Source organism: Klebsiella sp. 1SOBk5mer, assembly GCF_046603115.1.
GTDB classification, from domain to species: Bacteria; Pseudomonadota; Gammaproteobacteria; order Enterobacterales; family Enterobacteriaceae; genus Klebsiella; species Klebsiella quasipneumoniae.
Genome location: NZ_JBKIUU010000011.1, coordinates 1 through 57,671 on the forward strand (window position 1 = coordinate 1; position 57,671 = coordinate 57,671).

General features: G+C 50.9%; 43 protein-coding genes and 2 pseudogenes (1 of these 45 running past the window's edge). 16 read left to right on the forward strand and 29 right to left on the reverse strand.

What is annotated here, in order from left to right; translation table 11 throughout:
- Positions 1-111 precede the first annotated feature (111 nt).
- The 3 genes from ACLH1U_RS20620 to ACLH1U_RS20630 all read right to left on the reverse strand — a co-directional run bounded on the left by ACLH1U_RS20620 (position 112) and on the right by ACLH1U_RS20630 (position 4,301).
- Complete coding sequence (locus ACLH1U_RS20620; RefSeq protein WP_064154354.1) at positions 112-1,527, reverse strand: mannose-1-phosphate guanylyltransferase/mannose-6-phosphate isomerase; 1,416 nt, start codon at positions 1,525-1,527, stop codon at positions 112-114.
- Positions 1,528-1,752: 225 nt separating this feature from the next.
- A complete protein-coding gene (gene gndA / locus ACLH1U_RS20625) occupies positions 1,753-3,159 on the reverse strand; it encodes an NADP-dependent phosphogluconate dehydrogenase (protein WP_104466528.1) in 1,407 nt (468 codons plus the stop codon).
- Between the two features lie 143 nt (positions 3,160-3,302).
- A complete protein-coding gene (locus ACLH1U_RS20630; RefSeq protein ID WP_411299430.1) occupies positions 3,303-4,301 on the reverse strand; it encodes an acyltransferase family protein in 999 nt (332 codons plus the stop codon).
- 134 nt (positions 4,302-4,435) lie between these two features.
- Between ACLH1U_RS20630 and ACLH1U_RS20635 the strand changes: the two genes are divergently transcribed.
- Positions 4,436-5,824 (forward strand): hypothetical protein, encoded by a 1,389-nt coding sequence (locus tag ACLH1U_RS20635; protein ID WP_335893962.1) that lies wholly within the window; start codon positions 4,436-4,438, stop codon positions 5,822-5,824.
- A gap of 41 nt (positions 5,825-5,865) precedes the next feature.
- Here the strand turns inward: ACLH1U_RS20635 and wcaJ are convergent, their stop codons facing one another.
- The 16 genes from wcaJ to ACLH1U_RS20715 all read right to left on the reverse strand — a co-directional run bounded on the left by wcaJ (position 5,866) and on the right by ACLH1U_RS20715 (position 23,738).
- Complete coding sequence (wcaJ, locus tag ACLH1U_RS20640) at positions 5,866-7,260, reverse strand: undecaprenyl-phosphate glucose phosphotransferase (protein WP_411299431.1); 1,395 nt, start codon at positions 7,258-7,260, stop codon at positions 5,866-5,868.
- 158 nt (positions 7,261-7,418) lie between these two features.
- On the reverse strand, positions 7,419-8,636 hold the full coding sequence (locus tag ACLH1U_RS20645) for a WcaI family glycosyltransferase (RefSeq protein WP_335893960.1): 1,218 nt from the start codon (positions 8,634-8,636) through the stop codon (positions 7,419-7,421).
- 4 nt (positions 8,637-8,640) lie between these two features.
- Positions 8,641-9,108 carry a GDP-mannose mannosyl hydrolase gene (locus ACLH1U_RS20650; RefSeq protein WP_335893959.1) on the reverse strand — a complete coding sequence of 156 codons (468 nt, stop codon included), beginning with the start codon at positions 9,106-9,108 and terminating at the stop codon, positions 8,641-8,643.
- The gene (locus ACLH1U_RS20655) at positions 9,092-10,078 is read right to left on the reverse strand and encodes a GDP-L-fucose synthase (protein WP_335893958.1); all 987 of its coding nucleotides are present in this window, start codon (positions 10,076-10,078) and stop codon (positions 9,092-9,094) included. Before ACLH1U_RS20655 ends, ACLH1U_RS20650 begins: the two co-directional genes overlap by 17 nt.
- 5 nt (positions 10,079-10,083) lie before the next feature.
- The gene (gene gmd, locus ACLH1U_RS20660) at positions 10,084-11,202 is read right to left on the reverse strand and encodes a GDP-mannose 4,6-dehydratase (protein WP_335893957.1); all 1,119 of its coding nucleotides are present in this window, start codon (positions 11,200-11,202) and stop codon (positions 10,084-10,086) included.
- A 36-nt stretch (positions 11,203-11,238) separates the two neighbouring features.
- Positions 11,239-11,775 carry a putative colanic acid biosynthesis acetyltransferase gene (locus tag ACLH1U_RS20665; protein ID WP_335893956.1) on the reverse strand — a complete coding sequence of 179 codons (537 nt, stop codon included), beginning with the start codon at positions 11,773-11,775 and terminating at the stop codon, positions 11,239-11,241.
- Positions 11,768-12,868, reverse strand: coding sequence for a glycosyltransferase family 4 protein (locus ACLH1U_RS20670; RefSeq protein ID WP_335893955.1), 1,101 nt, complete (start codon positions 12,866-12,868; stop codon positions 11,768-11,770). The genes ACLH1U_RS20665 and ACLH1U_RS20670 overlap by 8 nt, the downstream gene beginning before the upstream one ends.
- Positions 12,865-13,971, reverse strand: a complete 1,107-nt coding sequence (locus ACLH1U_RS20675) for a glycosyltransferase family 4 protein (protein WP_335893954.1) — start codon at positions 13,969-13,971, stop codon at positions 12,865-12,867. Before ACLH1U_RS20675 ends, ACLH1U_RS20670 begins: the two co-directional genes overlap by 4 nt.
- A 16-nt stretch (positions 13,972-13,987) precedes the next feature.
- On the reverse strand, positions 13,988-14,935 hold the full coding sequence (locus tag ACLH1U_RS20680; protein ID WP_335893953.1) for a hypothetical protein: 948 nt from the start codon (positions 14,933-14,935) through the stop codon (positions 13,988-13,990).
- Positions 14,895-16,226, reverse strand: coding sequence for an O-antigen ligase family protein (locus ACLH1U_RS20685; protein WP_335893952.1), 1,332 nt, complete (start codon positions 16,224-16,226; stop codon positions 14,895-14,897). The genes ACLH1U_RS20680 and ACLH1U_RS20685 overlap by 41 nt, the downstream gene beginning before the upstream one ends.
- 52 nt (positions 16,227-16,278) lie before the next feature.
- Entirely contained in the window at positions 16,279-17,076 is a 798-nt protein-coding gene (locus tag ACLH1U_RS20690; protein ID WP_335893951.1) for a polysaccharide pyruvyl transferase family protein, read from the reverse strand.
- A complete protein-coding gene (locus ACLH1U_RS20695) occupies positions 17,051-18,346 on the reverse strand; it encodes an oligosaccharide flippase family protein (protein ID WP_411299432.1) in 1,296 nt (431 codons plus the stop codon). The genes ACLH1U_RS20690 and ACLH1U_RS20695 overlap by 26 nt, the downstream gene beginning before the upstream one ends.
- Positions 18,347-18,412: 66 nt before the next feature.
- Positions 18,413-20,569, reverse strand: a complete 2,157-nt coding sequence (locus tag ACLH1U_RS20700) for a polysaccharide biosynthesis tyrosine autokinase (RefSeq protein WP_411299433.1) — start codon at positions 20,567-20,569, stop codon at positions 18,413-18,415.
- Positions 20,570-20,584: 15 nt separating this feature from the next.
- On the reverse strand, positions 20,585-21,019 hold the full coding sequence (locus tag ACLH1U_RS20705; RefSeq protein ID WP_335893947.1) for a protein tyrosine phosphatase: 435 nt from the start codon (positions 21,017-21,019) through the stop codon (positions 20,585-20,587).
- Positions 21,020-21,024: 5 nt separating this feature from the next.
- Positions 21,025-22,158, reverse strand: coding sequence for a polysaccharide export protein (locus ACLH1U_RS20710; protein WP_335893945.1), 1,134 nt, complete (start codon positions 22,156-22,158; stop codon positions 21,025-21,027).
- A gap of 146 nt (positions 22,159-22,304) precedes the next feature.
- Positions 22,305-23,738, reverse strand: coding sequence for a capsule assembly Wzi family protein (locus tag ACLH1U_RS20715; protein WP_335893944.1), 1,434 nt, complete (start codon positions 23,736-23,738; stop codon positions 22,305-22,307).
- Between the two features lie 337 nt (positions 23,739-24,075).
- On the opposite strand from ACLH1U_RS20715, the pseudogene ACLH1U_RS20720 reads away from it, so the two are divergent.
- A pseudogene (locus tag ACLH1U_RS20720) lies at positions 24,076-24,153 on the forward strand (hypothetical protein); the annotation flags it as partial.
- Positions 24,154-24,694: 541 nt separating this feature from the next.
- Here ACLH1U_RS20720 and ACLH1U_RS20725 read toward each other — a convergent pair.
- Together ACLH1U_RS20725 and galF are read right to left on the reverse strand one after the other, a co-directional pair.
- Positions 24,695-25,324, reverse strand: coding sequence for a phosphatase PAP2 family protein (locus ACLH1U_RS20725; RefSeq protein ID WP_233672594.1), 630 nt, complete (start codon positions 25,322-25,324; stop codon positions 24,695-24,697).
- A gap of 360 nt (positions 25,325-25,684) precedes the next feature.
- A pseudogene (gene galF / locus ACLH1U_RS20730) lies at positions 25,685-26,613 on the reverse strand (GalU regulator GalF).
- Between the two features lie 757 nt (positions 26,614-27,370).
- On the opposite strand from galF, the gene ACLH1U_RS20735 reads away from it, so the two are divergent.
- Entirely contained in the window at positions 27,371-28,954 is a 1,584-nt protein-coding gene (locus ACLH1U_RS20735) for a TerC family protein (protein WP_023290384.1), read from the forward strand.
- A 754-nt stretch (positions 28,955-29,708) separates the two neighbouring features.
- Here the strand turns inward: ACLH1U_RS20735 and asmA are convergent.
- The 4 genes from asmA to alkA all read right to left on the reverse strand — a co-directional run bounded on the left by asmA (position 29,709) and on the right by alkA (position 33,863).
- Complete coding sequence (asmA, locus tag ACLH1U_RS20740) at positions 29,709-31,556, reverse strand: outer membrane assembly protein AsmA (RefSeq protein ID WP_060589968.1); 1,848 nt, start codon at positions 31,554-31,556, stop codon at positions 29,709-29,711.
- 30 nt (positions 31,557-31,586) lie between these two features.
- Positions 31,587-32,168, reverse strand: a complete 582-nt coding sequence (gene dcd, locus ACLH1U_RS20745; RefSeq protein WP_004151145.1) for a dCTP deaminase — start codon at positions 32,166-32,168, stop codon at positions 31,587-31,589.
- 90 nt (positions 32,169-32,258) lie between these two features.
- Positions 32,259-32,900, reverse strand: a complete 642-nt coding sequence (gene udk / locus ACLH1U_RS20750; protein WP_002912442.1) for a uridine kinase — start codon at positions 32,898-32,900, stop codon at positions 32,259-32,261.
- Positions 32,901-33,014: 114 nt separating this feature from the next.
- Positions 33,015-33,863, reverse strand: a complete 849-nt coding sequence (gene alkA, locus ACLH1U_RS20755; RefSeq protein WP_411299434.1) for a DNA-3-methyladenine glycosylase 2 — start codon at positions 33,861-33,863, stop codon at positions 33,015-33,017.
- 137 nt (positions 33,864-34,000) lie between these two features.
- On the opposite strand from alkA, the gene yegD reads away from it, so the two are divergent.
- The 5 genes from yegD to ACLH1U_RS20780 all read left to right on the forward strand — a co-directional run bounded on the left by yegD (position 34,001) and on the right by ACLH1U_RS20780 (position 39,324).
- Positions 34,001-35,353 (forward strand): molecular chaperone, encoded by a 1,353-nt coding sequence (gene yegD, locus ACLH1U_RS20760; RefSeq protein ID WP_023290387.1) that lies wholly within the window; start codon positions 34,001-34,003, stop codon positions 35,351-35,353.
- Between the two features lie 289 nt (positions 35,354-35,642).
- The gene (locus tag ACLH1U_RS20765) at positions 35,643-37,499 is read left to right on the forward strand and encodes a sensor histidine kinase (RefSeq protein WP_325082996.1); all 1,857 of its coding nucleotides are present in this window, start codon (positions 35,643-35,645) and stop codon (positions 37,497-37,499) included.
- Between the two features lie 14 nt (positions 37,500-37,513).
- Positions 37,514-38,218 carry a response regulator transcription factor gene (locus ACLH1U_RS20770; RefSeq protein WP_072420684.1) on the forward strand — a complete coding sequence of 235 codons (705 nt, stop codon included), beginning with the start codon at positions 37,514-37,516 and terminating at the stop codon, positions 38,216-38,218.
- A gap of 237 nt (positions 38,219-38,455) precedes the next feature.
- Positions 38,456-38,596 (forward strand): small membrane protein, encoded by a 141-nt coding sequence (locus tag ACLH1U_RS20775; RefSeq protein WP_032453469.1) that lies wholly within the window; start codon positions 38,456-38,458, stop codon positions 38,594-38,596.
- A 116-nt stretch (positions 38,597-38,712) separates the two neighbouring features.
- A complete protein-coding gene (locus ACLH1U_RS20780) occupies positions 38,713-39,324 on the forward strand; it encodes a helix-turn-helix transcriptional regulator (protein WP_023290390.1) in 612 nt (203 codons plus the stop codon).
- 274 nt (positions 39,325-39,598) lie between these two features.
- Here the strand turns inward: ACLH1U_RS20780 and ACLH1U_RS20785 are convergent, their stop codons facing one another.
- Complete coding sequence (locus ACLH1U_RS20785; RefSeq protein ID WP_032453470.1) at positions 39,599-40,873, reverse strand: dicarboxylate/amino acid:cation symporter; 1,275 nt, start codon at positions 40,871-40,873, stop codon at positions 39,599-39,601.
- Positions 40,874-41,173: 300 nt separating this feature from the next.
- On the opposite strand from ACLH1U_RS20785, the gene ACLH1U_RS20790 reads away from it, so the two are divergent.
- From ACLH1U_RS20790 to yegS, 8 genes are all read left to right on the forward strand, one after another.
- Positions 41,174-42,412, forward strand: coding sequence for an MdtA/MuxA family multidrug efflux RND transporter periplasmic adaptor subunit (locus ACLH1U_RS20790; protein WP_023290392.1), 1,239 nt, complete (start codon positions 41,174-41,176; stop codon positions 42,410-42,412).
- Positions 42,412-45,534, forward strand: coding sequence for an MdtB/MuxB family multidrug efflux RND transporter permease subunit (locus ACLH1U_RS20795; RefSeq protein ID WP_411299435.1), 3,123 nt, complete (start codon positions 42,412-42,414; stop codon positions 45,532-45,534). The genes ACLH1U_RS20790 and ACLH1U_RS20795 overlap by 1 nt, the downstream gene beginning before the upstream one ends.
- Positions 45,535-48,612: a multidrug efflux RND transporter permease subunit MdtC gene (gene mdtC / locus ACLH1U_RS20800; RefSeq protein WP_032453476.1), complete on the forward strand. Its 3,078-nt coding sequence runs from the start codon at positions 45,535-45,537 to the stop codon at positions 48,610-48,612. It begins immediately after the preceding gene.
- 1 nt (position 48,613) lies between these two features.
- Positions 48,614-50,029, forward strand: a complete 1,416-nt coding sequence (locus ACLH1U_RS20805; RefSeq protein WP_023290395.1) for an MFS transporter — start codon at positions 48,614-48,616, stop codon at positions 50,027-50,029.
- Positions 50,026-51,522 carry a two-component system sensor histidine kinase BaeS gene (baeS, locus tag ACLH1U_RS20810; RefSeq protein ID WP_411299436.1) on the forward strand — a complete coding sequence of 499 codons (1,497 nt, stop codon included), beginning with the start codon at positions 50,026-50,028 and terminating at the stop codon, positions 51,520-51,522. Before ACLH1U_RS20805 ends, baeS begins: the two co-directional genes overlap by 4 nt.
- Complete coding sequence (baeR, locus tag ACLH1U_RS20815; RefSeq protein ID WP_023290397.1) at positions 51,519-52,241, forward strand: two-component system response regulator BaeR; 723 nt, start codon at positions 51,519-51,521, stop codon at positions 52,239-52,241. Before baeS ends, baeR begins: the two co-directional genes overlap by 4 nt.
- 320 nt (positions 52,242-52,561) lie before the next feature.
- Positions 52,562-53,923 (forward strand): tRNA 5-hydroxyuridine modification protein YegQ, encoded by a 1,362-nt coding sequence (gene yegQ, locus ACLH1U_RS20820; RefSeq protein ID WP_032428934.1) that lies wholly within the window; start codon positions 52,562-52,564, stop codon positions 53,921-53,923.
- Between the two features lie 242 nt (positions 53,924-54,165).
- The gene (gene yegS / locus ACLH1U_RS20825; RefSeq protein WP_072413722.1) at positions 54,166-55,062 is read left to right on the forward strand and encodes a lipid kinase YegS; all 897 of its coding nucleotides are present in this window, start codon (positions 54,166-54,168) and stop codon (positions 55,060-55,062) included.
- Between the two features lie 264 nt (positions 55,063-55,326).
- On the opposite strand, the gene ACLH1U_RS20830 is transcribed toward yegS, so the two are convergent.
- The 3 genes from ACLH1U_RS20830 to xylB form a co-directional block, all read right to left on the reverse strand.
- Positions 55,327-55,989 carry an HAD family hydrolase gene (locus ACLH1U_RS20830; RefSeq protein ID WP_411299444.1) on the reverse strand — a complete coding sequence of 221 codons (663 nt, stop codon included), beginning with the start codon at positions 55,987-55,989 and terminating at the stop codon, positions 55,327-55,329.
- A 48-nt stretch (positions 55,990-56,037) separates the two neighbouring features.
- Complete coding sequence (dalT, locus tag ACLH1U_RS20835) at positions 56,038-57,315, reverse strand: D-arabinitol transporter (protein ID WP_032453479.1); 1,278 nt, start codon at positions 57,313-57,315, stop codon at positions 56,038-56,040.
- A 69-nt stretch (positions 57,316-57,384) separates the two neighbouring features.
- On the reverse strand, positions 57,385-57,671 hold the 3' end of the coding sequence (gene xylB / locus ACLH1U_RS20840) for a xylulokinase (RefSeq protein WP_121935863.1). 1,177 nt of this gene lie beyond the right edge of the window; only the last 287 of its 1,464 coding nucleotides appear in the window; its start codon lies off the right edge, out of view — the gene reads right to left on this strand; its stop codon occupies positions 57,385-57,387.

Consider the following 57,671-nt stretch of genomic DNA (forward strand, 5'->3'; position numbering starts at 1 on the left):
CGGCCGATACGGTAGGCGATGTCCTCGTTCAGCTCCTCGCCCAGTTCACCACGGATGTCATAAGCCTTAAAGCATGTTAACTGTGTCATTCTGCGTTTTGTCCCGAAAAAATTAGCAACGACCATACTGGTCTTTAATACGAATAATGTCGTCCTCGCCGAGGTACGACCCCGACTGGATCTCCAGCACTTCCAGCGGAATGCGGCCCGGGTTTTCCAGGCTGTGCTCGGCGCCAATCGGGATAAAGGTGGACTGGTTCTCGGTCAGCAGGAACTGCTTGCCGTTGACCGTGACCTGGCCGGTGCCGGCGAGAATGACCCAGTGCTCGGCGCGGTGGTGGTGCATCTGCATCGAGAAGGCGCCGCCCGGTTTCACGGTGATACGGTTGACGTTGAAGCGCGGGGTCTGGACCACCACGTCGCAGCGGCCCCAGGGACGGTAAATCTCGCGGTGGCGCTTGTACTCGCTGCGCTGGTTCTGCTTGAGGAACTCGACCGCCTTCTTCACGTCCTGGGAACGCTCGCGGTTCATCACCAGCACGGCGTCCTTGGTGCTGACAATCACCAGGTTCTCCACGCCGATGGCCGCCACCAGCTTCTCGTCGCTGTTGATGTAGCAGTTTTCGCTGTTATGCACCCACGCGTCGCCGCTGAGGACGTTGCCCTGCTCGTCTTTCGGGCTGACCTCCCACAGGGCGGACCAGGAGCCGACGTCGCTCCAGTCGGCATCGAGACCGACCACCACCGCGTCGGCGGTTTTCTCCATCACCGCGTAGTCCACGGACTCGTCCGGGCACTCGCAGAAAATGTCATGCGGGATGCTGATGAAGTCGCTGCCGTTGTCGGCGGCGTTCACCGCGGCCTGGCAGGCTTCGAGGATATCCGGGCGGAATTTGGCCAGCTCGGAGAGGTATTTTTTGGCGCGGAACATAAACATGCCGCTGTTCCAGTAGTACTCCCCGGAGGCGAGGTAGGCCTCAGCGCGCTCGCGGTCCGGCTTCTCCACGAAGCGGGCCACCTGGTACGGGGTGTGAGCGCTGTCGGTGAGGGCCACGCCGCGCTGGATGTAGCCGTAGCCGGTTTCCGGGGCGTTCGGCACGATACCGAAGGTGACCAGGTGGCCTTCATCGGCATACTGCTCGGCGACGCGGATGGCGTCGTGGAAGACCGGCTGGTTATTGATGATATGGTCGGCGGCGAGGACCAGCATCAGCGGGTCGTCACCGTGACGGGTGGCCTGAAGGGCCGCCAGAGCAATGGCCGGGGCGGTGTTGCGCCCGACCGGCTCGAGAATAATGTTGTTGGACAGCCTGTTGAGCTGGCGCAGCTGTTCGGCCACCAGGAAGCGGTGCTCTTCGTTACAGATGACCATCGGTTCATGGATTTCAAGGCCCGAGAGTCGGGTGATGGTTTCCTGCAGCATGGAGTTCTGCCCGTACAGACGGAGGAACTGTTTCGGGTAAAGCTCGCGAGACATCGGCCAGAGACGACTGCCGGTACCGCCAGCCATTATCACAGGAAGTAACATATTAATATCCTTTAATTAAAACCCTGTTATTTAACACCCAGTAAATCACTGAGGCCAGAAGCAGACTAATATAGGCGTACAAGATAATAAATATGGCAAATTCTTAAAAAGGTTAAAAATTAGATATTAGAAATATTTTTAGAAAGGAAATGCTTAAGGTCAGGTTGCAACATTAAATATAAAATTAAAACAGTCAGGCCAAATGGCCTGACTGTTTGAAGAAAATTATTCCAACCACTCTGTGTGGAACACACCGTCTTTATCTGTACGCTTATAGGTGTGCGCACCAAAGTAATCACGCTGAGCCTGAATCAGGTTAGCTGGCAGAACTGCGGAACGGTAGCTGTCGTAGTAGGCAATGGCGGCAGAGAACGTCGGTACCGGAATACCATTCTGCACGGCATAAGCCACGACATCACGCAGCGCCTGCTGATAGTCATCAGCGATCTGTTTGAAGTATGGCGCCAGCAGGAGGTTAGCAATGCCCGCGTTTTGCGCATACGCATCGGTGATCTTCTGCAGGAACTGTGCACGAATGATGCAACCCGCGCGGAAAATCTTAGCGATCTCTCCGTAGTTCAGATCCCAGTTGTATTCATCAGAAGCAGCACGCAGCTGAGAGAAGCCTTGAGCATAGGAAACGATTTTACCGAGGTATAAAGCGCGACGCACTTTTTCGATAAATTCAGCTTTATCACCTGCCGGCTGAGCCTGCGGACCACTCAGCACTTTCGAAGCGGCTACACGCTGGTCTTTCAGAGAAGAGATATAACGAGCAAAAACGGACTCGGTGATCAGAGACAGAGGTTCGCCGAGATCCAGTGAGCTTTGGCTGGTCCACTTACCGGTACCTTTGTTTGCTGCTTCATCAAGAATGACATCGACGAGGTATTTACCCTCTTCATCCTTCTTGGTGAAGATATCTTTGGTAATGTCGATCAGGTAGCTGCTTAGCTCACCTTCGTTCCATTCGGTGAAGGTTTGCGCCAGCTCTTCGTTGGAAAGTGCCAGACCGCCTTTCAACAGCGCATAAGCTTCAGCAATCAACTGCATGTCACCATACTCGATGCCGTTATGAACCATCTTCACATAATGGCCAGCACCGTCAGCACCGATATAGGTCACACATGGCTCACCGTCTTCAGCAACCGCAGCAATCTGCTTCAGAATAGGAGCAACCAGCTCATAGGCTTCTTTCTGCCCACCAGGCATGATGGAAGGCCCTTTCAGAGCCCCCTCTTCACCACCGGAAACACCGGTACCGATAAAGTTAAAACCTTCGGCAGACAGTTCACGGTTACGACGGATGGTGTCCTGGAAGAAGGTGTTGCCGCCATCAATGATGATGTCGCCTTTATCAAGGTAAGGCTTCAGGGAATCGATGGCGCTGTCGGTGCCAGCCCCGGCCTTCACCATCAACAGGATACGACGTGGTGTTTCGAGGGATTCAACAAACTCTTTTACTGTGTAGTAAGGAACCAGTTTCTTGCCTGGATTTTCGGCAATCACTTCTTCGGTCTTTTCACGGGAGCGGTTGAAAACGGAGACGGTATAACCACGGCTTTCGATGTTCAGCGCAAGGTTACGCCCCATCACTGCCATACCGACAACCCCGATCTGTTGCTTGGACATTACATACTCCTGTCAGGTGTGGTCACTGCGACATACTCGCAGTTTAGAATTCATGTTTATATTAGCGCAAAGGTAGAAAACCACCTAGCAAAAAAGCGCTTTGGAAAACCAAAGTAGTATACGATTAATTATTTGTTGAAACGTTAAGTACTACTGTTCTGGAACTTACCTTTTAATAGACTATAATAACGTGGAAAATATTTCTTCATTAAGAAAGCAATAAGTAGCGAAATAATGAAAGTAAATATAGTTCCCATAATCAATCGATAGACCTCTTGTAAATGCAATAATGTCAATACCTTTGAAATCAATGGAATTATTAATGGATGAACTATGTAAATGATAAGAGTATATTGACTCACTCTTAATATAAAATTTCCAAGACTGTTTCTGCAAGAAAGAGTCTCACCTACTAATATTAAACCAATGCAAATTAATGGAAAACCAATTAATAGCGTACGATTTTTAAGTGGCAAATCAAAAGTAATACAAATAAGCAATTCAAGAAAACATAAAAACAAGCCAAGTGCTATAAAGGCCATACCACTTTTGGAGGTCTTGTTAAAGATCGAGAAACGATTTGACGATAGTATAAAACCAACCCACACAAAAGGAATTGACTGAAATTGCCTTATCACTCCTAGATAGGAATAATATTTACTTGTATAAATACTTGACATTAAATCAATAAAATAAAATAAAGAAAAAATAGTGATTGATAATATAGAAATATAGAGAAAACGAAATTTGGCATCTGCAAAAACAATAAAAAAGAAATATGAAAGCAATAAAGAATTAAGGAACCAAAGATGAAACCATGTACCTATATAGAACAACTGCGCAGAAAGAAAAGAAAAGCTCTTTAGATAAAATACAAATGGTAAATAGAGCAAATTTGAGAAAAAAATAATTATAGCTAAATTTCTTATTTTAGAAATTTTGACATCAGGATAGTTGCCAACGTTTGTCAAAAAATATCCACTTAACATGAAGAAAAAAGGTACACACCATCTAAAAAATAACCTCATCCAATCAGCGCTGTTCATAGCGCCAGAATTATTATACGATATGTGTAATAATACAACACCGAATATTGACAATAAGCGTAGCAATTCGAATGAAGATTTTCTTTCAATAGACATGGCTTATCTCACATTAAGAATATTTAGAAACATCCAGTAGAAAAAAATGGAAAAGTCTTACATATTAAAACCAAGAAAAATTGTAACATCTATCCTGACAGATAGGTAATCTACGCTCATCTAAAGAGGCACATATGAATCAATCACGTAGAGATTTTATCGCGAAAACAGCCATATTTTTTACCCTTGCCAAGTTAAACATAAGTCTTGCAATTGCATCAGAACAAACAGATATGGTGAGAATAGAGAAAATATTAAATTCAGCAACTAACATTAATTTAAAACCAGAAGAATTAAAAATTCAACGCAGTACAATATTGCCAACTGGTTTAGATCAAACGGAAGCATTACAAAAAGAAATCAACGGGCTTACAAATAATACTATTTACATAATGCAACCAGGAGTATTTGACATAAGAAGTATCCTCTTTCCTAGCTTAGAGAACGTTATTTTTATATTTACTGGCGTCACATTTAGATTGTTAAAAAACACATCGCCACTTGATCACGAAATGATAAGATTTATTTCACTTAAAAATAGCATGGTTTGTGATCTAACAACTGATGGCAATAGAGATAATGTATTGGATACCGAATTAAATGATCCTTCATGGTATGGAAGATGCTTAAATTGGCGACTTGGTGATAATAGTAAAAATGTTTATTTTTCCAATACAACAATGTTTAATGCGCTTTACTGTGGATCGCAGTGGGGTAAAAACATCAATAACGTAATACTCGATGGGATTAAATATGACAACATCGGCGAACATGTATTCTATATTTCTGGCAAAGGTGGAGGAAATAACTCGAATATCATTTTTAGAAATATTACTGGCGGTTCTTTAGGAATTAACCCTAGGAACAGAATTAAAAAGCATGAGACTTTTTTTCTCAAATCGGCACAGAGTATTGGCCCAAATAGCAATTTTACAATTTACAATGCTAATTTCAATCCTTCAAAAAAAGCCTCATACGCAGGCGTAATAATTTGCACTGGGGATTTGACTCATACAACGATAGAAAAAATAAAAGTCAATGGAAACGTGGATGCAGTGCTATATCCTTATAATGATAGCAGTTTCGTGACGATGGATGATATTAGGCTAACATCAAATAATTCAAAAACAAGACTCATATACTCCTACGTAAAAAATGTGAAGATAAAAAAATGGCAAGCATCCAATTTAAATTTTGAGAAAAGTACAATAAGTCAATCCTATATGCAACTTTTCGCTAAAATTTCTAATAGCACTTTCAATAAAATAGCATTCTCGGAAGTTAAAAACTCGACATTCAAAGATGAACATAATACAGAGTTTAACAATGTTAAATTTATCAACCCGCTCGAGTCAAGCAAACTAAATACTGTTATTACCTTCCTGAATTGTAAGTATCAGCCGCAAAATACGAACAATTATCTGCAGAGCCTCAACGCAAAAGTGTCAAATGATTTATTTGAAAAAATTCATAACAAAAATAAAGTAATAAAGTTATCAGACAATTACTATCAATTGCATTGAATTACAACTCTACAATAAGGGTCTTGCTTGACCCTTATTCACTAGTAAGCAGATTTATTTACAAAACCTTTAAAAACAGTCAGAAATATAATTTTAATATCGAACCAAACACTCCAATCGCGAATGTAAGCTAAATCATATTCAACTCTCATTTTCATTTTATCCAGAGTATCAGTTTCACCTCGCCAACCATTAATTTGAGCCCAACCAGTAATACCTGGTTTAACCTTATGGCGTAACATATATCCTTCGATTAGGTCACGGTAGAGTTCATTATGTGCAACTGCGTGTGGTCTAGGACCAACTATTGACATTTGCCCAGTGATAACATTAATAAATTGAGGCAACTCATCAAGTGAAGTTTTTCTCAAAAAGGCCCCAACTTTAGTTACTCTAGAATCATTTTTAGTTGCCTGTTTAATATTGTCATCATTTTCCATAACATTCATAGACCTGAATTTATAGACCTCTATAGGTTTACCATCCATACCATATCGGATTTGACGAAAAATGACAGGGCCTTTAGATGTTAATTTTACAGAAAGAGCGATTATAATTAATATTGGAGATATTAATAATAAAATCAAAGATCCTATTAGGAGATCCTCAATCCTTTTAAAAACCATATTAATACCATTCATCGGCGTATCGAAAAGGGGTACAACCGGTACTCCGTTAACTTCTTCGATTCTTGACTGCAAGATATTAAATGTGAATACATCAGGTATTAGTATCACAGAACAAGTTGTATTAGTTAGTTTTCTCACAAGACGTTTTAATTTCATTTCATCGCTCATACTCATGGCGATGTAGATCCTATCAAGGCGACCATTTTTGGCATCTTCAACTAACTTATCAAGGGTACCGGCATATGATATACCGTCCGCTTTAACTTCATCATCATTATAGATACCACAAACAGAAAATCCCATCCACGGCTGATCTAGAAAACCTTTAAGTAAATTAACACCTACCGGCATGTCACCCGCGACCGCAACTCTACGGGTATTATAGCCTAGCTTTCGAACTCCTCTAGCAATAATGCGGATAAAAACTCTACAAAGAATAAAGCCAAGACATACAATAATATACCATTTAAACAAAGTAGTAAATTTAATAGTATATTCTTCTGAAAATGAGAAAACTCCAGAAGAGAATATTATGCTTAAGCTCCAGTTCTGCAAAATTAACTGAATCTCAGTTGAGATTTTAACCCCACGCCATGATCTATAAAAATCGGTTATTCCACCTATCATTTGGAAAATTACTAATGACGTTAATGCCATTAATAAATGTTGATAGTTGAATTTTACACTTTCGATAACTGATACAATATATAAACCAAAGAAAATAGTAAAAATATCAGAAAATCGTTGCATCATCGATATTAAAGATGCATTTGCTTTAGAGCGGGATCTATGTTGCAGGATTGTCATATTTGAAGATACTCATACAAGAATAACATACAATTACAAACTGCATAAACCAATAAAAGAGACATTCAAATCTGGAGAAATTTCTTTCATCCAGATTTGAAAAAAGTTTATGAAACAAGAATATTGTATATTAATTCGAAATAATCACAATGTATTAATCATGCTTGATGAAGTACGTCTATAAATTTAGGAAGCACACAATCAATATCAAGGTTTTCTGCCGCATATTGTTTTGCTACAACATTTTCTAAAGGTAGCGCTAAACATTTTTCAATACCCTGATATATTGCATCTTTTGATTCGGGCTCAACACAGATCGCAATACCAGGATAGTCAATACATAACTGACCTAATTCTGTACCGACTTCAGCTGTAATTACTGAATTTCCACCTACTGCTAAAATATTTGTTAGCTTAGAGGGTAAAACAGCATCCGCTGCGCCTCTCTTTTGAATAACCAAATGACAGTCAGCAAGCTTTAATAGGGCAGGTAAATCAGCATATGGTTGAAGTGGGCGAAATAAAACATTTTTTAATTTATGTTCAGACACGATGCTTTCAAGGCGTTGGCGCCCACCTCCCTGTCCCACAAAAAGAAAAAGATAGGGTTTGTCTTTGAATTTTTCAGCAACGTCAACAATAATCTCTAATCCTTGTTTCTCGCCTATATTACCAGAGTAAAGGATTAGTTTTTTATATTCAGGTAAATCCAATCTATTTTTAATATTAATAACATCAACTTCATCGATATTTTTAAATCTTGACACTTCAGACCAGTTAGGAAAAAAAATGATATTTCCAGGATGCACTTTTTTCTCTAATGCTTTACGCATCATTGAATTTGAAATAGTAGAAACTTTATCAACAGAAGTGAGACACCATCTTTCAAATTTTCTTGCTAACGATCCGAAAAATCGATTTTTGGCTAACCCCAAACCAACCATTGCATCAACTTCATAATCCTGAACATGAAGAATTACTTTCGCCCCTGTTAGCTTTCTTAATATGAGAACTCCTGGTACAGTAAATAGTGTAGGAACTACACAAATTATATAGTCTGGTTTCCATTTCCGTTGTTTTATCAGTGGTTTTAATGATGATAAAGAGAAAGAAATAAGATGTAAAAGCCGGTTTAAGGTATTAATTTTTTGTGGAACGTATAAAGGGCATCGAATAACTTCAAATTTATCGTTCGTAACAGTGTATTTCCATGCTGAGTATCCCTTATGAATTTTCCATTCAGGATAATAGGGCGGAGCTGTAATAACCTTAACCATTTGATTATTATCAGAAAACCACTCAGCCATTTCGCCACTATACTTACCGATGCCTGTCAATTCAGGACTAAAATTTAATCCGTACACCAATAGTTTCATGAATTCATTTCTCGTTATTATTAATAAAATACGCCTTCGTGTTATTATGGACTGACTCATCTCTTGTTAGCTCAAAATGACTCATCCAACAATATTGATTATGTTGATTAAAAGGTGGACATATAGATTTTTTTTGGATAATAAATTTATACGCAAGAACAACATAATGGGTTGAAAATTCATCCCCATAAAAACTGTCATTATAAAAATGCTCATAAACGCCATAGAATTCCGCGTTTATTTTTGGTAGTGATAAGCCTATTTCATTTTTGCATATCCGCAAAAATGCAACGTCAAGTGACTCATTTTTCCTTATTCGCCCACCAGGAACAAACCAAAAGCCCCTTGCGGGGCGGTTGACTCTTTTTCCAACTAGGATCTCTTTAAACTCATTCTCAATTATTAAATCAATAGAAATAAGTGGGGTATGATTTATAATCGTAGAAAACAAATTATCATTTAGAAGAGACATTCTGACCTCTAAAATCGTTTTGATTTTCAAGGAACCATGTATAAGTGGATTTTAAACCATCTTCAAGTGAAATCGAATATTTCCATCCCAAATCAGACAATCTTGTTACATCTAATAATTTTCTAGGTGTACCATCTGGCTTGTCAGCATCAAATACAATCTTACCTTCAAAACCAATAACTTTAGCTATTGTAAATGCAAGCTCTCGTATCGTGCAATCAACTCCAGTTCCCACATTAATATGTGAAAGCATAGGAGATGTAATGCTACACCATTTATCTTTATCAAGATTCATGACATGAATCGATGCAGCTGCCATATCATCAACATGTAGAAACTCCCTCATCGGGTTTCCACTGCCCCAGACAACAACTTCTTGAGAACGATTTAACTTAGCCTCATGAATTCTTCTAATCAAAGCGGGGATAACATGCGAGTTATTAGGATGAAAATTATCATTTTCGCCATATAAATTTGTCGGCATTACAGAGCGATAGTCTCTACCATATTGACGATTAAATGATTCACAAAGCTTGATACCAGCAATTTTAGCGATAGCATAAGGTTCATTTGTCGGTTCTAACGTACCTTGCAACAACTCAGTTTCTTTGATTGGTTGTTGAGCAAGTTTAGGATAAATGCAGGAAGATCCTAAAAACATTAACTTTTGGATATTATTAAGATGTGCTGCATTAATAACGTTACATTCAATGATTAAATTTTCATATATAAAATCGGCTGGATATGTATTATTAGCAACAATTCCACCAACTTTAGCTGCAGCTAAGTAGATCTCGTCAATATTTTCTGCTTTAAAAAATGAATCGACTTCATTTTTATCTAATAAATCTAGTTCATTACGATCTTTAGTGATTATCTCAACATTAGTTTGTTGGTTTAGTTTTCTGACTAGAGCTGACCCAACCATACCATTATGACCAGCTACGAAGATTCTAGTTTTTTTAGACATAATCATTACTCCAATGAGATTGAAACCTCGTAACCATGTGATTTTAATAATGAGTGTTTTTTTGCTCTTTCAAGATCATTTCTGACCATTTCAGCAACCATCTCATTTAAAGTTATTTCAGGTTTCCAACCTAACTTTTGATGTGCTTTAGTTGGATCTCCCAATAAAGTTTCAACTTCTGCTGGCCTGAAATAACGAGGATCAACAGAAACAATTACATCACCCGTTTTGACTGCTGGAGCATCATTGCCAGTAACACTCTCGACGATGCCAATTTCATTTACACCTTCACCTTGGAATTTAAGTTTAATGCCAAGCTCAGCGGCAGCGAATTCAACAAATTGTCTAACTGAGTATTGTACACCTGTTGCAATAACGAAATCTTCAGGGACTTCCTGTTGAAGCATCATCCACTGCATCTTAACGTAATCCTTAGCATGGCCCCAATCCCTTAATGAATCCATATTACCTAAATATAAACACTTTTCTAAACCCTGAGCTATATTAGATAAAGCTCTTGTAATTTTTCTAGTAACAAATGTTTCACCACGACGAGGTGACTCATGGTTAAAAAGAATACCATTACAAGCGTACATTCCATAAGATTCACGATAATTCACTGTTATCCAATACGAATAAAGCTTCGCTACAGCATATGGAGAACGAGGATAGAAAGGAGTAGTTTCTTTCTGTGGAATTTCTTGGACTAAACCATACAATTCAGAAGTAGACGCTTGGTAAAATTTAGTCTTCTTTTCAAGGCCTAAAAAACGAATAGCCTCTAATAAACGTAGCGTCCCTATCGCATCAACATCTGCTGTATACTCAGGCGACTCAAAAGAAACAGCGACATGACTCATTGCACCTAAGTTATACACTTCATCAGGTTGCACTTCAGATAATATACGCGTTAAATTTGATGTATCAGAAAGATCTCCATAATGAAGGTGGAATTTAGGGTTAGAACTGTGCGGATCTTGATAGATATGATCTACCCGTTCAGTATTGAAAAGTGAAGCTCTCCTTTTTATTCCATGTACTTCATAACCTTTCTCTAAAAGAAACTCAGCTAAATATGAACCATCCTGACCAGTTACACCTGTAATTAGAGCAACTTTAGACATAACAACTCCTAATTTTAACATTATGTATAATAAAGGTTATTTATCGCGAATTTTAGTAGCAGGACTACCTAAACAAATACTGTTTGATGGTAAATTTTTGAAAACGGAACTTCGTGCACCAACTACACAATTTGTACCTATATTTATTCCTGGAGCAACAAAAACATCAGTAGCAAGCCAACAAGAATCTCCTATAATAATTTCTTCGCTTATAATATCAAAATTAATGCTATTGTAATCGTGACTACCGGCGCATAAATAACATCGTTGTGATATCACAGTATTATTTCCAACGTTAATATTCCCAAGTGAATATAACGTCACATCATCTCCGATCCAACTATAATCACCAATTTTCACTTTCCATGGATAAGTAATTTTCGCAGAAGGCCTAATAATTACATTTTTTCCTATAGATGCTCCAAACATACGTAACAAGAATACTCTCCATTTATACAAAACCTGTGGAGACCAAGCGAATAAAGTTGACTGAACTAACCACCACAATTGAGTATATATAACATTTTTCCCACGAAATTTTTTCGGAACCTTGAAATTTTTAAGTTCATACATTTTCAAATTCCTTTAATATCGACATTAAATCATCATTTGCTGAAACTTTTGCTTTTCGAAAGCTATCGATAACAGTTTTATTTATTTTATCAAAATCTTCTTTATTTAAATTGATTAAATGCTTTACAGTAGTTTCTATAAACTCTTGCAATTGACTTACATCACTGTCCATATTAAGCGGATAACTAAAACCTGCAATTTTTTTAATTGCTTCCTTCATAGAACCGACTTCACTGCCAATAACATAATTTCCACTAGCAGCCGCTTCATAAATTACTAATGGTTCGGCTTCATTATAATATCTTGATGGGAAGATAAAAACATCAAGATCATTTAAGAATCGTGTTTTGTCTTCACCATATACTGGACCGACATAATTAACGAACGGATATTTTATGCAAAAATCGTCGATTATTTTTTTACTTTTTTTATCATTAATTGGCCCTGCAATTTGAGGATTTATTTTTATCCCTCTTGCTAGAATCTCTTCACAAATATTAATGAAAACATCTATACCTTTATCAACAGTCACATTAGATAAATAACCAATATTAAGAATTCGTGTTACTTTATTTATCCTCTGGTGTTCCAGTTTAGGATCATCAATGAAAGCACAGTTGGATAAAACTCTTATTCGTGACAGTTCTATATCATAGATCTGACTTAATCTAACCTTCATATCTTCTGACAGTACAATATGTATTGAATTAACGCTACAAATTTTATTTACTAAAGTAAACAAAAATGATTTTTTATTCAAATAATTATATGAATGATGATGAATAAAAATTTTTCTTCTATATATTTTTGCAAGCATCAAAAATACCATGTCAAAAAATTGTCCCTTCCCTCCATTTATCGGTCTGTATAAAGAGTCCTTAATGTTTGTACTCTTGAGAACATTACCGAATTTAACTATAATTAATAAATAATTATAGATTTTTTTTAGTTTACTTATATTAGATTGTTCAGCTGTTGGAGAGCTATTAACGACTACAATATTTTTTAAATGCTCGAGTGCGTTGGCAGTCATTTTTTTATTTATCAGTGACATCCCGTGAACCGGCGGTGGCAAGTTAATTAAAAAAATCATTTAATTTCCTTATCAAGTATTATATCTAACAACTTTTCTGCCATGGAAGGTGACGACAGTTCATGAAATGTTTTTAATGCGTTTTTTCGCAATTTATATGTTAACTCTTTATTGCTAAAAAGAAGACAAATTTTATCTGCCATATCATTTATATTATTTCTTTCAAAAAGAAGACCATTATAATGATCTTTAACATAGCTTGGCTCTGGTCCCATATGATTTAATAAATCGTTATGAACTATAACTGCTAAGCCAAGAGACATATAATGAACAGTTGATAAGCCAGCATCCCCGCCATACGCTCCAATTGAGCAATTTTTTGTCGCTGAAATAATGTCTTCTTGGTTGTAGAGACTACCTATAAAATTAGCAAAGGGATACTCTTCTTGAAGAGTACGAATGTAAGAGGTATCACCAGAACCGATAATTTCAACAGTTAAATCGGGAAATTTGCTTTTCGCTATCATACTTGCTTTTAGTAACTCTTCAAGACCACTCCTGGGCCGTATTCGACCAATAAAAGCAATTTTATGATCATCATTATCTGGATAGGGCACAGAATCAACACTTTCAATATAGAGTGTATTATCAATTGATTTCACTTTCTTGTGAAGATATGGTAGCAGCTTTTTTTTGAGCTCAATTTCGCAAAATTTATTATAGCAAATATACCCAGAGGTTAAAGCAACAGCGCAGTTATAAATGATTTTTGATGCTATCGAGTTTTTTTTATACCCGCCTTGCCCATGCAAAAATAATGGCGTTCTATTTAATAGTTTTTTCATTAGTGCATAATAAAGACTTAAATATTTAAAATCGGCAAAATGAATTACTATAGAATCCTTAGTAACGGATATATTTTCTGATAACTGTTGAAATCTTATAAATTTTAGTTCAGTACTCGTTTTCAAAGTTAAGCACTTAAAATCATAAGCACTAGAATTATCAAAATCCTTAGGTGTAGGACCGCAAATTACTTCAAACTCTCCCCCATGATTTACAATTTTTTTGTGCAAATCTTCAAAAAAAAGCTCACGGTACTTTGTCATATAAGGTTGAAAAAAAAAACTTTCATTTAAATCTCCTGGATTTATGTTCTTCAAAAATTAATAATTGGCTTCATGACAATATCTTTCCCCACTCCTTCTTACATATATTTTCGCCAAAATCTTCAATACCCATTTTTTTTACTTCCTGTGGGTCTATATATTGCAAGGATGAAAGAATATTTTGTAAATTATCATTATCGTAAGTTGTACAAAAAGGGTATCTTTTAGCCATCGATTTGGAAAAGGAACTTTCTTTTGCAATAATATTTGCACCATACGAGATCCCATGGTAAAAGGCACCTGAAACAATCATACTCTTATCTTCATGTGGTAGAATAAGATATTTTGTATGATACATCATTGTATTCAACTCATCATGCTCGATATAGCCATATTTTAGATTTACTACCTGTTCCAAACCTCTTTCACTTATTACCTTTGATATTTCCTGTTGCAACTTGTGATCATCACAAGATCCTCTAATAAACAATTTTAAATGAACCGGCCAATTATTTAGCAAATCAACCAATCCTTTATATCGCGCAATTTTTCCATAAAAAGCAAAATCAATAGATTTTTGAATTTGTGAATCAAGTTGCTCTTCCATGTACAAGGGATGTGGAATATATCTATAACTTTCATTAATTTTATATTGCCCATGATAAACAACAACATCTGCTATTTTATGTAATATGTACAAACCCATGTTATAAACATAATCATTTCTAAAATCATTATGGGGCTTTAAATTATGACGCACCCATATAAATTTTTTGGCGGCAAGTTTTCCATATAAACATACTATACAAAACTTTAGAGCATTAATAAGTAAATTAATGCCCCCACCCCTTAGATAATCCTCAAGCCAATTACATATAAAGGTGTTATTTTTTCTACTGAAAATATTATTTAAATTAATATTACTCGTTGTATAACCCATCTTTAAAAATAATTTTTTATGAATGGTTATATATTCGTTATTTGTTACTGAGTAAGGTGTTATTATTATATTCTTCATTTTTCTTTTCTCCCTCAATTTTCCGCGCAGCAGCAACCAAACCTAAAAGTATGTAAAATATTACTTGCAGGCAATCTAACCTCCATGACCAACCAAGCAAACCGGATAGGTAAATAACCACCAATCCAGAAACAGCGCAAAAAGCTAATTGACGTGCAAGTAATACACGCCCTTTACGAACAATTTTAATACCAATGCTTAAAAATACACACATTACGATTAAGAAACTAATTAACCCCAGTAAGCCACTTTCGGATGCAATCAGAAGGTATATATTATGTACGGGAAACATAAAATATCCTGACACTCCTGTATGGTCGTAATGCTTCATTACAGTAGTAAATGCATTAAGGCCAACACCTGTTATAGGATTGTTTTCTATCATGTTAAAAGCTATATCTGCTAAATAAAACCTGATATTTAAACTTACATCTTGTGCTGTAGTAAAACGTAGAAGTATGACATCAAAAAAGGCGATTAGTAACCCAATACAAATAAATATGGGCCCCATTACAAGCAATATTTTTTTTAATCGGCCTAATTTATATGCATTAAGCTTTGAGTTTAATAAGATGGTTAAAAATAAAATAACACCAAACATAGCTATACCAGTACGTGCTAAACTTGTCAGAATTATTATGCCACCTAACATGTAAAAAAGAAGAATGATATTTTTTTTGTATCCTTTATAGTTAAATGATGCAACTAGCAAAACACCAAGAATTGAATTCAAAAATTGTGATAAAATACCTGGATGCCCAAAAGTTCCCGCAACACGGTAAACGCCAGAAGCAATTTCGTTCAAATCAGAAACTTCGGCATTTAAACCAGAAATCGTTTGCCCTGTAAAATATTGAAAATAACCAACAATACCCTGAATAAATACAATAAAACTAATACTAACAATTAATGTTGTTAGCCCATTTTGTTTCGAAAAAAAAGTCCTTGCACAAATATATAATAGAAATAACTTAAACTGCCTAATTAGTTCATAAATTGAAAAATCCAAACTTTCTGAAAATACTGTGGTTATGAGTAATACGATCAAATATGTTATTAACGACAAATCCAAAGCATCGAATTTTATAGAATAATTTGTTTTCTTCCATAACGTAGACAATAAAGAGAAAATAAATATTCCAATTAATGGAATATCAAAAGGAGATATAGCGTATTCTGCACCACCAAAATGAAAAGGAATTGTAGGATCCAGCCTTAATCGTCCATTGACCATCAAGGATATGAAAAGAAAAAAATAACATATAGGCAAGAAATCAATTCGTTTATTCATAATTTCTTCTAATTAATCATTTACTTTGAATAATTTTTCGGTAAAGGACAAGCTAGTTCAACCATAAATCATATGGAAACGCCTTCATCAATTTATGGCTCAATTTTTTAATATCAGGCAGTTCAACAGGTTCTGTTTTTAACGCCTCTTCGACAGAATTAATCACTGGGAACGTTTTTCTGCCAGTTCCTTCATAATAATCTTTATATTTAAAATCCGCCTCCCCACTTTTATTTTGCAAACAAATTGCTGGTATACCGTACGCTTCAGCAATAATCACCCCATGAAGTGAACTGGAAATGATAAATTTACTCGACAAAATTTCCTTTGTAAAGGATATAGCCCCTTGACACGGGTTAATTAATTTACCCTTGAATTTTGCATAATCGTTAAGATCCTCATTCATGTGTGGAATGACCATGAAGTCGTTAACTCGCCCTTTCTCAGATAACAAGTTCTCTGAGTAGAAACTGGGTAATAATAATCCAGGGTCGCCATAAATTTCTGGACAATTAATTCCTTTATTAATGAGATAATTCCGCGTCAATGGCCCTCGTACAGCCCTAACATCAAGGTTTTTAAATTTATGTAAGTCTGCAGAAACTTTGCCATTTATACCTGTGCCCCATATAGTATCCATATCCTTCGCAAAATGCATGACTGAACCAATTGCGAGCATTTTATTTTTTTTACTTAATTTATCTTCAATTTCTTTATCATATAGGTCAAGCATTCTTTGCACAATAATCTTTGAAAGATGATCCCCGGCATTATGCATTTTACCCCCAGCCGGTTCCCACCAATACAAACATTTTTTAATGTTACTATTTTTTGAACTTTTGAATAGCATAGACAAATATTTCCTGATAGGTTTTAGTGTTGAAGATTGAAATTAAAGCTTGTAATTTCAAATGCGCATTTTTTCTAGTGAGCGGTAATATCCACTCAAATACATATGCTAGCAACGTATAACTGATAAAGACTGATATCGCTGCACCAATTGCGCCAAGATATTTAATGAAGACAAAGTTTAATATTAGGCTTAGACCTAGACCAAAGACATTCCGATAAACAGCATATTTTTCTAGCTTAAATATGCTGTAGTACAGGCCACTAACATTCACTATTACTAAAATAGGCAATGCTGAGATTAGTATTTGAAAAATTGGAACAGAATCAACAAATTCCTTACCTAATAATAAAGGCAGTAATAATGGCGCGGTGAATAACAAAATAATGCATATTGGCAACGCTGCTAACATACTAATTTTATAAACTTCGAAAAGGTATTTTTCTTTATCTGATTGCACATTACGGCTAATATGTGGCAGTAACACATTCGCTAATATACTCGGTATACTCATCAACTGTTCTACTAATTTATATGCGCCTGCATAGATCCCAACACTCGCAGTACCTGCCAATGCCGACAACATGAGTTGGTCTGTACGCATATTTAATTGAACTGCCAATACTGAAACCCAAAAAAAGAATGACCTGTTAAGAATATATTTCCTTATTTTTATTCTGCTGCTTTTTTTCTTTAATGGGATATAATTAAATTTATTTTTCCTTGCTATAACAACGCAAATAAAATTTGTTAAAGCATAATTCAACACAAAGCTCAACATTAATAATATAACATCTGCTTTGATATAACATAAATAAATTCTTATTAGGGCTAATGTTAATGTTACTGTTACTCTGAGCTTCACCAGTAAATCATTTTTTAAGTTCGCTTCAAAATGATAAGAATATGCTTCCCATGGGGATACTATAAACACTATAGCTAAAAGCATATATTTTTTATCGATGCTAAACGAGTACAGTAATACAATAAAAAAAACAAAAAACAAAGCGGCAATAATAGATTTTACAAAAATTACTTCGCTAAAAATATTCTGCTCGCTTTTTACACTCTTCTGTGATGTATATACACGTCTTACCCCAAATTCAGTAACTACAGTCACTAATGCCAAATACACTTGAAATAATGCCAACTCACCGAATTTTTCAGCGCCTAAATATCTTATCACTACAATATTTGACGTCATCAGTATTATCGTGACTAAAAATTTTTCAATTATTAGCGCTGAAACATTATATGCTATTCCTTTCATATTAACTCACGGAGCTTATTAAATTATCAAGGCACACAAAATATTCATTGTGTGCCTTTTTTTTATTTAAGATTTTTCGTTATATTGATAACCATAATGACTGTAACCATAACCATAATAGTTACTAGCTTTTTTCATTGCTCCATTAAGTATGCAACCTTTTACTGTTACACCACTATTTTCAAATCTTTTAATACTAACTTCAATTTCTTTTGCGGTATTCTCTTCAAAGCGAGCTACAAGCAGAGTCGTTCCTGCATAATTACCTATTATTGCTGCATCAGTTACTGCCAAAATAGGTGGCGTATCAATTATAACAAGATCATAATTGGCGCTTGCCCATTTTATTAATGAATCAAACCTGTGATGCATTAATAATTCTGCTGGATTTGGTGGCACCATACCCCTTGCTATAAAATCGAAACCTGCATCAGGAAGTTTTCTAACTGATTCTGAAGGACTAACTTTCCCGACGAGTACATCAGATAAGCCATTTTCATTGCTGCTGTTGAAAAGCTTATGGACGTATCCTTTCCTCATATCAGTGTCAATGAATAATACAGATTTTCCAGTTTGAGCAATTATTGCAGCTAAGTTAGTACTAATAAATGTCTTACCTGCGTTAGGGCTAGCACCAGAAATCATCAATACATTGTTTCTTGCTTCCATCATAGCGAAGTGAAGACTAGTGCGTAAGCCACGCAGCGCTTCAATAGCTATGTCAGCCGGGTTCTCAAGGATCAAGAATACTTCACTACCATCAAGTTTATTTTGTTTAATACCCTTAACTCGTTTCTTAGATAAATATTCAGATACAGGAATTGTTGCATATACATTTATTCCTAACTCTTCAAGTTGTTCAGGCGATTCAATGCCTCTACGCAAGAATATCTGAATAAGTACCGCGCCTATAGATATTATTGCGCCAAGAATAAACCCAATTAAAACAGTAAGTACTTTCTTCGGCTTAACAGGAATAGGTTGAGTGACCGCTTCATCAATAATGCGAACGTTCCCTATTGCACTAGATTTAGCAATATTTAATTCTTGCTGCCTATTGAGAAGTTGCATATAGACTGCACGGCCAGACTCTACATCTCTGCTAAGTCTTAATACTTCCTGTTGTGTTGCAGGCATTGATGATATTTTTTTATTTAAACGCCCCTTTTCCTCTTGGAGTGTTTTCTGTTTCTCCATCAACGCTTTGTAAGTTGGATGCTCTTTAGTATATAATTGTGAAATCTCCGACTCTCTAAAAGTGAGTTCATTCAACTGGTTATCTACATTAACAATCTGATCTAATACTGATTTTGCTTCTAGAGATAGATCTACTGAATCTTTTTGTTTACGATATTCATTTAGCTTCCCTTCAGCTGAATCCAGATCCGTACGTACTTGTGGAAGCTGCTTATTTAGAAATTCTAAACTTTTCGCATCCTGCGCTGCTTGTCTGGCAATATTTTGTGCTAAATAATTATTACTAATATCATCCAAAATTTTCGCAATTAATTCCGAATCTTCCCCGGTCAGTGATAAATTTAACATTCCGGTATCTTTACCCTGATCTGAGACTGAAAATCTATCTTGTAGATCAGTAATTGCTTTCAGTTTCGTAAGATATCTGACTCTGAACGTTGTACCTGGTTCAGCATCAACCTTATCAACTTTTATTTTAATTTTGTTTTTTGAAAATAACTCACCAATAGTACCGGTAAATGATTCATTTTCGGTGTTTATTGTATAATGATTTTTATCTTTTACTACCAATTCTATCTCAGGAATATCAGAACCATCCTGTGGCAAATATAATGTTGAAATCGATATTTCACCTTCTTTATCTTTAATTAGCCTCGCAAAACCACGCCCTATTATTGGTAGATGCTTTTCATGTACTTGTATTTGTAAATTCAAGTCATCAACAGTTTTACCTAGTATCATTCTAGATTGTAAAAGCGCTATTTCTGGTGCTGATTGAGGCTGTGCATCTGGTAGCACCTGAGATAAACTATTTAAAATAGCATTCCCCTGCTTTTGTTCAACTTGAATTAATGCGTTTGCCTGATATACAGGTGTCGATAATACAGCATACAATATCGCAGCTAATGTAAATAAGGCTGTAATTGAAACTATTAATTTACGATGATCAATTAATTCACCTATCAATCGACCGATGTCGATTTCATCCGACTCAGATGTAACATTTTTATTAGAAATGGATGTCATGCTCAATATCCTGAATTACTCGGCCAAAGTCCGAGCCCATTTTTGGCCCGCCTGTTCAATGAGGTCATAAACTGAATTAAACGCTTCTTCGCTCTTGCGATAAGGGTCCGGAATCTCACGTTGACTCAACCAATGTCCAAATAACATTGTCTTGCCTCGTGCTTCTGGCGCGATTTTCCCTATGTATTCAACATGCGATTTATCCATCGCTAAAATCAGCGAGAAGTCTCTCGTCATATTTCGTGTGATTTGACGTGCTTGATGCCCATCCAGAGATATACCTTTCTGACTAGCAATCTTCATAGCATTTACATCAGCTTCATATCCTACTAATGCGCCTGTACCTGCTGACTCTATTCTTTTTGAAGGTAATAAACTTTTTAGATATCTTTCGCCTAACGGAGAGCGACAAATATTTCCTGTACAAACAACTAAAATTGATTCGAACATACATATCACCAAGTGCGAATAAATTTACCAGTTTCAGTTATATCATGTATGCCTGTAATAGTTGGTACAAGCTGAGATATCACACGATTCCACCGAACCAGAGGAGCTGTCGTCACATATACGATATCGTATGGTTGTAATCGGAATTCCGTACCTAGCACCATAGCTGAAGCATCCTGTGCATTTAACTGGTAGATATTAGCAATCTTACCTTGCGCATCCCCTACCAGTTGTCTAATGACAAAAATCCCGGTAGCATCACTAAACGCTTGTGACATCCCTTCCGCATTACCAATTGCTTCAGCCAAAGTCATGCCGCTCCGATCCATCTTCAATGTACTCTGTTTCCCCACCTCTCCCATTACAAATACTTTTAAATCATCATTACGTGGAACAAATAAAATATCACCTGGATATAATAAATGGTTTTGCGTTAAATCTCCTTTCTGCATCAATGCATATAAGGAAACTTTTGTATCCTTTCCATTATGTGTCAAAACAACATTCCGCCAGTCAGCATCAGGCGCCAATCCACCTGCGGCGTTTATAGCATCCATAATTGTTAACGGAATATTCGTAATCGGCTGTTTTCCTGAGTTAACTACTTCACCAGTTACATAAGCTTTTTGTGAACGAAATGCTGCTATACTCACATCAACTTGAGGGCTCTCAATATACGTTGTTAAGCGACTGGCTATATCCTGCCGAACTTGACTAAGTGTCTTACCGGCAACTTGTACTTTACCTATATACGGATAAAATATAGTACCATCCGAGTTAACCCAGTTACCTGTATCACTTGCACTACGATACTGACCTGCAGGAGTCGTTAGTTCTGGATGGTCCCAGACGGTAACCATCAATACATCACCTATACCGATGCGATACTCATAACTTTTAATAAGATTTTCAAGTTGTGGGTTAGGACGTGCCAATACTGCTTCTGGTCGAAGCTGGTCGATTAAGCCCGGTGTCATTGGGTATACATTGACCAGTTTGTCCAAATCGTAATCGCTGTCCGGCAGCTCGACCACGTTCTTGCGCAGGCTGTTTAATCCCTGACCTGGGATTATGGTACAACCCGTTAAAAACCCAATTGCCAATGCTAATGCCGAAAATCTAACAATTTTTTTCTTCATAATGTCACATCATCAGTAAATCAAAATTTGCCAATTCCTGAGCAGCTGTCATCGCCGTTGCTTCCCTACCGGCTTATGGAGAGATAAAAGCTGACTGCGTCCTGCAGCGCTACCACCATCTCTCTCCTGTTTTCCAGCATTCAGCCTTATAAACTAAACGGTATCTCTATCCCTGCACTGGCGCCAACGTCGTCCGTGTCACTATTATTAGCATTGGTGTACCACAGTGAGGTATTCAACCGGACCGACTGATACACATCCCCACTCCAACTAAGCTGCACACCTTTCAGGGTATCGGCATGTGGGAACGCTTTATTAATCGACTGATTTTCAGGGTTAACTTTGGCATAAACCAGTCGCGTACTCCAGCGCTGGTTATCCTCAGTAATAAGCTCAACTTTGCCTGCTAATAACTGGCCATCGCCCCCCATCGCATCACCCAATGGATAACCTTGCTGGTAATAACCATCGGTATACGTATGATGCCAGTAGCTATATCCGGTTCGATTCATATTTGTCCGTGTATCATGAGCTTCCAGATACCAATTTATCGCGTCCTTACCCCAACCGTGATGCCCTTCCACGCCGCCGAGGAACATATTGGCTGATGGTAGGTAACCAGACTCATCCTCGCCGATCATCTGCCCATAGAAGCTTACCGGCCAGCCCAGAGTCGGCTCAAGTTTGAACTTAAAGTCAAACCCGGCCAGCTGGTTACCTGGTTCGTTATCTGTCCCGGTATTATCTTTTCCGGTAAAACCATCCCAGAAGCTGCTAAAGGATTGCGGTCGCCCTTCCCCTCCCCACTGCATTATCCGCGATGCGCCTAATTCCAATGACTGGAACGGCGTAAAGGTGAAACGACCGCCGATAATTTTAGTGTGTGGGACAGCAGTGTACTGATTCATCTGGCTGGCAGATATCTGGTACTGCCATGGGCCCACCCAGCGCAACCACCAGGTCTCTGGTGCGGACTGCTCGGCTCTCTGCATTAAAAAGCCGGTCATCGGCCGCATGGCATCCCCACGGATCAGGCTGCCTTCATAGCCCGGCCCCCACCACTGCGGTACCTGGCCAAAGGAGAGCCACTGGTTCCAGAACTTCACTGCGCCATAGGCGCCGTTGGCGTTGAAGCGCGATCCGTTGCTGATCCGTTCCCCCCCTTCGACGTTACCCTGCAGGTGGACATCCCACCACTCGCCACTGTTATTAAATGCCAGGCCTAACGAATTATCTGCCGGCTGCGTCTGGCCAAACCCCTGCGGGGTACCCGGCTGGTCGGTGGAGGTGTAGCCGGTGACCCGGAAATCGGCTTTTAAAGCAGACAGACGCTGGTTGATACGAGCCAGAACCACTTGCTCAGAGGAATAAGAAGGTTTGGCCTTTTTTAGCGCCCGGGCGATCTCTTCCTGACTCAGCGGCCAGGTCGACAGGCTCAGATGGATGACCCCGCGATCGGAAAGCCAGGCAAGGTCGTTACGCAGATCGTTATCATTTACTACTAACCCGGCCGCGTAAGCCTGGGCTCCCAGTGAGGAAAGCAAACCCAGCGTCACGGCAATGCGCGCAATTTTTATCATTGTACAAGATCCATTTTCAGCCCCGCTGTCATATCTCAATGAGAATGACGGGAATAGCAAGATAGAAAGCGCTCGCGGCACCAGCTGACTTCACTGTGCAACACCGACGAGGCAAGTACAGTTACCCTAAGCTGCTTGTCATCTTTATAACATCCGCCCAGCTCACAATGTAGGCGAATTTTACCCTACAGGCTATCGATGAGATGGGAAAATTAATGTCCAGGTGATATCAGCAGCCGCTCCTGACCAACTTCTGAGGATATCCGTGGAAGATGGTTAGATATCTGATGAGGGTATTCATCCTGGCTGGGTCGATTTTTTATAGCCGTTGAACAGGAACTATTGTACAGCAGCAGGCGGCTTCAGAGACGCTACCGCCCCTGGCTTCACAGCTACCAGCGCACTGACTACCTGAACGACTTATTTTATCGACCTGCGGATGAATAATTGGTCAGGCCTTTATTTTTACGGCGTTAAGTCTACGGGATTTCGGTCACAATTGGGAGTCTTAGTGCCGAATATCTGCCAATTAATCCTATCCGCTGTTTTATTGGCGAAAAATAGGGGTTCGCCAATAAGATTATTTACTGCTCTCACCAATCGAACATCTACACGACATCACTGCGCCGACACATGCACAGCTAACCATCTGAAAAAAAGACATTTTTTCATGACAATTGTGTCATTCTAAAATCAGATGATGTCGTCATAGTCAACTACAATTTCTAATAGTTTCCAGTGTCTGGATATACATTAAATCTGCAAAAGGTACTTTCTTAACGCCTTTAAGAAACGTCTTATCACGGCTATATCCAGGCAAATATGCAATAGCAATGTAGTAGCACTTCATTATTTCATAAATATGAATTATCAATTGCCCGGCATATAGTAGATTATTTTCTTATTTGACTAATTTACCAGCGAAAACTTAATTTCCCCTGTAAAACAAATGGCATTTACCAGGCCTGCTTGTGCAGATCGTTTCGGGTAAAGGGTTTATCCAGCGGCCCAACCGCGGTGGCGATTTCCCCCAGCAGGGACTGGGTCGGCGCTTTATTGCCGCTATGCAACAGGATAAGCGGGACCATCAACAGGCACGCGACGCCGCCCCAGGAAATACTCACGCTTTCCGAATGGGTAGTACGTTTTTGCAGCGACAGGAACAAAGCGCTGCCAGCAGCACCCAGCAGCAGGCCAGCGATCACTTCCGAGACGGAATGCGCATGGATGACCAGCCGTGAATACCCCACCACTGCGGCTAAAACATAGCCTGTGGCAACCGCTGCTCTTTGCACACCCGCCGAAAAACGGGCGCTGAGCAGCCATAAGAAGATAGGCCAGAAGGCCGCGGAGAGCGCTGAGTGGCCGCTGAAGCCGGTATAATCCAGCTCGCGAATACCCAGTCCCCAGCCCATAAAGGCCAGTTTGGAGGCGCAGACGATGGCGCCGGTGATGCCGAACAGCAAACTCCACTGCCACGCCAGCAACCGCGACGTTTTACGCAGCATCAGGACAATAAACAGCGCCGCTGCGCTGGGCAGCAAAACGGTGCTATCGCCAAAAAATGAGATGAGTTGCCAGTTCATATACCTGTGATCCTTCGATGATGTCCACTGCCGTGCTCAGGGATTATCCATAATGTCTGTACCAGCTCGCATGCCAATTCATTTCACATTTTTATGCATGCAAGTGAGATGTTTAAAGCGGAAACATGATCGCAGTCAAGTTTTATTTTTGGCTGACGTTGATCGCTTTCCCTGCACTTTAGGAATTGTCGCACTAAGTGACTATTCATAAAGCATTATTGCCGCTACTCCGACCATTGCACCACAGAGGCCAGAGACAAACTACCAGAAGTCTCCGAAGCCATACGTTTCTTTACAATCGTTATAACATTCACGTTATGAATAAATTCTGCATAACGTTATGAGCGGCAGGACGGATGTTCAGAGCCTGCCGCTCGGTCTCAGGCTGGCGTTCAGGCCAGCAGCTTTTTGATGCTTTCGCGGAATTTGGCGCCCTCTTTCAGGTTACGCATTCCGTAGGTGACGAAGGCCTGCATATAGCCCATTTTCTTACCGCAGTCATAGCTTTCGCCAGTCATCAGCATCGCGTCGACGGACTGCTTCTTCGCCAGCTCGGCAATGGCGTCGGTCAGCTGGATGCGCCCCCAGGCGCCCGGCTCGGTGCGCTCCAGTTCGGCCCAGATATCTGCCGACAGCACGTAGCGGCCCACCGCCATCAGGTCGGAGTCCAGAGTCTGCGGTTCGTCCGGTTTTTCAATAAACTCGACGATACGTGCGACCTGCCCTTCCGCCACCATCGGCTCTTTGGTCTGGATCACGGAGTATTCGGAGAGATCCCCCGGCATGCGTTTCGCCAGCACCTGGCTGCGGCCGGTCTCGTTAAAGCGGGCGACCATGGCGGCGAGGTTATAGCGCAGCGGGTCAGCGGTGCCGCCATCGAGAATGATATCCGGCAGCACCACCACAAACGGGTTATCCCCGACGACCGGGCGGGCGCAGAGGATGGAGTGGCCCAGACCCAGCGGCTGCGCCTGGCGCACGTTCATGATGGTTACGCCCGGCGGGCAAATGGCCTGGACTTCCGCCAACAGCTGGCGCTTCACGCGTTGCTCAAGCAGGGCTTCCAGCTCGTAGGAGGTATCAAAGTGGTTTTCCACCGCGTTCTTCGAGGAGTGCGTCACCAGAACAATCTCTTTGATCCCGGCGGCGACGATTTCGTCAACAATGTACTGAATCATTGGCTTATCAACGATCGGCAGCATCTCCTTTGGGATTGCCTTGGTGGCCGGCAGCATATGCATGCCTAGTCCTGCGACCGGAATAACCGCTTTCAAATTCGCCATATTCATCTTCACCTGTTTGGTTGCAAAACACGCGGTTTTGCAAAATTGTACATGTCACAAATCCATTGAAACTGATAATACACGGATACTGCCCGGGCATCTGCCCGCCAAATTCTTAAATTCACTGTCACGTAAAAGAATACACATAACTCCCTTTTACCAACAGTTAGAAGTGAGAATAATCTTATTCACGATCAGGTTATTCAGCGGTGCGTTTCTCTGCGCCGTGCAATGTGGCCGAGATCCCCGTCCACAGGGCGCGCCAGCACGCCAGGGCTGCCGTGCCGCACCTATGCCCGCAAAGAATAGGTATAGATAATAAATTTATCCAGGTAATATATTTCAGCATTTACCGCTGGACATGTCGCTATACAAGCCATAATCGGCTGAATAAAACCAGGAGCCGCCCTATTCTGCGCCCCCTTTATGAGCTGAATTATGCCGATTTTGCGAGGAATTTCGCTCTTCCCCCATGGCGTGGGCATCACCTCTCGCTGCGATGAGCGGTGGCACAGCGCCGCTTTTGCGCCCTGGCGGAAACCCAGCGGCAGACGTTCTGATATTGGCCCGCTTATTCCAGACAACCGCCATAGTGTTATTTTTTCACTGTTCTTTACCGGAACATAATTCTTATCGGTTCGCTTAATCTGCTGGAAATATATCCACCTGTGGCAGGGCGCTATCCGCGTCGTTATTGCATTTTATACCCATCTTATCCATGATCGGGGTAACACATACCGCAGTCGTACAGGTTTTAATACATATGGAATGGATTGCCGATCCGTCAATCTGGGCAGGTCTCGTCACGCTGGTCGTTATCGAACTGGTGTTAGGTATCGATAACCTGGTCTTTATCGCTATCCTCGCTGAGAAGCTCCCGCCCGCCCAGCGCGACCGCGCGCGGATCACTGGCCTGATGCTGGCGATGGTGATGCGTCTCCTGCTGCTGGCCTCTATCTCCTGGCTCGTCACCCTGACCAAACCGCTGATTGTTTTTCACGACTTCAGCTTCAGCGCACGCGATTTAATTATGCTGTTCGGCGGCTTGTTCCTGCTGTTTAAAGCAACCGTCGAGCTTAATGAGCGGCTGGAGGGAAAAGACAGCGATAATCCCACCCAGCGCAGAGGGGCCAAATTCTGGGCCGTGGTGGCGCAGATCGTGGTGCTCGACGCCATCTTTTCGCTCGACTCGGTGATCACTGCGGTCGGCATGGTCGACCACCTGGCGGTGATGATGGCCGCCGTGATCATCGCTATCAGCCTGATGCTGATGGCCAGCAAGGCGCTGACGCGCTTCGTTAACAGCCACCCGACCATCGTGATCCTCTGTCTGAGCTTCCTGCTGATGATCGGCTTCAGCCTGATTGCTGAAGGCTTCAGCTTTATTATTCCGAAAGGCTATTTATATGCGGCAATTGGCTTCTCGGTGATGATTGAAGCCCTTAACCAGCTGGCGCTGTTTAACCGCCGTCGCTTTCTCTCCGCCAATATGACGCTGCGTCAGCGCACTACCGAGGCGGTAATGAATCTTTTGAGCGGGCAGAAAGAAAAAGCTGAACTGGATGCTGACACGGCGTCGCTGGTCGCCGATCAGGACCATCATCCGCTGTTTAATCCGCAGGAACGGCTGATGATTGAGCGGGTGCTGAACCTGAATCAGCGCAGCGTCAGCAGTATTATGACCTCCCGCCATGATATCGAGCGCATCGACCTCAGCGCGCCGGAGGAAGAGATCCGCAGCCTGGTGGAAAAAAATCAGCACACCCGCCTGGTGGTCACCGGCGGAAAGGATAATGAAGACCTGCTGGGGGTGGTGCATGTTATCGACCTGCTCCAGCAGTCCCTGCGCCAGGAGCCGCTGGATCTGCAGGCGCTGGTGCGCCAGCCGCTGGTCTTTCCGGAAGGGTTACCGCTCCTCTCCGCCCTTGAGCAGTTTCGTCAGGCCCGCACCCATTTTGCCTTTGTGGTGGATGAGTTTGGCTCCGTCGAGGGGATTGTGACCCTGAGCGACGTGATGGAGACCATTGCCGGCAATCTGCCCAACGAGGTGGAGGAGATCGACGCCCGGCACGATATTCAGCACCATCCGGACGGTTCGTGGACGGTTAACGGCCATATGCCGCTGGAGGATCTGGTGCAGTATGTTCCGCTACCGCTGGATGATAAACGTGAGTACCACACTGTTGCCGGTCTGCTGATGGAGTATCTGCAGCATGTGCCGCAGGTGGGAGAAACCATTGAGATTGACGGTTATACCCTGCGCACGCTGCAGGTCGACAGCCATCGGGTGCAGAAGGTGCAGATCGTTCCGCCGGCAAAGCAGGATGAGCTGGATTATGAGGTGTAATCGTCAGGCATAAAACGGCCCGGGGTATCCCGGGCGGTGGGACGGCTAATCAAAGCCATTCCTGATGGCGCTTCGCTTATCAGGCCTACTGGATGGCGACACAAACCGGGGGATGCCCCCCCGCCGCACAACCCAGGCGGGGTCAGACGTAGCCGCCGCCCGGCACCCACGTGACATCACACCTGGACGACATGCTCACATGACAGGGAATTGATGCTCTACAGCCGCCATACTGCCTGATGGCGCTTCGCTTATCAGGCCTACGGGATGGCGACACAAACCGGGGGATTCCCCCTGCCGCACAACCCAGGCGGGGTCAGGCGTAGCCGCCGCCCGGCACCCACGTGACATCACACCTGGACGACATTCTCAGATCACGGGGAATTGATGCTCTACCGCCGCCACACTGCCTGATGGCGCTTCGCTTATCAGGTCTACGGGATAGCGACACAAACCGGGGGATTCCCCCTGCCGCACAACCCAGCCTAGGTCAGGCGTAGCCACCACCCGGCATCAATGTGACATCACACCTGGACGACATGCTCACATCACAGGGAATTGATACTCTACAGCCGCCATACTGCCTGATGGCGCTTCGCTTATCAGGCCTACGAGATGGCGACGCAAACCGGGGAATTACCTCTGCCGCACAACCCAGGCGGGGTCAGGCGTAGTCGCCGCCCGGCATCAACGTGACATCATACTTTGACGACATGCTCACAGCCCGGAAGTCCCGGGCTGCTGATCTGGACGATTAAAGCTTATCGAGCAGCTTTTTGGCGTCTTTGCTCTCTTTGCTGCCTTTATTACGTTCGACCCAGTCGTTGAGGCGCTGCTTCGCTTCATCCTGCAGCTGTTTACGCAGGATCTGGTCCACCTGCAGGCTGTAGCTCAGCGACTGCCAGTCGCCGTAGATGCGCAGCGGGATGGCGGTCTGCTTCAGGCGGTCGATAAGCTTGCCCTCACCTTTCCAGCCGCCGAGCACGCGCACGTTAAAGCGCATATCGCAGTTCTCTTTCTGCAGATCGAGCTGTCCTTCGCCGGTCATTGCCATCACGTCGGACTGCCCCTGCACGCGGTTCAGCGTCACCAGCCCGTTATCCAGCGTCAGCTGGCTGCTCACGGCATCCAGCCGGGTGGCGTTGTCATAGTTTTCCTGCGCCCGCACGTTGGTGCTGCGCTCCACGGCCTGCTGCACCAGCTGCTGGAAGTTAAGTCCTTCGGTACGGGTATCCGTCATCTGGATCTGTGCCTGGCCCTGCCAGCGACGGCGGAAATCATCCGCGTCAATGCGCGCTCCGGAAAACTCGCCGGTCAGCGACAGCTTGCCGGTCAGGCTTAAGGAATAGTTGAAGGCTTTGATCAGCGAACCGATCTCCACGTTCTGCAGCGCCGGCTGGAACGTCGCCTGCGGCGTGTCGCCGCGGGCATCAAGGGTGCCGGGGAGGGAAAGCTGGCCGCCGTCGAGGTTGCCCTGCATTTTGCTGACCGTCAGCAGCCCCTGCTTATTGCTGATCTCGCTCTGCACCTGGGTGAAGTTCAGGCCGCGCCACTGCAGCTGGTCGGCGCTCAGGGCCATCCGGCCGGTAAAGCCGCGCAGGCTCTGGTAATCTTCGCGCTCATCGCTGTCGGCGATCACCGGACGCAGCGGGCGCGTCTGGCTCTGGCCCTGCTGGCTGGCGCTGCTGTCGGTCGCCGGCGAAGAGGACGCCAGCAGACTGTCGAGATTCAGGGTGGTGGCGTGCAGATCCAATGACCAGTCCGGGCGCTCTCCCAGCACCACGCTGCCGTTGCCGGTGAGGGTGCTGCCGCTGGCCATCAGGTTCAGATTATCAAAGCGCAGGGTCTTGCTATCTTCCTGCCAGCTGGCCTGCAGGCTCCCCTGACCATTGATGCCGTCGGGGGGCAGCTCGGCACCGCGCAGCTGCCAGCTGAGCTGGCTAAAGTCGGCTTTTAACGAATGCGGATAGTCGCCGCCCTGCACGGTGGCGGAGAAGTTCAGCGCCAGGTCGCGCTGGTCGCGGTTGACGCGGCCGGAGAAATCGACGGTGGCCCGGTGGTTCTCATCCTGCTCCATCTGCAGGCGGATATCGCGCACCGTCACCTGCTCGCCGTTTTCATGCTGGAAGAAGAGCACGCTGTCGGCCACCTGCAGCTGGCGCACATCGTAGGACCATCCGCGGTCCTCCGGGGCCAGCGGCAGGGTGTTGTCATGCGGCACCACCGGCGCGGCGCTGTCGCGAACCGCCTCGGTTTTCGGGGTCAGCTGGATCACCGCCCCCTTGAGCATCACCTGCTTCACCTGCAGCTGGTGCGAAAGCAGCGGCAGCAGCGCCACGTCGAGGCGCATGTTGTCGGCGCGGATCACCGGCTCTTCAGCGCCTCTGGCGGTCAGCGTCATGCGCCCGCTGAGAATGCTGAGCTGCGGCCAGACGTGCCAGCGCAGCGGGCCATCGAGTTCAAGCTGATAACCGCTGCGCTCTGCCACCTCATGCACCATATAGGCGCGAAAATCGTTGGGATTGACCAGCAATACCAACGAGGTAAGCCCGGCGACAATGACCGCCAGCAGGATCATCAGCGTTGTCAGTATTCGTCTCATGGCATCCTCAGCAACACCCCGTTGACGTTATCAATCCTTGTCGATTCGGCTCGCCACCGCGCCCTGCTGGTCGCGATATTTGGCGTCTTCACGGCGGTTATACGGTCGGGCCGCCGGGCCCGATAATGGTTCAAAGCTCAGCGCGCCGATGGGCATCCCCGGGCGTAGCGCCAGCGGCAGCTTGCCGGAGTTGTAGAATTCCAGCACGATGCAGCCGGACCAGCCCGGGTCGATGCGGTGCGCGGTCACGTGCACCATCAGCCCCAGGCGCGCCAGCGAGGAGCGCCCGTCAAGCCAGCCCACCAGGTCGGCAGGCAGGGTGACCGACTCATAGGTCACCGCCAGCGCCAGTTCGCCCGGATGCAGGAAAAAGGCCTCCCCTTCCGGCAGAACGATCTCTTCGCTCATCACGCGGTCCAGCGCGGCGCTCACCTCCGCCTTCGGGCCGCTTAAATCGATAAACGGCGCGGTGTGGCCGCGGAAGGTGCGGAATTTATTACCCAGCCGTACATCAACCGTCGCGCCATTAATACGCTCAACGGGCGGGCGCGGATTGATGGCCAGTCGCCCTTCATCCAACCAGGCTTCGATATCTCGGTCACACAGACGCATGGGCTTTCTCCTTATAAGGCTGCTTCCCGCACGCTTCGCGGCGGAGAGGGCAACAGGGCTACTCTTTGCACGTTACACAATTCGGCCAGGTTATTCAAAGAACTGACTGATTTTGGCCTTCAGAATATCAATCGCGATGCGGTTTTTGCCGCCGCGCGGCACGATGATGTCGGCATACTGCTTCGACGGCTCAATAAACTGCAGGAACATCGGGCGTACGGTCTTCTGATACTGGGCCATCACCGAGTCCATGGAGCGGCCGCGCTCGTTAACGTCGCGCTTAATGCGGCGCATCAGGCAAATATCGAGCGGGGTGTCGACGAAAATAGAGAAGTTGAGCTCGTTACGCAGGCGCGCATCGGTCAGCAGCAGGATACCTTCAAGAATAATTACCTTCTTCGGCTCGACGTGAATGGTGTTCGGCGTGCGGGTATGCTCGACGTAGCTGTAGACCGGCAGTTCAATCGGCTGGCCGCTTTTCAGCATCTGCAGGTGCTGGAACAACAGACTGTGGTCCATTGAGCTCGGGTGGTCATAGTTAGTTTTGACGCGCTCTTCCATCGACAGATGACTTTGATCTTTGTAATAGCTGTCTTCCGGAATGACGCCAATATGTTCGTCGCCAACTTGTTCACGCAATTCGCGATAGAGAGTACTGGCAATAAGACTTTTGCCAGAAGCCGATGCGCCGGCGATGCCTACAATGACGCACTGATGGGACATATCAGTCATAAATTTTTGCGACCTGATTAACCTGGATAGAGATGGAGGGTGGCGGCGGACCGCCAAACGCGGCAATTATAGGGATTTCAGCGCCCCGATACCAGTGGTATGCGCCCCGGACGGCTATTCCGCCGCCGGCGCCCAGTCATCGGTATACCAGATATGCAACAGCGCATAAGATCGCATCGGCTGCCAGCGGCGAGCATAGCGGGCGATGGCGGCCGGGGTCATTCCCGGAAAGCGCTGTTTAATCAGGTAGTCGTCCGGCAAAAAGATATCCTTCGCCTGCCAGCCGCGCAGGGCAAAATAACTGGCCGTCCAGCGGCCAATCCCGGGCAAAGCCTGCAATTGACGCAGCCCGGCGTCGATATCCGTCGGCGCGGTCAGGGGCAGCTCGCCGCTGAGCGCCGCCCGGGCAAGGTGGATCAGCGCCTCCGCGCGGCGAAGCGGCATCCCCAGCGCCTTCAGCGCCTGCGGATCGGCCCGGGAAAGCGCCTCCGGCGTTGGGAATAAAACATAGCCGGGGGCATCCGCCAGCGGTTCGCCCCAGCCGGCCGCCACTTTGGCGGTGAGCCGGGCGGCCATCGCCACGCTCACCAGCTGGCCGAGCACCGCGCGCACCGCCTGTTCGAAAGCGTCCAGCGCCCCTGGCAGGCGCAGCCCCGGCCGCGCCTGCGCCAGGTCGCCCAGCGTGCGAGCGACCTTCTGCGGGTCGCAGGCCAGATCAAACAGCTGGCCAACTCGCGCATAGCAGAGTTCCGCCACCGGCTGCAGCCCCGGGGAGAGCGTCACCCGCAGGCCCTGCGCCTCCTCGTCCGGCGCCAGATGAATCAGCCCGCCGTGGCCTGCTACGCGAAAGCTGCGGCTGTAGCCTCCGTCATGAAAACGCTCGACGCCGGCGACTGCGCGCGCCTGCAGAAAACCAACCATCCACCCCCAGTCGTAGGGCGGGGTCCAGGGTAACAGCACCATAAGCTCTCCTTTATATAGCGTTTCAATGATAGTCGCCCTTCACCGTCAGCGCCTTGCTTTTAAATTCCGGTTGTCGACATGACGGCGATCCGCTAAAGTCGCCCCCCTTCTTCACCGGCATGGGGATTTTGCAGACGATGTTTATTGGTTTTGACTACGGCACCGCCAACTGTTCGGTGGCCGTGATGCGGGAAAACAAGCCCCAGCTGTTGACGCTGGAAAACGGCAGCGCGCTGCTGCCCTCCATGCTCTGCGCGCCGACGCGCGAAGCGGTCAGCGAGTGGCTCTATCGCCATCACGAGGTGCCGACCCACAGCGACGAAAACCAGGCGCTGCTGCGCCGGGCCATCGCCGCCAACCGCGACGAAGACATCGAGGTGCTGCGCAACAGCGTGCAGTTCGGCCTCGCCTCCCTGCATCAGTATGTTGAAGATCCGGAAGAGGTCTACTTCGTCAAATCGCCAAAGTCCTTCCTCGGCGCCAGCGGCCTCAAGCCACAGCAGGTGGCCCTGTTTGAAGACCTGGTCTGCGCCATGATGTTGCACATCAAGCTGCAGGCGGAAAGCCAGCTGCCCGAGCAGATCGACCAGGCGGTGATAGGCCGGCCGATCAACTTCCAGGGCCTCGGCGGCGACGAAGCCAACGCCCAGGCGCAGGGGATCCTTGAGCGGGCCGCCCTCCGCGCCGGTTTCCGCGATGTGGTCTTCCAGTTTGAACCGGTGGCCGCCGGGCTGGATTTCGAAGCCACCCTCAGTGAAGAGAAGCGGGTGCTGGTCGTCGATATCGGCGGCGGGACCACCGACTGCTCCCTGCTGCTGATGGGCCCGCAGTGGCGGGAGCGCGCCGACCGCCAGCAGAGCCTGCTCGGCCACAGCGGCTGCCGCATCGGCGGTAACGACCTCGATATTGCCCTGGCCTTCAAATGCCTGATGCCCCTGCTCGGCATGGGCGGCGAAACGGAGAAAGGCACCGCGCTGCCGATCCTTCCGTGGTGGAACGCGGTGGCGATCAACGACGTCCCGGCGCAAAGCGACTTCTACAGCACCGCCAACGGCCGGCTGCTTAACGACCTGCTGCGCAGCGCCCGGGATGCCGATAAAGTGGCCCTGCTGCTGAAGGTCTGGCGTCAGCGCCTGAGCTATCGTCTGGTGCGCAGCGCCGAAGAGAGCAAAATCGCCCTCTCCAGCGCGGACAGCGTCGAGACCGCGCTGCCGTTTATTCAGGACGAGCTGGCCACCGCCATCGCCCGGCAGGGGCTGGAAGCGGCGCTGGATCAGCCGCTGAGCCGCATTATGGAACAGGTGCAGCTTGCCCTCGACAGCAGCCAGACCACCCCGGACGTGATCTATCTGACCGGCGGTAGCGCCCGCTCACCGCTGATCAAAAAGGCGCTGGCGGCCAAGCTCCCGGGTATTCCGCTGGCCGGTGGGGATGATTTTGGCTCAGTAACCGCCGGGCTGGCCCGCTGGGCGCAGGTGGTTTTCCGCTAGCCCTTGCCCGGCGCTGCCGCGCAGCAGGTCTGTCCTGATCGCGGCGTTGCAGATTACGCTGGAATATTCCTGGTCTCCCACGCAAAATGGCCTGTTCGTCCGGACAGGCCTGTCCACTTTCCTCCGCTTCCGGGGGCGTATTATCCATACCGTAGCCAGTCGTCTGCGGTCAGTAATCTTTGCATGCCGCAAGGGGGCGTGATTGAAAAGGGTGTCTGCGATCTTCGCAGCGGTCCGGCGTTGCCGGCCGCGGTTCCTGGCAGGCTGGCTGGTCAGCTGCGGATTGCTCTTGCTGCTGATCGCCCCGCAGGCGCAGTCGGCGCCCCGACAACTGGGAACAGATATCCCCGTCGAGTGGTACGCGGACGACAGCGGCCAGATGACTATCGATCGCTTTGCCGACCTGCCCGTGGACCAGCTCGCCACCACCCGGCAAATCCCCTCCTTCGGCTATTCACGCAAAACCCTGTGGCTGCGCAGCGAGCTGCCGGGTGATTGGTTTGCCGGCGAGTCGCGCTGGCTGCAGATTGGTCCCTCTTTCGTCGACCACCTGACTCTCTATTACCGGCCACTGGGCAGCGACGCGCCGTGGACCGCGCGGACCTTTGGCGACCGTGACCTGGCCCGGGAGAGCGATCTCCACTATCGGGAAAGCGTGCTGATCCTCCCTCCGCCGCCCACCGCCGCCGGCTATGAGATGGTCTTTCGCCTGCAAAGCACCAGCACCCTGATCCTGCTGGCCTCCCTCTCTTCTCCGCAGGCCTATCTGCAGCGGGCCACCGCCGACACCGCCTTCTGGAGCTTCTATTTTGGCCTGGCGGCGGTCGCCAGCGGCGTGGCGCTGTGGCTGGCCCTGGCCCTGCGCCGGCGTCTGCTGTGGGGCATCTGCTTCTTCTCGCTCAATTATCCGCTGGTAGCCGCCCTGCACGGCTTCCCGGAGTGGTTTTTCGGCCGCGCCGCGCTGCCCTTCCAGGACTTTATGATCAGCAGCCTCTCCCTGTTCAGCTATGCCACCGCCCTGTGGCTGCACAGCGAGATATTTGATTTGAAGAAAAATATGCCGCGGCTTTACCGGCTGCTGATCGCCGCCGTGGCGCTCAACCTGCTGCTGCAGGTCAGCATTCCGCTGGGGTTTTACGGCCTCGCCATGCAGATTGAAGGGGTGATCTTTATCATTATCACTCCGGTGCTGCTGTTCACCTCCTGGTGGCTGTGGCGCAAAAAAGCTATCGACCGCAACACCCTCCTGCTGGGGCTCCTGCCGCCGTTCTATGTCGCCGCCGCGGTGCTGGTGCAGCTGTCGATCCACGGTATTATCCCGTTTCATATGGCGATCTATTCCCTCTGGCAGTATGCGCTGATCGTCCACATCATTACGGTGCTGATCATTGCCATCCTGCGGGTACGCGCTGAAAACCGTCAGCTGGAGCAGAAGCAGCGCCTGGCGCGCGAGCTGCAGATCGAGCGCGAGGCCAGCTTCCACCAGCGGCAGTTTATGGGCATGGTGGCGCATGAATTCCGCACCCCGCTGGCGGTGATCCAGGCCGCGCTGGAGAATCTCCGCCTCTCGGCGGCGTCGGCCAGCCAGGAGGCGCGCTTCGATCGCATCGGCCGCGCCACCACCCGTCTGGTACAGCTCACCGATAACTGCCTCGCCGACGCGCGCCTCGCCTCCCACGATCTGCACGTCGACCGCCAGCAGACCGCCCTGCTGGCGGTGATCAACATGGCCGCCTCGGTGGTGGCCATCTCCCATGATCACTACCTGAACATCCACCATCACGGCGCGGTGGAAAGCCCCCAGCTGCAGGCCGATGCCGGCCTGCTGTGCATCGCCATCGCTAACCTGCTGGATAACGCGGTCAAGTATTCTCCGCCGGGAGAAATCACCATCGATATTCACGCTGATGCCGGGCAAACAGAGCTGCGCATTCGCGACTACGGTCCTGGCCTCCCCGCCGGGCAGGCGGAACTGATCTTTGAGCGCTATCGGCGCGGAGAACATACATCGCCAGTGCCGGGCGGCACCGGTCTAGGACTGTATGTTGCGCGCCAGATCGTGCAGGCTCATGATGGCAAACTGTGGCTGGCCGAGCATGGCCCGGACGGCTGCACCTTTATTCTCACCCTCCCCACGGTTGCTTAAGAGGAGAACGACGCATGGCTTTACGGCTGGCGATAATTGAAGATAACCCCGATCTGCTGGATGAACTGCTGGCCTGGCTGGGCTATCGCGGCTTCGAGGTCTGGGGGACGTGCAGCGCCGAAGCCTTCTGGCGGCAGCTGCACAGCCATCCGGTGGACATCGTGCTGATAGATATCGGTCTGCCCGGCGAGGATGGCTTCAGCGTGCTGAGCTACCTGCATGAGCTGGGCCACTACGGTCTGGTGGTGGTCAGCGCCCGCGGCCAGCAGCAGGATAAACTGCAGGCGCTGAGCCTCGGGGCGGATGCTTACCTGATCAAGCCGGTTAACTTCGCCCACCTCGCGGAGACCCTGACCGCCCTCGGCGCCCGCCTGCAGCAGGATCGCCCGGCGGCCTCCCCGCCGCCGGAGACGGCCAGCGCCGTCTCTTCCCCCGCCACCGGACTGTGGCGTCTGCACGAAGATAAACTGATCTCACCCGACGCCCGGACGCTGGAGTTAACCCAGCAGGAATATCGCCTGGTGGAGCTCTTAATGCGCAATCGCAACGAAGTGTGCAGCAAGCTGGATCTCCATGCCTGCCTGTTCGCCCATGAAAGCGAGCCTGACCTGCACCGCATCGACGTGGTGGTTAGCCGCCTGCGCCACAAGGCTCGCCAGCAGGGGATCCACCTGCCCGTACGCGCCATCTTTGGTAAGGGGCTGGCCTTTATCTCCTGAAGGACGGGGCATGTCGGCGGCCGTGCTGGATATGAATGACTCGCAAGTGTTAATTTTTCTCATTTTCTGAGAGAAATGAGAGGAATGAGACTGACGATGACCTTAAGAACTTTCTTATAGTGCTACCACATAAGGATGATGACGTATGATTTTCAGCGGACAGAAAAACATATAACAAAACGTATTAGCCGTTCGCGGCAAATTATGACACCATGCAACACAACCAAGGTAAAAACGATGGCCATGCAAACGTGGTTAGTTTTATTGCTATGCATTTTTTTCTTCAGCATCTCTGTATACAGTTTTATTTCCTATCTGAAAGACAGGAAACGGGTAAAATTTACCTTTAACGATAAGCGCTCGACGCGTCGTAAATAATTCACTTTAGAATAATAAAAACTTATTGCAGGTACTTTAATACAGTCAACACACCGCATACGCCCGGAGGATGTGTCACAGCATGGCGTTATGTTTTTGCGTAAGGAAATAACGCCATGAGAAACATTAATGTCACCATCAATACCCGTAACACCTTTGTCCGTGAATCGCTGGTCGCCATGGTCAATGACCTCACCCGGGGCGATCAGCGGGCGCGCTTTTCCTGGCGGAATAATGACCTGTCAGGGGAAGACATCATCATTTGCGAAGTGATCCCCGGCGAAATCTACCTGTGCAATACGCTGATTAAAAACAGGAAAAAAGGCAGTTCGCTGATTATCCTCCACAGCTACGACCAGCTGCCGGAAGAGGATTTCATGATTAACTGCCTGAAAGGGGTCATTTTTGTCTCGCTCAAGACGGCCAGTATTCCGCAACTGCTGACGATCATTAAAAGCGAGCTCCAGCATTGTATGGCGCCTTCGGCCACCGACGACGCAGGCCGGGAACTCAGCTGCGCCAGCTGCCCGCATCGCGTGCTGTCGCGCTCCCAGACCGCCGTGGTGCACGGTATTCTCGAAGGTCTCGATATGAGTAAAATCGCCGCCCTGCAGCGCGTCAGCCCCCGCACCGCCGCTTATCATAAGAATAAGATAATGGAAAAATACAGCCTGAATAATAACCACGACTTTTTCCAGTTTATGAATCTGTTACGTGAGCGCTGGTAGGCAAATAGCGTGCAGAAGAAAATAAGATTTTCACCTGGCTATATTGTCGGAAATCTGAAAATAGCCGCTGAATGCTAAAAAAGCGCCAGCGCTGCCAGACATAACGTTAAACTCTGACGCTTCCTCGGTATAAAGACGTTACCGCGCGCCTTTATATAAGAAAAAAGACTATTTACGAGGAAAACTGATACTTCGTCACATTGCCCCTGACGTGCCTGTCAGGGGTCTTTTTTTCCATGTGGAATGGCGCCCTCTGCGCGAGGGCGCGGCAGGATCAGGCTTCCACTTTCTCCGCTTCCCAGTCCGGCTGCGCTTCCTCGTCGGTGAGCAGACCTTCATTTTTCGACAGCATGGCGGTGGCGATGCCGTTGCCCAGCACGTTGATGGCGGAGCGCCCCATATCGAGGAAGTGGTCGATGCCCATCAGCAGCAGGATCCCGGCAACTGGGATATGGAAGCTGGGAATGGTGGCCGCCAGCACCACCAGCGCCGAGCGCGGCACCCCGGCGATGCCTTTTGAGGCCAGCATCAGGGTCAGCATCATGACCGTCATCTCGCTGAAGCTCAGCGATACGTTATAGGCCTGCGCGATAAACATCGCGGCGAAGGAGCAGTAAACCATCGAGCCGACGAGGTTGAATGAGTAACCAATCGGCAGGACGAACGAGACGATATTGCGCGAACAGCCAAACTTCACCAGCCGCTCGAGGGTCTTCGGATAGGCCGCTTCCGAGCTGCTGGTGGTAAAAGCCACCAGCACCGGATCTTTCAGCATGTTCAGCAGGCGGAAGACCTCTTTCTTGAGCACCATATAGCCGACGGCAATCAGCACCGCGCTGGTCAGCAGCACCGCCAGGTAATAACCGCCAATGAACGAAGCGTAGTTGAGCAAAATTCCCAGCCCCTGCGAGGCAATCACCGACGAGATGGCGGCGAAGATGGCCAGCGGCGCAACGTACATCACATAGCCCGTCACCTTCAGCATAATGTGCGACACCACGTTAAGGGCCGCCACCAGCGGCGCATTAAACTTCTCCCCCAGCGACGCGCCGGCGATGCCAAAGAACATCGAGAACACCACGATCTGCAGGATCTCGTTGTTGGCCATCGCCTCGGTGATGCTGGTGGGAATGGTATGCGACAGGAACCCTTTCAGGGTCATGCCGCTGACCGCCAGGCCGGTATCCACCGCCTCTTTCGGTACCGTCAGGTTTAGCCCGGCGCCCGGGTGCTGGAAGGTTACGATCACCAGCCCGACGAGAATGGACAATACCGAAGAGGTGATAAACCACACCATCGCCTTACCGCCCACCCGGCCAATGGTCGCCGTCTCGCCGAGGCGCATAATACCGACCGTCAGGGTGCTGAACACCAACGGCGCGATGACCATTTTGATCAACCGCAGAAACAGATCGGTCAGCAGCGTGATGTTGTCTGCCCATGCGGAGATGGTGGTCGGCGTCGCGTAGGCATGGATAGCCGCGCCGGAGAGGATCCCCATCAGCATAAAAATGACGATGAAGAGCGTGAGTTTGTTTGCGTTTGCCACAGCAATGACCCCTGATTATTCAACACGTTGATTTTTAAGTGCATATTTTATTATTATGGAAATGCACTGATTTATTCACCGCATAAATCTAATTAAAGCCCTTGCGGATACAACTATTTTTTACTTTTTTAAACTAAAAGTTGATATCACCCCGGAAATCGGCGGCGAGACCGCCCGCCATCGCCGCCGTTATCCAGACATTTCTCAACCTTCTTTTCATAATTCCTCCATTTTTACGGCCCCTTCCCTCACTAAACTAGTATCATTCAGCGAAACGCTTCAGGATGAGACCGTAAACTAATGAAAGGCAGTAACATACGTCGTTGGGGCGCCGCGCTGGCGGTAGTGATTATCGCCGGGACCGCCTACTGGTTCTGGCACGATCGTGGAACGAGCGGCAGCGGGACGCCCGCCGCCGGACAGGGTCCGCAGGGGCCGGGCGGCGCGCGCCATGGTCGCTTTGGCGGCGCGCTGGCGCCGGTGCAAGCCGCCACCGCGACCGAACAAGCGGTGCCGCGCTATCTTACCGGGCTGGGTACCGTGACGGCGGCCAATACCGTCACCGTCCGCAGCCGGGTCGACGGCCAGCTGCTGAGCCTTCACTTCCAGGAGGGGCAGCAGGTCAAAGCCGGCGATCTGCTGGCGCAGATCGACCCCAGCCAGTTTAAGGTGGCCCTCGCCCAGGCGCAGGGTCAGCTGGCGAAAGATAACGCCACCCTGGCCAACGCCCGCCGCGATCTGGCCCGTTACCAGCAGCTGGTGAAAACCAACCTCGTCTCCCGCCAGGAGCTCGACACCCAGCAGTCGCTGGTGGTGGAATCCGCCGGCACCGTGAAGGCCGATGAAGCGGCCGTCGCCAGCGCCCAGCTGCAGCTCGACTGGACGCGCATCACCGCGCCGATTGACGGCCGCGTCGGCTTAAAGCAGGTGGATATCGGCAACCAGATTTCCAGCGGGGATACCACCGGGATTGTGGTTCTCACCCAGACGCACCCGATCGACGTGGTCTTTACCCTGCCGGAAAGCACCATCGCCACGGTGGTGCAGGCGCAGAAAGCGGGCAAAGCGCTCAGCGTCGAAGCCTGGGACCGCACCAATAAGCAGAAAATCAGCGTCGGGGAGCTGCTGAGCCTCGACAACCAGATCGATGCGACCACCGGGACCATCAAGCTGAAGGCGCGGTTTAGCAATCTGGACGACGCCCTGTTCCCCAACCAGTTCGTTAACGCCCGCCTGCTGGTGGATACCCAGCAGAACGCGGTGGTGATCCCTGCCGCCGCCCTGCAGATGGGCAACGAAGGGCATTTTGTATGGGTGCTGAACGATGAGAATAAGGTCAGCAAACACAGCGTCACCCCGGGGATTCAGGACAGCCAGAAAGTGGTGATCAGCGCCGGGCTTTCCGCCGGGGATCGCGTGGTCACCGACGGGATTGACCGCCTGACCGAAGGGGCGAAAGTGGAAGTTGTCACCGCCAGCAGCGGCGAGCAGGCGCAGCCCGCCCCGCGCCAGAGCGGTAAACACGGAGCGCGTTCCTGATGCAGGTGTTACCCCCAGGCCGCACCGGCGGCCCGTCCCGGCTATTTATTATGCGTCCGGTGGCCACCACGCTGCTGATGGTGGCGATCCTGCTGGCCGGGATCATCGGCTACCGTTTTCTGCCGGTCTCCGCCCTGCCAGAGGTCGATTACCCGACCATCCAGGTGGTCACCCTCTATCCGGGCGCCAGCCCGGACGTGGTGACCTCCGCCATCACCGCCCCGCTGGAGCGCCAGTTCGGCCAGATGTCCGGCCTTAAGCAGATGTCCTCCCAAAGCTCCGGCGGCGCCTCGGTCGTCACGCTCCAGTTCCAGCTGACCCTGCCGCTGGACGTCGCCGAGCAGGAAGTGCAGGCGGCCATTAACGCCGCCACCAACCTGCTGCCGAGCGATCTGCCCAACCCGCCGGTCTACAGCAAGGTCAACCCGGCGGATCCGCCGATCATGACCCTCGCCGTCACCTCCTCGGCCATTCCGATGACCCAGGTGGAGGATATGGTGGAGACCCGGGTGGCGCAGAAGATTTCTCAGGTTTCCGGCGTCGGTCTGGTGACCCTCGCCGGCGGCCAGCGCCCGGCGGTGCGGGTCAAGCTGAACGCCCAGGCCATCGCCGCCCTCGGCCTGACCAGCGAAACCGTGCGCACCGCTATCACCAGCGCCAACGTCAACTCGGCGAAAGGCAGCCTCGACGGCCCGGCCCGCGCGGTGACGCTTTCCGCTAACGATCAGATGCAGTCGGCGGAAGATTACCGCCGGCTGATTATCGCTTATCAGAACGGGGCGCCGATCCGCCTTGGCGACGTCGCCAGCGTCGAACAAGGCGCTGAGAACAGCTGGCTGGGGGCGTGGGCCAACCAGCAGCGGGCCATCGTGATGAACGTCCAGCGTCAGCCGGGGGCCAACATTATCGACACCGCCGACAGCATTCGCCAGATGCTGCCGCAGCTCACCGAGAGCCTGCCAAAATCGGTGAAGGTGCAGGTTCTTTCCGACCGGACCACCAATATTCGCGCCTCGGTGCGCGACACGCAGTTTGAGCTGATGCTGGCCATCGCCCTGGTGGTGATGATCATCTATCTGTTCCTGCGCAACGTCCCGGCGACCATTATTCCCGGCGTCGCGGTGCCGCTGTCGCTGGTGGGCACCTTCGCGGTGATGGTGTTCCTCGACTTCTCCATCAACAACCTGACGCTGATGGCCCTGACCATCGCCACCGGCTTTGTGGTGGATGACGCCATCGTGGTGATCGAGAACATCTCGCGCTATATCGAAAAAGGCGAGAAACCGCTGGCCGCCGCGCTGAAAGGCGCAGGGGAAATTGGCTTCACCATTATCTCCCTCACCTTCTCGCTGATCGCGGTGCTGATCCCGCTGCTGTTTATGGGCGATATCGTCGGCCGCCTGTTCCGCGAATTCGCTGTCACCCTTGCCGTCGCTATTCTTATCTCGGCGGTGGTCTCCCTGACCCTGACGCCGATGATGTGCGCCCGCATGTTAAGCCACGAATCGCTGCGCAAGCAGAACCGCTTCTCGCGGGCCAGCGAGCGCTTCTTTGACCGGGTAATCGCCGTCTATGGCCGCTGGCTGAGCGGGGTGCTGAACCATCCGTGGCTGACGCTCGGCGTCGCCCTGAGCACCCTGGCGCTGTCGATCCTGCTGTGGATCTTTATTCCCAAAGGCTTCTTCCCGATTCAGGATAACGGCATTATCCAGGGCACCCTCCAGGCGCCGCAGTCGGTCTCGTTCGCCAGCATGGCCCAGCGCCAGCAGCAGGTTTCCGACATTATCCTCAAGGATCCGGCGGTGGAGAGCCTGACCTCGTTTGTCGGCGTCGACGGCACCAACCCGGCGCTGAACAGCGCCCGCCTGCAGATCAACCTCAAGCCGCTGGATGAACGCGACGACCGCGTTCAGACGGTGATTAGCCGTCTGCAGCAGGCGGTGGCCGGCGTCCCCGGCGTGGCGCTCTATCTGCAGCCGACCCAGGATCTGACCATCGACACCACGGTGAGCCGCACCCAGTACCAGTTCACACTGCAGGCGAACTCCCTCGAGGCGCTGAGCACCTGGGTGCCGCCGCTGCTCAGCCGCCTGCAGGCTCAGCCGCAGCTGGCCGACGTCAGCAGCGACTGGCAGGACAAAGGCCTGGCCGCCTACATCAAGGTGGACCGGGACAGCGCCAGCCGCCTCGGCATCTCGATGGCGGACGTCGATAACGCGCTGTACAACGCCTTCGGCCAGCGGCTGATCTCCACCATTTACACCCAGGCGAATCAGTATCGCGTGGTGCTTGAGCAGGATACCGAAGCGACGCCGGGCCTGGCGGCGCTGGATAATATCCGCCTGACCAGCAGCGACGGCGGCATTGTGCCGCTGACCGCCATCGCCACGGTGGAGCAGCGCTTTACCCCGCTGTCGGTGAACCACCTCGATCAGTTCCCGGTGACCACTATCTCGTTTAACGTGCCGGACAACTATTCGCTCGGCGAAGCGGTGGAGGCGATCCTCGCCGCCGAACAGTCGCTGGATTTCCCGACCGATATCCGCACCCAGTTCCAGGGCAGCTCGCTGGCCTTCCAGTCGGCGCTCGGCAGCACCGTCTGGCTGGTCGTGGCCGCGGTGGTGGCGATGTATATCGTGCTGGGGGTGCTGTATGAGAGCTTCATCCATCCGATCACCATTCTCTCCACCCTGCCCACCGCCGGGGTCGGGGCGCTGCTGGCGCTGTGGCTGGCGGGCAGCGAGCTGGACGTGATCGCCATTATCGGCATTATTCTGCTGATCGGCATCGTGAAGAAGAACGCCATCATGATGATCGACTTCGCGCTGGCCGCCGAGCGCGAGCAGGGTATGCCGCCGCGGGAGGCGATCTATCAGGCCTGTCTGCTGCGTTTTCGCCCGATCCTGATGACCACCCTCGCCGCCCTGCTCGGCGCCCTGCCGCTGATGCTGAGCACCGGCGTCGGCGCCGAGCTGCGGCGTCCGCTGGGGATCGGCATGGTCGGCGGTCTGATGCTCAGCCAGGTGCTGACCCTGTTCACCACCCCGGTGATCTACCTGCTGTTCGACCGCCTGTCGCTGCATCTGAAGCGTCGCTTCCCGCGTCAGGAAGAGGAGGCGTAAGTGAAGTTTTTCGCCCTCTTCATTTACCGCCCGGTGGCGACGATCCTCATCTCGCTGGCCATCACCCTGTGCGGCATTCTCGGCTTCCGGCTGCTGCCGGTAGCCCCGTTGCCGCAGGTGGATTTCCCGGTGATCATGGTCAGCGCCTCGCTGCCGGGGGCCTCGCCGGAGACCATGGCTTCGTCGGTGGCCACCCCGCTGGAGCGCTCCCTGGGGCGGATTGCCGGGGTCAATGAGATGACCTCCTCCAGCTCGCTGGGCAGCACCCGCATCATTCTCGAGTTTAACTTCGACCGCGATATCAACGGCGCGGCGCGCGACGTCCAGGCGGCGATCAACGCCGCGCAAAGCCTGCTGCCGAGCGGGATGCCCAGCCGGCCGACCTACCGCAAAGCCAACCCGTCGGATGCGCCGATCATGATCCTGACGCTGACCTCGGACACCTACTCCCAGGGTGAGCTGTATGATTTCGCCTCCACCCAGCTGGCGCAGACCATCGCGCAGATCGACGGCGTCGGCGATGTCGACGTCGGCGGCAGCTCTCTGCCGGCGGTGCGCGTCGATCTCAACCCGCAGGCGCTGTTCAACCAGGGCGTGTCGCTGGACGCGGTTCGCACCGCCATCAGCGACGCTAACGTGCGCAAACCGCAGGGGGCGCTGGAGGATAGCGCCCACCGCTGGCAGGTGCAGACCAACGATGAGCTGAAGACCGCCGCCGACTATCAGCCGCTGATCGTCCACTACCAGAACGGCGCCGCGGTGCGGCTGGGGGATGTCGCCACCGTCTCGGATTCGGTGCAGGATGTGCGCAACGCCGGGATGACCAACGCCAAACCAGCGATCCTGCTGATGATCCGCAAACTGCCGGAAGCCAATATCATCCAGACGGTGGACAGCATCCGCGCCCGCCTGCCGGAGCTGCAGCAGACCATTCCGGCGGCCATCGATCTGCAGATCGCCCAGGACCGCTCGCCGACTATTCGCGCCTCGCTGGAGGAGGTGGAGCAGACGCTGGTGATCTCGGTGGCGCTGGTGATCCTGGTGGTGTTCCTCTTCCTGCGATCCGGGCGCGCGACGCTGATCCCGGCGGTGGCGGTTCCGGTTTCGCTGATTGGTACCTTCGCCGCCATGTACCTGTGCGGCTTCAGCCTTAACAACCTGTCGCTGATGGCGCTGACCATCGCCACCGGCTTCGTGGTGGATGACGCCATCGTGGTGCTGGAGAATATCTCCCGCCATCTGGAGGCGGGGATGAAACCGCTGCAGGCGGCGCTGCAGGGGAGCCGCGAGGTCGGCTTTACCGTCCTGTCGATGAGCCTGTCGCTGGTGGCGGTGTTTTTGCCGCTGCTGCTGATGGGCGGCCTGCCCGGCCGCCTGCTGCGCGAGTTCGCCGTCACCCTGTCGGTGGCGATCGGCATCTCGCTGGCGGTCTCCCTTACCCTGACGCCGATGATGTGCGGCTGGCTGCTGAAAAGCGGCAAACCCCACCAGCCGACGCGCAACCGCGGCTTTGGCCGCCTGCTGGTGGCCATGCAGGGCGGCTATGGTAAGTCGTTAAAATGGGTGCTGAAGCACAGCCGCCTGACCGGCCTGGTGGTGCTGGGCACCATCGCCCTCAGCGTCTGGCTCTATATCTCGATCCCGAAAACCTTCTTCCCGGAGCAGGACACCGGGGTGCTGATGGGCGGCATTCAGGCCGACCAGAGCATCTCCTTCCAGGCGATGCGCGGCAAGCTGCAGGACTTTATGCAGATCATTCGCGAAGATCCGGCGGTGGATAACGTCACCGGGTTTACCGGCGGCTCGCGGGTCAACAGCGGGATGATGTTTATCACCCTCAAACCGCGCGACCAGCGCCACGAGACGGCGCAGCAGGTGATCGACCGGCTGCGCAAAAAGCTGGCCAACGAGCCCGGGGCCAATCTGTTCCTGATGGCGGTGCAGGATATCCGCGTCGGCGGCCGGCAGTCGAACGCCAGCTATCAGTACACCCTGCTGTCCGATGACCTGTCGGCGCTGCGCGAATGGGAGCCGAAGATCCGCAAAGCGCTGGCGGCGCTGCCTGAGCTGGCGGACGTCAACTCGGATCAGCAGGACAATGGCGCCGAAATGGACCTGGTCTATGACCGGGATACCATGTCGCGCCTTGGCATCAGCGTTCAGGACGCCAACAACCTGCTGAACAACGCCTTCGGCCAGCGGCAGATCTCCACCATCTACCAGCCGCTGAACCAGTATAAAGTGGTGATGCAGGTCGACCCGGCCTATACCCAGGACGTCAGCGCCCTGGATAAGATGTTTGTCATCAACAGCGAGGGCAAGCCGATCCCGCTGGCCTACTTCGCCAAATGGCAGCCGGCCAACGCCCCGCTGTCGGTGAACCACCAGGGGCTGTCGGCGGCGTCCACTATCTCCTTTAACCTGCCCACCGGCCGCTCGCTGTCGGAAGCCAGCGAGGCGATTAACCGCGCGATGACCCAGCTCGGGGTGCCGTCCACCGTACGCGGCTCCTTTGCCGGTACCGCTCAGGTGTTCCAGCAGACCATGAACGCGCAGGTGATCCTGATCCTCGCGGCCATCGCCACGGTCTATATCGTGCTGGGGATGCTCTACGAGAGCTATGTGCATCCGTTGACCATCCTTTCGACGCTGCCCTCCGCCGGGGTGGGCGCGCTGCTGGCGCTGGAGATATTCGATGCCCCGTTCAGCCTCATCGCCCTTATCGGGATCATGTTATTAATTGGCATCGTGAAGAAAAACGCCATCATGATGGTTGATTTTGCCCTTGAGGCGCAGCGCACCGGCAACCTGACGCCGGAAGAGGCGATTTTCCAGGCCTGCCTGCTGCGTTTCCGGCCGATTATGATGACCACCCTCGCCGCGCTGTTCGGCGCCCTGCCGCTGGTGCTCTCCGGCGGCGACGGCTCCGAGCTGCGCCAGCCGCTGGGGATCACCATCGTCGGCGGTCTGGTGATGAGCCAGCTGTTAACGCTCTACACCACGCCGGTGGTCTATCTTTTCTTTGACCGTTTGCGGCTGCGTTTTTCGCGTCATTCCACTCAACCGGTAAGCGAATAAGATGACAGACCTCCCGGCCAGCGTGCGCTGGCAGCTATGGATAGTGGCGTTCGGCTTCTTTATGCAGTCGCTGGACACCACCATCGTCAACACCGCCCTCCCCTCGATGGCCAAAAGCCTCGGGGAGAGTCCGCTGCATATGCATATGATCATCGTCTCCTATGTCCTGACGGTGGCGGTGATGCTCCCGGCCAGCGGCTGGCTGGCCGACCGGGTCGGGGTGCGCAATATTTTCTTTACCGCCATCGTGCTGTTTACCGCCGGATCGCTGTTTTGCGCCCAGGCCAGCACCCTCGACCAGCTGGTGATGGCCCGGGTGCTGCAGGGGGTCGGCGGCGCAATGATGGTGCCGGTCGGCCGCCTGACGGTGATGAAGATCGTCCCGCGCGATCAGTACATGGCGGCGATGACCTTCGTTACCCTGCCGGGGCAGGTCGGCCCCCTGCTCGGCCCGGCGCTGGGCGGGGTGCTGGTGGAGTACGCCTCCTGGCACTGGATCTTCCTTATTAACATCCCGGTGGGGATCGTCGGGGCCATCGCCACCCTCTGCCTGATGCCCAACTACACCATGCAGACCCGGCGCTTCGATCTCGCCGGCTTTGTGCTGCTGGCGGCCGGGATGGCGACCCTGACCCTGGCCCTGGACGGCCAGAAAGGGCTCGGCATATCGACACGCTGGCTGGCGGGACTGGTGGCCATCGGCCTCGCCGCCCTGCTGCTGTACCTGTGGCATGCCCGCGGTAACGCCCGGGCGCTGTTCAGCCTCAACCTGTTTCGCAACCGCACCTTCTCCCTTGGCCTCGGCGGCAGCTTCGCCGGGCGCATCGGCAGCGGCATGCTGCCGTTTATGACCCCGGTGTTTCTACAGATCGGCCTCGGCTTTAGCCCCTTTCACGCCGGGCTGATGATGATCCCGATGGTGCTCGGCAGCATGGGGATGAAGCGGATCGTGGTCCAGGTGGTCAACCGCTTCGGCTATCGTCGGGTGCTGGTCGCCAGCACTCTGGGCCTGGCGGCGGTCAGCCTGCTGTTTATGTTTAGCGCACTGGCGGGCTGGTATTACGTGCTGCCGCTGATCCTGTTTCTGCAGGGGATGATCAACGCCAGCCGCTTCTCCTCGATGAATACCCTGACCCTGAAAGATCTCCCCGACGATCTGGCCAGCAGCGGCAACAGTCTGCTGTCGATGGTGATGCAGTTGTCGATGAGTATTGGCGTGACCATCGCCGGGCTGCTGCTGGGGCTGTACGGCCAGCAGCATCTGAGCCTCGACGCCGCCGGCACCCATCAGGTCTTTCTCTATACCTATCTGAGCATGGCGGCGATCATCGCCCTGCCAGCGCTCATCTTTTCCCGGGTACCGGATGACGTCGGCAGTAATACCGTCATTCGTCGACGCAACAGGAGTGGATCGTGAAATTTTGGCGCCCGGGCATTACCGGTAAGCTGTTCCTCGCTATTTTCGCCACCTGCATCGTGCTGCTGATCAGCATGCACTGGGCGGTGCGTATCAGTTTCGAACGCGGGTTTATCGATTACATCAAGCGCGGCAATGAGCAGCGGTTAACCATGCTCAGCGACGCGCTGAGCGAGCAGTATGCCCAGCACGGCAGCTGGGCGTTTCTGCGCAACAACGACCGCTTTATCTTCCAGCTGCTGCGCACCTTCGAACGGGATAATGACGACCGCTCGCCGCCGGGGCACGCCATGAAGCCGGGGGCGATAGACGCGCCGGACGCCGGTCCGGACGGGCCGCCGCCGGATGGCCCCCCTGACGGCCCGCGCCCGAGGCCGGAAATGCCGCCCCACGGCTGGCGCACCATGTTCTGGGTGGTCGATCAGTCTGGCCGCGTGCTGGTGGGCCCCCGCGAGCGCGTGCCGGAGGACGGCAGCCAGCGCAGCATTTTGGTCAACGGCGTGGAGGTAGGGAGAGTGATCGCCTCGCCGGTGGAGCGGCTAACCCGCAATACCGACATTAACTTCGACCGGCAGCAGAAGCGCACCAGCTGGCTGATCGTTGCCCTTGCCACCCTGCTTGCCGCGCTGGCCACCTTCCCGCTGGCCCGCGGCCTGCTGGCGCCGGTGAAGCGGCTGGTGGAAGGCACCCATAAGCTGGCGGCGGGCGACTTTTCCACCCGCGTGACGGTGACCGGCGGCGATGAGCTCGGCCGCCTGGCGCAGGATTTTAACCAGCTCGCCAGCACCCTGGAGCGCAACCAGCAGATGCGTCGCGATCTGATGGCCGACATCTCCCATGAACTGCGTACCCCGCTGGCGGTGCTGCGCGGCGAACTGGAGGCGATTCAGGACGGGGTCCGACGGTTTACCCCTGAGTCCATTCCCTCCCTGCAGGCCGAGGTCGCCACCCTCACCAAGCTGGTGGACGACCTTCACCAGCTGTCGATGTCCGATGAGGGCGCGCTGGCCTACCAGAAAACCTCGCTGGATATCATCACCCTGCTGGAGGTGGCCGCAGGCGCGTTTCGCGAGCGCTTCGCCGGCCGGCAGCTGAGCATTCAGGTGTCGCTCCCGGAGCAGGCGATGATCTTCGGCGACCGCGACCGCCTGATGCAGCTCTTCAACAATCTGCTGGAGAACAGCCTGCGCTATACCGACAGCGGCGGCAGCCTGCACATTACCGCCCGCCGCAGCGGACGGATGCTGGTGATCGACTTCGCCGACAGCGCCCCCGGGGTCAGCGATGAGCAGCTGGCCCGCCTGTGCGAACGCTTTTATCGGGCGGAAGGATCGCGCAACCGCGCCAGCGGCGGCTCTGGCCTCGGGCTGGCGATTTGCCTCAATATCGTAGCGGCCCACGGCGGCGCCCTGCGCGCCGACCATTCGCCTTTTGGCGGGGTTAGCATTAAAGTTGAGTTACCTCTGAAACATGATTTACCGAGAGACGTATGACTGAATTGCCTGTAGATGAAAACACCCCGCGCATTCTGATCGTGGAAGATGAACCCAAGCTCGGCCAGCTGCTGATTGATTATCTGCAGGCCGCCGGCTATGCGCCTACGCTGATTAACCATGGCGACAAGGTCCTGCCCTACGTTCGGCAGACCCCGCCGGATCTAATCCTGCTGGATCTGATGCTGCCCGGCACCGACGGCCTGACGCTGTGCCGGGAAATCCGCCGCTTCTCCGACGTTCCGGTGGTGATGGTGACGGCGAAAATCGAAGAGATCGACCGCCTGCTGGGGCTGGAGATCGGCGCCGACGACTATATCTGCAAGCCCTACAGCCCGCGGGAAGTGGTCGCCCGGGTGAAAACCATTCTCCGCCGCTGCAAGCCGCAGCGCGACCTGCAGGCGCTGGACGCCCAGAGCCCGCTGATTGTCGACGAGGGGCGTTTTCAGGCCTCGTGGCGCGACAAGCTGCTGGACCTCACCCCCGCCGAGTTCCGGCTGCTGAAAACCCTCTCCCAGGAGCCAGGGAAGGTCTTCTCCCGCGAACAGTTGCTCAACCATCTGTATGACGACTATCGGGTAGTGACCGACCGCACCATCGACAGCCACATCAAGAACCTGCGGCGCAAGCTGGAGGCGCTGGACGCCGAACAATCGTTTATCCGCGCCGTATACGGGGTTGGCTACCGCTGGGAAGCGGACGCCTGCCGGCTGGCGTAGTTAGCCTTTTCCCGGCTCGCGCTGCGCTTAGCCGGGCTACACGTTCACCGCCCTCTGCAATCCGTAGCCCGGGTAAGGCGTTTACGCCGCAACCCGGGGGAATTCCATAGAGCCTATCCCACCAGGCGTTATTAGTGCTGTCAGTATGAGCACTGCCCAGGTTCAAAATGGCAAACAAATTAGCCATGCTGAAAGATACCCAACTGATATTTACTCCCCTTCGCCGCGGCGCTACAATGCCCGCCCTTAATGTGGGGACACTCCCCCAACTCGCCGCACCGGGTGCGGCGAATCTGACCTGTCATCAGAACGAGAACACCATGTTTAAACCAGAACTCCTTTCCCCGGCGGGAACGCTGAAGAATATGCGTTACGCTTTCGCCTATGGCGCCGATGCCGTTTATGCCGGCCAGCCGCGCTACTCGCTGCGCGTGCGTAACAACGAATTCAATCACGAAAATCTGCAGCTCGGCATCAATGAAGCCCACGCGCTGGGTAAAAAATTCTATGTGGTGGTCAACATCGCCCCGCATAACGCCAAGCTGAAAACGTTTATTCGCGATCTGAAGCCGGTGGTGGAGATGGGTCCGGACGCGCTGATCATGTCCGATCCGGGTTTAATCATGCTGGTGCGGGAAAACTTTCCGGATATGCCGATCCATCTTTCGGTGCAGGCCAACGCCGTCAACTGGGCGACGGTCAAATTCTGGCAGCAGATGGGGCTGACCCGCGTGATCCTGTCGCGTGAACTGTCGCTGGATGAAATCGAAGAAATTCGCCGCCAGGTGCCGGAGATGGAAATTGAGATTTTCGTCCACGGCGCGCTGTGCATGGCCTACTCCGGCCGCTGCCTGCTCTCCGGGTATATCAACAAACGCGACCCGAACCAGGGCACCTGCACCAACGCCTGCCGCTGGGAATATAACGTGGCGGAAGGCAAAGAGGACGACGTCGGCAACATCGTCCACAAATATGAGCCGATCCCGGTGCAGACCGTGGAGCCAACCCTCGGCATCGGCGCGCCGACCGATAAAGTCTTTATGATCGAGGAAGCCAAACGCCCGGGCGAGTACATGACCGCCTTCGAGGACGAGCACGGCACCTACATCATGAACTCGAAAGATCTGCGGGCTATCGCCCACGTTGAGCGTCTGACCCAGATGGGCGTTCACTCGCTGAAGATCGAAGGCCGCACCAAATCCTTCTATTACTGCGCGCGCACCGCTCAGGTTTACCGCAAGGCGATCGACGACGCTGCCGCCGGCAAACCGTTCGATACCAGCCTGCTGGAAACGCTGGAAGGGCTGGCCCATCGCGGGTACACCGAAGGCTTCCTGCGCCGCCATACCCATGACGATTATCAGAACTACGAGTACGGCTACTCCCTCTCCGAGCGCCAGCAGTTTGTCGGCGAATTTACCGGGGAGCGTAACGGCCCGCTGGCGGCTGTGGCGGTCAAAAATAAGTTCAGCGTTGGCGACAGTCTCGAACTGATGACCCCGCAGGGTAACGTCAACTTCACCCTCGAGCAGATGGAAAATGGCAAAGGCGAAGCCATGCCGGTGGCCCCGGGCGACGGCTATACCGTATGGTTGCCTGTACCGGATGACCTGCCCCTGCAGTATGCGCTGCTGATGCGCAACTTTACTGGTCAGACAACCAGAAATCCGCACGGTAACTAGTTAATTTGCGTTATTTTTTCACGATGTAAGGATATTAGAATCGGATCACATACCGTTTCGATCGAAACAGGTATCATCCATTTCGCTGAAAAACATAACCCATAAATGCTAGTTGTACCAGGAACCACCTCCTTAGCCTGCGTAATCTCCCTTACGCGGGCTTATTTTTTTGTCTCTCCTCCGGCCTTCGCTGGCGTCATGCGGTACACTTTATGCAACATTGAGCAATAAAGGTTCCCTTGATGATGTCTACGTTTACTGCCAGCTTACTGATCCTTAACGGCAAAGGTGCCAATGAACCGCAGCTACGCGAGGCGGTTAACCTTTTGCGCGACGAAGGGATCGATATCCACGTCCGCGTCACCTGGGAAAAGGGCGATGCCGTACGGTTTATCGATGAAGCCCTGCAGCTGAACGTTGAAACGGTGATCGCCGGCGGCGGCGACGGCACCATTAATGAAGTGGCGACGGCGCTGGTGGAGCGCGGCAGCAGGATAGCGCTGGGGATTTTACCGCTGGGCACGGCCAACGACTTCGCCACCAGCGTCGGTATTCCGCAGGATCTGGCCAGCGCCCTGAAGCTGGCGATCGTCGGCCGCGATGTGCCGATAGATATCGCCCGGGTTAATGATAAGACCGGCTTTATTAATATGGCGACCGGCGGGTTCGGCACCCGGATCACCACCGAAACGCCGGAAAAACTCAAAGCCGCGCTCGGCGGTGTCTCTTATTTAATCCACGGCCTGATGCGCATGGATACCCTGAAGCCGGACCGCTGCGAGATCCGCGGAGAGAACTTTCACTGGCAGGGTGATGCGCTGGTCATCGGCATCGGCAACGGCCGCCAGGCGGGCGGCGGCCAGCAGCTGTGTCCGGAGGCGTTGATTAACGACGGCCTGCTGCATCTGCGCATTTTCACCGGCGAAGAGCTGATCCCTGCCCTCTTCAGCACCCTGGCGAATCCGGAAAACTCGCCGAATATTGTCGACGGCGTCTCCTCGTGGTTTGAGATCACCGCCCCTCATGAGATGACGTTTAACCTCGACGGCGAACCGCTGACCGGCAAAACTTTCCGCATGGAGCTGTTACCGGCAGCCCTGCGCTGCCGGCTGCCGCCCGACTGCCCGCTGTTGCGCTGACGCGGACAGGCGCCCATCGCCCGGCGGCGCTGCGCTTGCCGGGCCTGTGGTCCGCGGCTCTCATGCAGCACGGATAAGCGCCGCGCCAGCCGGGTGGGTCAATGTAGGCCGGGTCAGGCGTCAGCCGCCACCCGGCAAAACACCGGTTCGGCGCAGCCCCCTGCCCCTCTCCCGCGGATAAAAGCTATAAATGGGGCGTGAGCGCAGAGAAGAGATTAACCGACCAGCTACATCCCGGGAATGTCTGCGCCCACAAATGGTTACTTAAACCGCCGCCTCTGGCTCGGCGGTGAGGACTTCCAGCAGTTCAGGCAGCGCCCGGTAGCGGCCCACGGCGGCCTGAAAACGCGCGTGCTGGCTATCTTCGGCAATCACTATCGTGGCAATCCCCGCCGCCCGGGCCGCGCTAAAACCGTTGAAGCTGTCTTCGATCACCAGGCAACGGCTGGCGTCGAGATTAAGCTTATCCAACGTCGTCAGATAAACCGCCGGATGCGGCTTGCCCTGTGCTTCATCATCCGCGCTGGAGATCACGTCAAAATAGTGCCACAGCGAGAGCTTGTTCAGCACGGCGGCGATAACCTGGCGGGACGAGGAGGTCGCGAGCGCAATGTTATAACCGGCATGGCGAAAATAGCGTAACGCCTCATGCACCCCGCGCATCGGCTCGCCTTCGGCGGCGATCAGGCCGGTAATGCGCTGCAATATGGCGTCTTCCAGCAGCGACGGGGCAAGGTTAAGCTGAAAATAGCGGCACCAGGTGCCGGCGATCTCATCGAGGCGTTTGCCTTTGGTCAGCGTTTCACACTCCTCGACGCTCGCCGTTGCCCCCCACTGCGCGAGGGCGTCGATTTGCGCCTGCCGCCACAGGCTTTCGGAATCAATAATCACGCCATCCATGTCAAAAATCACTGCCTGAATACTCATCATTCACCTCATTAAGGCTGGCATGCCTGGCATGCCAGCCGCATCACCTTAAGAGAACTCCACCTGCTCGCTGGCCGGCGCTTCCTTGTGGGAAAATCCCGGCTGCTCGACGCGGATAAACGCACAGAGGAAAAAGGCCACCACGTACAATGCGGTATAGGCGATGACGACCCCAATGGTGCTGAAGAACGGCAGCAGCACCACGGCGATCGCCGGGGCGAGAAAATTCGACATCCCCGCCGACAGGTTATACACCGAAATCGCCGCGCCTTTGTGCTTCGGCTCCAGCGCCGGGAACACGGCGGCCAGCGGCACGAAGGCGGCGACAAAGATCCCCAGGGCGATGGCCGGGATCAGCGCCATCGCAAAGCTGTGGCCAAAGTGCTGAGGGATGTAGTAAAACGCCAGGCTGGAGAGCGCCATCCCGATGCAGCCAAACCAGCGCACCACCTTCATCCAGCCCAGTTTTTCGCCCAGAATGCCCCACAGCACGTTAGAGAAAATGGTGGTGAAGAAGAAGACCGCCCACACCTGGAGCCATTCCGAGGTGCTAAAGCCCAGCTCATCGACGAACATCATCGGCATAATCACCGCAAAGCCGAACAGCGAGAGGGTATTGATGATCCTGACCATGCTCGACAGCAGAATATTGCGGTTGGTATAGAGTAGCGTCGCGGCGCGGCCCAGCTCGGCAAACTTCTCGCGGGTGGTCAGGTTCTGCATATGCTGCGGCGTTTTAATATGGCGCAGGGAAGCCAGAGCAATCACGCCCCCGGTAACGCAGAAGGCCAGCGCCAGCCACAGGGTGCCCATTTCGCCAATGTGCGGAATGGTGAAACTCGGAATATAGCTGCCGAAGACGCCGATGCCGATGGAATAGACCGCCCAGAACCAGCCGATGGCCGAGCTGGCGTTGTCGCTTTTGACGTTATGGACAATCGCCACGATAAACGAGTAGAGGAATAGCGGATACGCGAAGCCGCGAATGCCGTAGAAAACCAGGATCAGCGCATAGTTGGCGTGACCGAGGCCGAAAACGAGGAACAGCACGTGGAATACGCACCACAGCACGAAGCCAATCATCATGGTTTTCAGCGGCGTAATAATTTCCGCCACCACGCCGGAGATCCATGCCGACAGCGCGGCGGCCAGGCCATAGAGGGTAAAGGCAAAGGAGGCCTCCGCCGGGGAGAATCCGAGCGCTTTGATATAGTGCGAGAGAAAGGCTAATTCAAAACCGTCGCCGGTCATAAATACGGCAATGGCGATGTATCCCCAGAGCAGGTTCAGGGGTAAACCGAGCCACTGTTTATTATTGATAGACATAATGACCTCGTTTTCAGGGTACAGGAGGCCGCTCCGGTTAGTTCACCGGAGCGGTTATGGTGATAAAAATTAATGCTTCCGATAGTGCAGATCGTTTAAATACAGGGCCTTAAACTGCGCGTAGCGTTGCATCAGGGTGTGGTGGCGAACGGGATCCGCACGCCAGGTCTGCCACACTTCCGGTTTTTCACATACCGCGGCAACCGGTTTGCCCGCCGCCAGGCAGGCCAGCCGCGCCGCGCCCAGCGCGCCGCCGGTCTCTCCGCCTTTGTGGGTCACCACCGGCATAGCGAGAATATCGGCCAGCAGCTGGGCCCAGAACGGACTGCGGGCGCCCCCGCCCACCAGCGAGCACT

What these genes read in the sequence shown, in the direction of transcription:
- gndA (WP_104466528.1), bottom strand. Translation starts at nt 3,159, where the DNA reads ATGTCCAAGCAACAGATCGGGGTTGTCGGTATGGCAGTGATGGGGCGT.
- ACLH1U_RS20655 (WP_335893958.1), bottom strand. Translation starts at nt 10,078, where the DNA reads ATGTCTAAAAAAACTAGAATCTTCGTAGCTGGTCATAATGGTATGGTT.
- asmA (WP_060589968.1), bottom strand. Translation starts at nt 31,556, where the DNA reads ATGAGACGAATACTGACAACGCTGATGATCCTGCTGGCGGTCATTGTC.
- yegS (WP_072413722.1), top strand. Translation starts at nt 54,166, where the DNA reads ATGATGTCTACGTTTACTGCCAGCTTACTGATCCTTAACGGCAAAGGT.
- udk (WP_002912442.1), bottom strand. Translation starts at nt 32,900, where the DNA reads ATGACTGATATGTCCCATCAGTGCGTCATTGTAGGCATCGCCGGCGCA.
- ACLH1U_RS20685 (WP_335893952.1), bottom strand. Translation starts at nt 16,226, where the DNA reads ATGAATAAACGAATTGATTTCTTGCCTATATGTTATTTTTTTCTTTTC.
- baeR (WP_023290397.1), top strand. Translation starts at nt 51,519, where the DNA reads ATGACTGAATTGCCTGTAGATGAAAACACCCCGCGCATTCTGATCGTG.
- gmd (WP_335893957.1), bottom strand. Translation starts at nt 11,202, where the DNA reads ATGTCTAAAGTTGCTCTAATTACAGGTGTAACTGGTCAGGATGGTTCA.
- ACLH1U_RS20795 (WP_411299435.1), top strand. Translation starts at nt 42,412, where the DNA reads ATGCAGGTGTTACCCCCAGGCCGCACCGGCGGCCCGTCCCGGCTATTT.
- ACLH1U_RS20695 (WP_411299432.1), bottom strand. Translation starts at nt 18,346, where the DNA reads ATGAAAGGAATAGCATATAATGTTTCAGCGCTAATAATTGAAAAATTT.
- ACLH1U_RS20715 (WP_335893944.1), bottom strand. Translation starts at nt 23,738, where the DNA reads ATGATAAAAATTGCGCGCATTGCCGTGACGCTGGGTTTGCTTTCCTCA.
- ACLH1U_RS20680 (WP_335893953.1), bottom strand. Translation starts at nt 14,935, where the DNA reads ATGAAGAATATAATAATAACACCTTACTCAGTAACAAATAACGAATAT.
- yegQ (WP_032428934.1), top strand. Translation starts at nt 52,562, where the DNA reads ATGTTTAAACCAGAACTCCTTTCCCCGGCGGGAACGCTGAAGAATATG.
- ACLH1U_RS20710 (WP_335893945.1), bottom strand. Translation starts at nt 22,158, where the DNA reads ATGAAGAAAAAAATTGTTAGATTTTCGGCATTAGCATTGGCAATTGGG.
- ACLH1U_RS20790 (WP_023290392.1), top strand. Translation starts at nt 41,174, where the DNA reads ATGAAAGGCAGTAACATACGTCGTTGGGGCGCCGCGCTGGCGGTAGTG.
- ACLH1U_RS20620 (WP_064154354.1), bottom strand. Translation starts at nt 1,527, where the DNA reads ATGTTACTTCCTGTGATAATGGCTGGCGGTACCGGCAGTCGTCTCTGG.
- ACLH1U_RS20700 (WP_411299433.1), bottom strand. Translation starts at nt 20,569, where the DNA reads ATGACATCCATTTCTAATAAAAATGTTACATCTGAGTCGGATGAAATC.
- ACLH1U_RS20770 (WP_072420684.1), top strand. Translation starts at nt 37,514, where the DNA reads ATGGCTTTACGGCTGGCGATAATTGAAGATAACCCCGATCTGCTGGAT.
- dalT (WP_032453479.1), bottom strand. Translation starts at nt 57,315, where the DNA reads ATGTCTATCAATAATAAACAGTGGCTCGGTTTACCCCTGAACCTGCTC.
- ACLH1U_RS20635 (WP_335893962.1), top strand. Translation starts at nt 4,436, where the DNA reads ATGAATCAATCACGTAGAGATTTTATCGCGAAAACAGCCATATTTTTT.
- ACLH1U_RS20780 (WP_023290390.1), top strand. Translation starts at nt 38,713, where the DNA reads ATGAGAAACATTAATGTCACCATCAATACCCGTAACACCTTTGTCCGT.
- yegD (WP_023290387.1), top strand. Translation starts at nt 34,001, where the DNA reads ATGTTTATTGGTTTTGACTACGGCACCGCCAACTGTTCGGTGGCCGTG.
- ACLH1U_RS20775 (WP_032453469.1), top strand. Translation starts at nt 38,456, where the DNA reads ATGGCCATGCAAACGTGGTTAGTTTTATTGCTATGCATTTTTTTCTTC.
- ACLH1U_RS20665 (WP_335893956.1), bottom strand. Translation starts at nt 11,775, where the DNA reads ATGTATGAACTTAAAAATTTCAAGGTTCCGAAAAAATTTCGTGGGAAA.
- ACLH1U_RS20645 (WP_335893960.1), bottom strand. Translation starts at nt 8,636, where the DNA reads ATGAAACTATTGGTGTACGGATTAAATTTTAGTCCTGAATTGACAGGC.
- wcaJ (WP_411299431.1), bottom strand. Translation starts at nt 7,260, where the DNA reads ATGACAATCCTGCAACATAGATCCCGCTCTAAAGCAAATGCATCTTTA.
- ACLH1U_RS20725 (WP_233672594.1), bottom strand. Translation starts at nt 25,324, where the DNA reads ATGAACTGGCAACTCATCTCATTTTTTGGCGATAGCACCGTTTTGCTG.
- alkA (WP_411299434.1), bottom strand. Translation starts at nt 33,863, where the DNA reads ATGGTGCTGTTACCCTGGACCCCGCCCTACGACTGGGGGTGGATGGTT.
- ACLH1U_RS20690 (WP_335893951.1), bottom strand. Translation starts at nt 17,076, where the DNA reads ATGCTATTCAAAAGTTCAAAAAATAGTAACATTAAAAAATGTTTGTAT.
- ACLH1U_RS20630 (WP_411299430.1), bottom strand. Translation starts at nt 4,301, where the DNA reads ATGTCTATTGAAAGAAAATCTTCATTCGAATTGCTACGCTTATTGTCA.
- ACLH1U_RS20830 (WP_411299444.1), bottom strand. Translation starts at nt 55,989, where the DNA reads ATGAGTATTCAGGCAGTGATTTTTGACATGGATGGCGTGATTATTGAT.
- ACLH1U_RS20670 (WP_335893955.1), bottom strand. Translation starts at nt 12,868, where the DNA reads ATGATTTTTTTAATTAACTTGCCACCGCCGGTTCACGGGATGTCACTG.
- ACLH1U_RS20805 (WP_023290395.1), top strand. Translation starts at nt 48,614, where the DNA reads ATGACAGACCTCCCGGCCAGCGTGCGCTGGCAGCTATGGATAGTGGCG.
- dcd (WP_004151145.1), bottom strand. Translation starts at nt 32,168, where the DNA reads ATGCGTCTGTGTGACCGAGATATCGAAGCCTGGTTGGATGAAGGGCGA.
- ACLH1U_RS20735 (WP_023290384.1), top strand. Translation starts at nt 27,371, where the DNA reads ATGGAATGGATTGCCGATCCGTCAATCTGGGCAGGTCTCGTCACGCTG.
- ACLH1U_RS20705 (WP_335893947.1), bottom strand. Translation starts at nt 21,019, where the DNA reads ATGTTCGAATCAATTTTAGTTGTTTGTACAGGAAATATTTGTCGCTCT.
- ACLH1U_RS20650 (WP_335893959.1), bottom strand. Translation starts at nt 9,108, where the DNA reads ATGTCTCTTCTAAATGATAATTTGTTTTCTACGATTATAAATCATACC.